Annotated in this window: 54 protein-coding genes and 2 tRNA genes (1 of these 56 running past the window's edge); 19 read left to right on the top strand and 37 right to left on the bottom strand. The window is 39.4% G+C overall.

The features are described 5' to 3' along the window. On the bottom strand, positions 1 to 28 hold the 5' end (the start) of the coding sequence (locus AACZ73_RS18095; RefSeq protein ID WP_339880044.1) for an SDR family oxidoreductase. 899 nt of this gene lie to the left of the window's left edge; 28 of the gene's 927 nt are visible here — the first part of the coding sequence; it begins with the start codon at positions 26 to 28; the stop codon falls past the left edge of the window. Positions 29 to 331: 303 nt separating this feature from the next. Between AACZ73_RS18095 and AACZ73_RS18090 the strand changes: the two genes are divergently transcribed. Genes AACZ73_RS18090 through AACZ73_RS18080 form a run of 3 tightly spaced genes read left to right on the top strand, consistent with a single transcriptional unit; the run spans position 332 to position 2,552 of the window. Beyond that, positions 332 to 1,378: an NAD-dependent epimerase/dehydratase family protein gene (locus AACZ73_RS18090; RefSeq protein ID WP_339880043.1), complete on the top strand. Its 1,047-nt coding sequence runs from the start codon at positions 332 to 334 to the stop codon at positions 1,376 to 1,378. A gap of 1 nt (position 1,379) precedes the next feature. Further along, entirely contained in the window at positions 1,380 to 1,736 is a 357-nt protein-coding gene (locus AACZ73_RS18085) for a DoxX family protein (RefSeq protein WP_339880041.1), read from the top strand. 15 nt (positions 1,737 to 1,751) lie between these two features. Further along, a complete protein-coding gene (locus tag AACZ73_RS18080; protein WP_339880039.1) occupies positions 1,752 to 2,552 on the top strand; it encodes an AraC family transcriptional regulator in 801 nt (266 codons plus the stop codon). A 172-nt stretch (positions 2,553 to 2,724) separates the two neighbouring features. Here AACZ73_RS18080 and AACZ73_RS18075 read toward each other — a convergent pair whose 3' ends face one another. The 11 genes from AACZ73_RS18075 to AACZ73_RS18025 form a co-directional block, all read right to left on the bottom strand. Beyond that, a complete protein-coding gene (locus tag AACZ73_RS18075) occupies positions 2,725 to 3,636 on the bottom strand; it encodes an AraC family transcriptional regulator (protein ID WP_339880037.1) in 912 nt (303 codons plus the stop codon). Between the two features lie 11 nt (positions 3,637 to 3,647). Continuing rightward, on the bottom strand, positions 3,648 to 4,478 hold the full coding sequence (locus tag AACZ73_RS18070; RefSeq protein ID WP_339880036.1) for an SDR family NAD(P)-dependent oxidoreductase: 831 nt from the start codon (positions 4,476 to 4,478) through the stop codon (positions 3,648 to 3,650). Between the two features lie 186 nt (positions 4,479 to 4,664). Then, entirely contained in the window at positions 4,665 to 5,561 is an 897-nt protein-coding gene (locus AACZ73_RS18065; RefSeq protein WP_339880035.1) for a helix-turn-helix transcriptional regulator, read from the bottom strand. A gap of 52 nt (positions 5,562 to 5,613) precedes the next feature. Continuing rightward, the gene (locus tag AACZ73_RS18060; protein WP_339880033.1) at positions 5,614 to 6,600 is read right to left on the bottom strand and encodes an MBL fold metallo-hydrolase; all 987 of its coding nucleotides are present in this window, start codon (positions 6,598 to 6,600) and stop codon (positions 5,614 to 5,616) included. 17 nt (positions 6,601 to 6,617) lie between these two features. Next, positions 6,618 to 7,592: an SDR family NAD(P)-dependent oxidoreductase gene (locus tag AACZ73_RS18055; protein ID WP_339880031.1), complete on the bottom strand. Its 975-nt coding sequence runs from the start codon at positions 7,590 to 7,592 to the stop codon at positions 6,618 to 6,620. A 272-nt stretch (positions 7,593 to 7,864) separates the two neighbouring features. Continuing rightward, entirely contained in the window at positions 7,865 to 8,893 is a 1,029-nt protein-coding gene (locus AACZ73_RS18050; RefSeq protein WP_339880029.1) for a bestrophin family ion channel, read from the bottom strand. A 473-nt stretch (positions 8,894 to 9,366) separates the two neighbouring features. Further along, positions 9,367 to 10,278: a helix-turn-helix domain-containing protein gene (locus AACZ73_RS18045; protein WP_339880027.1), complete on the bottom strand. Its 912-nt coding sequence runs from the start codon at positions 10,276 to 10,278 to the stop codon at positions 9,367 to 9,369. 24 nt (positions 10,279 to 10,302) lie between these two features. Next, on the bottom strand, positions 10,303 to 11,148 hold the full coding sequence (locus AACZ73_RS18040) for an SDR family oxidoreductase (protein WP_339880025.1): 846 nt from the start codon (positions 11,146 to 11,148) through the stop codon (positions 10,303 to 10,305). A 493-nt stretch (positions 11,149 to 11,641) separates the two neighbouring features. Continuing rightward, a tRNA-Thr gene (locus AACZ73_RS18035) sits at positions 11,642 to 11,714 on the bottom strand. Between the two features lie 100 nt (positions 11,715 to 11,814). Further along, entirely contained in the window at positions 11,815 to 13,890 is a 2,076-nt protein-coding gene (locus tag AACZ73_RS18030) for a DUF349 domain-containing protein (RefSeq protein WP_339880023.1), read from the bottom strand. A 48-nt stretch (positions 13,891 to 13,938) separates the two neighbouring features. Continuing rightward, the gene (locus tag AACZ73_RS18025; protein WP_339880021.1) at positions 13,939 to 14,508 is read right to left on the bottom strand and encodes a YqgE/AlgH family protein; all 570 of its coding nucleotides are present in this window, start codon (positions 14,506 to 14,508) and stop codon (positions 13,939 to 13,941) included. Positions 14,509 to 14,610: 102 nt separating this feature from the next. Between AACZ73_RS18025 and pdxH the strand changes: the two genes are divergently transcribed. Continuing rightward, positions 14,611 to 15,243: a pyridoxamine 5'-phosphate oxidase gene (gene pdxH / locus AACZ73_RS18020; RefSeq protein ID WP_339880019.1), complete on the top strand. Its 633-nt coding sequence runs from the start codon at positions 14,611 to 14,613 to the stop codon at positions 15,241 to 15,243. Here the strand turns inward: pdxH and bshB1 are convergent, their stop codons facing one another. The 8 genes from bshB1 to AACZ73_RS17980 form a co-directional block, all read right to left on the bottom strand. Then, complete coding sequence (gene bshB1, locus AACZ73_RS18015) at positions 15,244 to 15,960, bottom strand: bacillithiol biosynthesis deacetylase BshB1 (protein ID WP_339880017.1); 717 nt, start codon at positions 15,958 to 15,960, stop codon at positions 15,244 to 15,246. Between the two features lie 18 nt (positions 15,961 to 15,978). Beyond that, positions 15,979 to 17,022 (bottom strand): M23 family metallopeptidase, encoded by a 1,044-nt coding sequence (locus AACZ73_RS18010; protein ID WP_339880015.1) that lies wholly within the window; start codon positions 17,020 to 17,022, stop codon positions 15,979 to 15,981. Positions 17,023 to 17,031: 9 nt separating this feature from the next. Beyond that, entirely contained in the window at positions 17,032 to 17,976 is a 945-nt protein-coding gene (trxB, locus tag AACZ73_RS18005; RefSeq protein ID WP_339880013.1) for a thioredoxin-disulfide reductase, read from the bottom strand. 178 nt (positions 17,977 to 18,154) lie between these two features. Further along, positions 18,155 to 19,018 carry a sigma-70 family RNA polymerase sigma factor gene (locus AACZ73_RS18000; protein ID WP_057936313.1) on the bottom strand — a complete coding sequence of 288 codons (864 nt, stop codon included), beginning with the start codon at positions 19,016 to 19,018 and terminating at the stop codon, positions 18,155 to 18,157. 67 nt (positions 19,019 to 19,085) lie between these two features. Further along, positions 19,086 to 21,227, bottom strand: a complete 2,142-nt coding sequence (pnp, locus tag AACZ73_RS17995; RefSeq protein ID WP_339880011.1) for a polyribonucleotide nucleotidyltransferase — start codon at positions 21,225 to 21,227, stop codon at positions 19,086 to 19,088. Between the two features lie 98 nt (positions 21,228 to 21,325). After that, positions 21,326 to 21,601 (bottom strand): 30S ribosomal protein S15, encoded by a 276-nt coding sequence (gene rpsO / locus AACZ73_RS17990; RefSeq protein WP_339880010.1) that lies wholly within the window; start codon positions 21,599 to 21,601, stop codon positions 21,326 to 21,328. Between the two features lie 60 nt (positions 21,602 to 21,661). Continuing rightward, positions 21,662 to 23,458: an LptF/LptG family permease gene (locus tag AACZ73_RS17985; protein WP_339880008.1), complete on the bottom strand. Its 1,797-nt coding sequence runs from the start codon at positions 23,456 to 23,458 to the stop codon at positions 21,662 to 21,664. A 71-nt stretch (positions 23,459 to 23,529) separates the two neighbouring features. Then, on the bottom strand, positions 23,530 to 23,925 hold the full coding sequence (locus AACZ73_RS17980) for an START-like domain-containing protein (protein ID WP_339880006.1): 396 nt from the start codon (positions 23,923 to 23,925) through the stop codon (positions 23,530 to 23,532). 370 nt (positions 23,926 to 24,295) lie between these two features. On the opposite strand from AACZ73_RS17980, the gene AACZ73_RS17975 reads away from it, so the two are divergent. Then, positions 24,296 to 24,369 (top strand) — tRNA-Met (locus tag AACZ73_RS17975). A gap of 148 nt (positions 24,370 to 24,517) precedes the next feature. Here the strand turns inward: AACZ73_RS17975 and AACZ73_RS17970 are convergent. The 9 genes from AACZ73_RS17970 to AACZ73_RS17930 form a co-directional block, all read right to left on the bottom strand. After that, positions 24,518 to 27,166: a glucosidase gene (locus AACZ73_RS17970; protein WP_339880004.1), complete on the bottom strand. Its 2,649-nt coding sequence runs from the start codon at positions 27,164 to 27,166 to the stop codon at positions 24,518 to 24,520. 12 nt (positions 27,167 to 27,178) lie between these two features. Beyond that, complete coding sequence (locus AACZ73_RS17965) at positions 27,179 to 27,997, bottom strand: SDR family oxidoreductase (RefSeq protein ID WP_339880003.1); 819 nt, start codon at positions 27,995 to 27,997, stop codon at positions 27,179 to 27,181. Between the two features lie 161 nt (positions 27,998 to 28,158). Beyond that, positions 28,159 to 28,503 (bottom strand): 50S ribosomal protein L20, encoded by a 345-nt coding sequence (gene rplT, locus AACZ73_RS17960; protein WP_339880001.1) that lies wholly within the window; start codon positions 28,501 to 28,503, stop codon positions 28,159 to 28,161. 110 nt (positions 28,504 to 28,613) lie between these two features. Then, the gene (gene rpmI, locus AACZ73_RS17955) at positions 28,614 to 28,808 is read right to left on the bottom strand and encodes a 50S ribosomal protein L35 (RefSeq protein ID WP_339879999.1); all 195 of its coding nucleotides are present in this window, start codon (positions 28,806 to 28,808) and stop codon (positions 28,614 to 28,616) included. 25 nt (positions 28,809 to 28,833) lie between these two features. Next, complete coding sequence (gene infC, locus AACZ73_RS17950) at positions 28,834 to 29,388, bottom strand: translation initiation factor IF-3 (protein WP_339879997.1); 555 nt, start codon at positions 29,386 to 29,388, stop codon at positions 28,834 to 28,836. 87 nt (positions 29,389 to 29,475) lie between these two features. Then, positions 29,476 to 31,422: a threonine--tRNA ligase gene (thrS, locus tag AACZ73_RS17945; protein ID WP_339879995.1), complete on the bottom strand. Its 1,947-nt coding sequence runs from the start codon at positions 31,420 to 31,422 to the stop codon at positions 29,476 to 29,478. 183 nt (positions 31,423 to 31,605) lie between these two features. Next, entirely contained in the window at positions 31,606 to 32,862 is a 1,257-nt protein-coding gene (locus AACZ73_RS17940; RefSeq protein ID WP_339879994.1) for a 6-bladed beta-propeller, read from the bottom strand. 84 nt (positions 32,863 to 32,946) lie between these two features. Further along, positions 32,947 to 33,516: a hypothetical protein gene (locus tag AACZ73_RS17935; protein ID WP_339879993.1), complete on the bottom strand. Its 570-nt coding sequence runs from the start codon at positions 33,514 to 33,516 to the stop codon at positions 32,947 to 32,949. Between the two features lie 22 nt (positions 33,517 to 33,538). Next, positions 33,539 to 36,016, bottom strand: coding sequence for a DUF5686 family protein (locus tag AACZ73_RS17930; protein WP_339879991.1), 2,478 nt, complete (start codon positions 36,014 to 36,016; stop codon positions 33,539 to 33,541). Positions 36,017 to 36,181: 165 nt separating this feature from the next. On the opposite strand from AACZ73_RS17930, the gene lhgO reads away from it, so the two are divergent. Further along, positions 36,182 to 37,384 carry an L-2-hydroxyglutarate oxidase gene (gene lhgO, locus AACZ73_RS17925; RefSeq protein ID WP_339879989.1) on the top strand — a complete coding sequence of 401 codons (1,203 nt, stop codon included), beginning with the start codon at positions 36,182 to 36,184 and terminating at the stop codon, positions 37,382 to 37,384. 232 nt (positions 37,385 to 37,616) lie between these two features. Here the strand turns inward: lhgO and AACZ73_RS17920 are convergent, their stop codons facing one another. The 6 genes from AACZ73_RS17920 to AACZ73_RS17895 all read right to left on the bottom strand — a co-directional run bounded on the left by AACZ73_RS17920 (position 37,617) and on the right by AACZ73_RS17895 (position 44,109). Further along, positions 37,617 to 39,134 carry an FMN-binding glutamate synthase family protein gene (locus AACZ73_RS17920; protein ID WP_339879987.1) on the bottom strand — a complete coding sequence of 506 codons (1,518 nt, stop codon included), beginning with the start codon at positions 39,132 to 39,134 and terminating at the stop codon, positions 37,617 to 37,619. Between the two features lie 49 nt (positions 39,135 to 39,183). Then, entirely contained in the window at positions 39,184 to 40,149 is a 966-nt protein-coding gene (locus AACZ73_RS17915) for an alpha/beta fold hydrolase (protein WP_339880143.1), read from the bottom strand. 176 nt (positions 40,150 to 40,325) lie between these two features. Then, the gene (locus AACZ73_RS17910; protein ID WP_339879986.1) at positions 40,326 to 40,676 is read right to left on the bottom strand and encodes a hypothetical protein; all 351 of its coding nucleotides are present in this window, start codon (positions 40,674 to 40,676) and stop codon (positions 40,326 to 40,328) included. A 5-nt stretch (positions 40,677 to 40,681) separates the two neighbouring features. Beyond that, entirely contained in the window at positions 40,682 to 41,887 is a 1,206-nt protein-coding gene (locus AACZ73_RS17905; protein ID WP_339879984.1) for an NAD(P)/FAD-dependent oxidoreductase, read from the bottom strand. 37 nt (positions 41,888 to 41,924) lie between these two features. Continuing rightward, positions 41,925 to 43,463 (bottom strand): helicase HerA-like domain-containing protein, encoded by a 1,539-nt coding sequence (locus tag AACZ73_RS17900; protein ID WP_339879982.1) that lies wholly within the window; start codon positions 43,461 to 43,463, stop codon positions 41,925 to 41,927. Positions 43,464 to 43,701: 238 nt separating this feature from the next. Then, positions 43,702 to 44,109: a DUF4332 domain-containing protein gene (locus AACZ73_RS17895; RefSeq protein ID WP_339879980.1), complete on the bottom strand. Its 408-nt coding sequence runs from the start codon at positions 44,107 to 44,109 to the stop codon at positions 43,702 to 43,704. A 334-nt stretch (positions 44,110 to 44,443) separates the two neighbouring features. Here AACZ73_RS17895 and AACZ73_RS17890 point away from each other — a divergent pair, with 334 nt between their 5' ends. Then, positions 44,444 to 45,046 carry a molecular chaperone DnaJ gene (locus AACZ73_RS17890; protein ID WP_339879978.1) on the top strand — a complete coding sequence of 201 codons (603 nt, stop codon included), beginning with the start codon at positions 44,444 to 44,446 and terminating at the stop codon, positions 45,044 to 45,046. 241 nt (positions 45,047 to 45,287) lie between these two features. On the opposite strand, the gene AACZ73_RS17885 is transcribed toward AACZ73_RS17890, so the two are convergent. Together AACZ73_RS17885 and AACZ73_RS17880 are read right to left on the bottom strand one after the other, a co-directional pair. Beyond that, positions 45,288 to 45,890 (bottom strand): tetratricopeptide repeat protein, encoded by a 603-nt coding sequence (locus tag AACZ73_RS17885; protein WP_339879976.1) that lies wholly within the window; start codon positions 45,888 to 45,890, stop codon positions 45,288 to 45,290. Between the two features lie 10 nt (positions 45,891 to 45,900). Continuing rightward, positions 45,901 to 46,716: a 2,3,4,5-tetrahydropyridine-2,6-dicarboxylate N-succinyltransferase gene (locus tag AACZ73_RS17880; protein WP_339879974.1), complete on the bottom strand. Its 816-nt coding sequence runs from the start codon at positions 46,714 to 46,716 to the stop codon at positions 45,901 to 45,903. Positions 46,717 to 46,737: 21 nt separating this feature from the next. Between AACZ73_RS17880 and AACZ73_RS17875 the strand changes: the two genes are divergently transcribed. From AACZ73_RS17875 to AACZ73_RS17820, 12 genes are all read left to right on the top strand, one after another. Further along, the gene (locus AACZ73_RS17875) at positions 46,738 to 47,859 is read left to right on the top strand and encodes a hypothetical protein (protein ID WP_339879972.1); all 1,122 of its coding nucleotides are present in this window, start codon (positions 46,738 to 46,740) and stop codon (positions 47,857 to 47,859) included. A gap of 314 nt (positions 47,860 to 48,173) precedes the next feature. Beyond that, positions 48,174 to 48,836: a metal-dependent transcriptional regulator gene (locus AACZ73_RS17870; RefSeq protein WP_339879970.1), complete on the top strand. Its 663-nt coding sequence runs from the start codon at positions 48,174 to 48,176 to the stop codon at positions 48,834 to 48,836. Continuing rightward, on the top strand, positions 48,833 to 49,747 hold the full coding sequence (locus tag AACZ73_RS17865) for a zinc ABC transporter substrate-binding protein (protein WP_339879968.1): 915 nt from the start codon (positions 48,833 to 48,835) through the stop codon (positions 49,745 to 49,747). Before AACZ73_RS17870 ends, AACZ73_RS17865 begins: the two co-directional genes overlap by 4 nt. Then, positions 49,744 to 50,532, top strand: coding sequence for a metal ABC transporter ATP-binding protein (locus tag AACZ73_RS17860; RefSeq protein WP_339879966.1), 789 nt, complete (start codon positions 49,744 to 49,746; stop codon positions 50,530 to 50,532). Before AACZ73_RS17865 ends, AACZ73_RS17860 begins: the two co-directional genes overlap by 4 nt. Position 50,533: 1 nt before the next feature. Then, on the top strand, positions 50,534 to 51,826 hold the full coding sequence (locus AACZ73_RS17855) for an iron chelate uptake ABC transporter family permease subunit (protein WP_339879964.1): 1,293 nt from the start codon (positions 50,534 to 50,536) through the stop codon (positions 51,824 to 51,826). Further along, positions 51,816 to 52,712, top strand: coding sequence for a metal ABC transporter permease (locus AACZ73_RS17850; protein ID WP_339879963.1), 897 nt, complete (start codon positions 51,816 to 51,818; stop codon positions 52,710 to 52,712). The genes AACZ73_RS17855 and AACZ73_RS17850 overlap by 11 nt, the downstream gene beginning before the upstream one ends. Before the next feature lie 11 nt (positions 52,713 to 52,723). Continuing rightward, positions 52,724 to 53,176 carry a thioredoxin fold domain-containing protein gene (locus AACZ73_RS17845; protein WP_339879961.1) on the top strand — a complete coding sequence of 151 codons (453 nt, stop codon included), beginning with the start codon at positions 52,724 to 52,726 and terminating at the stop codon, positions 53,174 to 53,176. Continuing rightward, positions 53,173 to 54,555: a tRNA uridine-5-carboxymethylaminomethyl(34) synthesis GTPase MnmE gene (gene mnmE / locus AACZ73_RS17840; RefSeq protein WP_339879960.1), complete on the top strand. Its 1,383-nt coding sequence runs from the start codon at positions 53,173 to 53,175 to the stop codon at positions 54,553 to 54,555. Before AACZ73_RS17845 ends, mnmE begins: the two co-directional genes overlap by 4 nt. Before the next feature lie 241 nt (positions 54,556 to 54,796). Next, the gene (locus AACZ73_RS17835) at positions 54,797 to 55,150 is read left to right on the top strand and encodes a helix-turn-helix domain-containing protein (protein ID WP_149393299.1); all 354 of its coding nucleotides are present in this window, start codon (positions 54,797 to 54,799) and stop codon (positions 55,148 to 55,150) included. Further along, positions 55,147 to 56,241, top strand: coding sequence for a site-specific integrase (locus AACZ73_RS17830; RefSeq protein WP_149393300.1), 1,095 nt, complete (start codon positions 55,147 to 55,149; stop codon positions 56,239 to 56,241). Before AACZ73_RS17835 ends, AACZ73_RS17830 begins: the two co-directional genes overlap by 4 nt. After that, positions 56,238 to 57,263: a DUF6617 family protein gene (locus AACZ73_RS17825; protein WP_272987538.1), complete on the top strand. Its 1,026-nt coding sequence runs from the start codon at positions 56,238 to 56,240 to the stop codon at positions 57,261 to 57,263. Before AACZ73_RS17830 ends, AACZ73_RS17825 begins: the two co-directional genes overlap by 4 nt. A gap of 198 nt (positions 57,264 to 57,461) precedes the next feature. Then, a partial coding sequence (locus AACZ73_RS17820; RefSeq protein ID WP_339879957.1) for a helix-turn-helix domain-containing protein occupies positions 57,462 to 57,671 on the top strand: 210 nt, incomplete at its 3' end.

Raw genomic sequence — 57,671 nt, 5'->3', positions numbered from 1 at the left:
CTGTCCATTTTTTGATTTCGTTTTGCATTTTTTCTGTTTTTTGTTGATGCAAAATTGCAGCAACTTAAAAGGACAGATTTAGCCAAAACGCATGTTGTTGTAGTCAAAAAATATTTATTGGTGGAACAGGTTGATTACTAGGGGTTGGATCTTAGATAATGATTTACAATTTGATAAAATGTGCAAGTCCAACTTTTCTTAGTCACACGTTTCTTTCCCTCTTCTTTTGGCCTTTATTTTTGGACCTCTCAATAAAGTATAATTGGACCTCTCAATAAACTGCCCCAACCTGAAAATCCAGAAATTTGCATCTGAATTAAAATTTATAATGATGGAAAATAAAGGGATAGTATTAGTTACCGGTGGAAGCGGCTTCGTCGGCATGAGAATTATTTTGCAATTATTGAACAGAGGCTATGAAGTAAGAACTACCATTCGCAATCGAAAAAGTATAGATAAGGTTAAATCAGCTTTAAGCGCCAATAATATCGTTTCGTTTGAGCGCCTTTCATTTCTGGAAGCAGAATTGACAGAAGATACGAATTGGGCCAGGGCTATGGAAGGTTGCAGCTATGTGTTAAGTGTGGCTTCACCTGTGTTTTTTGATAAACCGAAAAACGAAGAAGAGGCTATTCGCCCTGCAGTCAATGGTATTTTGCGTATCCTAAAATTTGCAAAAGAGGCAAGAGTAAAGCGGGTAATCATGACCTCCAATTTTGGAGCGGTAGGGTTTACCCAAACGGACAAAAGCAGGGAAACCACGGAAGAAGACTGGACAAAACCCGACGTTAAAGGACTTTCGGTTTATGAAAAATCTAAAACTTTAGTAGAGAAGGCGGCTTGGGACTTCATCAAAAACAAGGATAGTAACCTTGAATTTGCCACCAATATTCCAGTTGCCATTTTGGGACCATCATTAGATTCCCATATTTCGGGAAGTTTTCATCTACTTGGAAATTTATTGAATGGCACATTGAAAGCAATTCCCAACATCCCACTGAATGTGGTGGATGTGAGAGATGTAGCCGACTTGCATATTCGGGCAATGGAGAACCCAAATGCCAATGGCCAACGATTTATAGCTTCGGCTGACGGACAAATTTCATTTCCTGAGATTGCGGAATTATTAAGAAGTCAAAGACCAAAAGTGGCTCAAAAAGTTGCCAAAAGACTACTACCCAATTGGGTTTTAAACATGGCCTCCGTATTCAATGAACAGGCAAAAGAGGGTTTATTCTTGACCAAGATGAACCGAAATGTAAGCAATGACAAAGCCAAGAACTTGCTAGGATGGAAACCTATTTCGTCTCAAGAAGACACCATCCTGTCATCAGTAGATTCAATGGTGAAGTTTAACCTCCTACCTAAAGTCCAATAAAATGACAACACGAATAATTAGCGGTTTGCTTATTTTGGTTAGCTTTTACATAGGGGTGAGTCATGGTTCACGAGTCTTTCAGAAACCTTCAGAGGAATATTTTGAGATGATGACTTCATTAGGAATCACCGATACCATCCGTATTATGTTAGGAGTCAGTTCTATACTTGCTGCAGTTTTAATCCTGTTTCCCAAAACCTTCTTTATCGGAAATGTTCTACGGGCGGTGCTACTGATAGTAATGATGTCCTTAGCCTTGAAAGCAGGAAATTATAAATTTGCATTAATAGAAATCCCATTCCTTTTGATGCCTCTTGCGTTAATATACTTAGGGCATCCTTTCAAAAACGGGATTTGAAAATAGGAAAATCAAATGAGAGCAATAACAGGAGATTCCAGTGTAAATATTTTAAAGGAGCAGTTTATTCCTGACCATGTGTTTATCTATGTTGCCAAAGGTGGCTTTAGGGTTTTTGATGGAAACAAAAGTTATACATTCAAAGCAGGTGATGCCTGTTTTGCCAGAAAAAACAGGTTGGCAAAGTATGAATTGCTGGACAGCATAGACGGGTTTGAACCAATCATTTTTTGTTTTGACGAACTTTTTTTACAAAAATTCTTGAAGAAAGACCAATTTGAACAAACCCATTTTTTATCAAAAGACGCTTTTATCCATATCCAAGAATCAACATTGGTGGAAAGTTTCATCCAATCTATCAAGCCTTATTATAAAGGTGTTATGCAAATAGATGAATTGTTCGAGGAGGTCAAATACGAAGAACTTTTACTCATTCTTCTTAAAATCCAGCCGGAACTCGCTGGAATTCTATTTGATTTTAGAAAGCCCGGAAAAATAGATTTAGAAGAATTCATGAATCGCAACTTCAAGTTTAATGTCAGCATTTCCCGTTTTGCCTATCTTACCGGACGTAGCTTATCTGCTTTCAAAAGAGATTTCAAAACTATATTTGATGACACTCCAAGCCATTGGCTGATGCAAATGAGGCTGCGGGAAGCTTACCTTTTGCTAAATAAAAAAAACCAAAAACCTTCTGATTTTTACCTTGATTTGGGCTTTGAGAGTCTATCCCATTTCTCCACTTCATTTAAAAAAATGTATGGACATGCCCCCACCAAAAATTTGGGGAAGAACACCCATAGCTACATCATCTAATGTACAGATATTCAGATTTTAATGGATCTTTTCTCTCAGTTGATTGTGTCCAATTGGTGGACCATTGTACCTAAAATTAAACGTCGCCTAGATTAAACGATCTTTCAGGTCCCCCTTTTAGTTTCTATGTATAAATTAAAAAGTATTTCCCCCAGGAAAGAAAACCTATCACTTAATTAAATGATGCCCGGTATTGTAGGGCTGTAGTATTGGTCTTATTCTTAAACATCGTACTAAAAGACTGAGGATGACCAAATCCCAGATCATAAGCTATTTCTTTAATACTCAAATTTGTGGTGGACAGTAATACTTTGGCCTTGTCAATTACAAATCCCTGTATATAAGCTTGAGCATTTTGGCCAGTCAGTTTTCGTAACATATCACTCAGATAGCCGGGAGTCATATTGAGCTCATCTGAAAGTTGTTGAACAGTAGGAAGTCCGCAATTAGATGCCTTATTAGTTAGGTAATCTTTCAATAGTTGCTCAATTTTCGTGAGTAAATCATTGTTTTCGGCACTTCGTGTGAGAAATTGCCTGTGGTGAAAACGATTGGCATAGTTAAGAAGCAGCTCTATATGTGAAACAACAACATCCTGACTGAATTGGTCAATATTATTTTTTATCTCATGCTGCATTTGCCGGAAAAGAGATGTTATTACTTCATCCTCTTTTTCTGAAAGATGCAAGGCCTCAGCGGTGGAATAGGAAAAAAAATTGTAGTTACCGATCACCTTACCCAATCCATAATTTCGAATCAGCTCTGGTTTAAAGATCAACATAAAACCCGATACAGGATCATCTGTGACGTTTGTAACAGAAAATAGCTGTCCCGGTTTTGTGAAACTCATCATACCCTCATCGAAATCATAATCGCGTTGCCCGTATTTAAGCTTCCCGGAAGAACCTTTCTTACAGGCAACGCAATAGAAATCATAATAAAAGCTTTTCCAGATCTCACTATCTCCAAACTTGAGCAATTCAAAATCGATCAAACTTATAAGTGGGTGATCGGGCTTTTTCAACCCAAACAAACGATGCAGTTCAGAAACAGACTTAATCTGATAGGGAGCAGCTTTTTTCATGCTATAATTGTTTAAAAATCAGTAGATAAAGATAAGGTTTCCCATTTTTCCATTTCCTCTTTTTTATTCCTAAGAGATTCTAAAACAGCACTATAGCTATCAGAACCTAACGGAAGGTGCAAAGGCGGGTTAGACATTTCGGTAAGTTCAAGCAACACTTCTGCTAATTTTTCAGGATCACCCAATTGCTTGCCGTCAAGCCCTGTAAACAGTTCTATCATCTTATCTAGACTATAGACCGCAATTTTATTTTTCGCAACACTGAGACTTTCTTTGTTCATAAAATTTGTCCGAAAAGTTCCTGGTGCAAGTATGGTTACTTTTATACCAAAAGGCGCAACTTCCTGTGCAAGAGCCTCAGATAATCCGATGACAGCAAACTTGGATGCACTATAGCTTCCGTTAGCGGGATAGCTCATATATCCCATCATGGATGCTGTATTGATGATATGACCGAATTTTTGGTTGCGAAGATGAGGTAATATGTGCCTTATTAAGTTCGTCATCCCAAACAGATTTACATCCATTGTCTTTCGGAACTCAGCATCACTCAGCTCCTCGATATTACCCAGCAGGTTATACCCCGCATTGTTGACTACAATATCTATTTGGCCAAATTTCTCTATGCCTTTAGAAATAGCTTCTTCAACATGTTTTTCTTTGGTGATGTCCAATTTTAAAGGAAGTAGATTATCCCCGTAATCAACGATTTTTTCCAAAAGCGATTCCGTATTTCTGGAAGTTGCAATTACTTTCCCTCCGTTCTTTAAAACCGCTTTTGTAATTTCAAGACCCATCCCTTTAGACGCTCCTGTAATAAACCAAACTTTTTGTGTAGTCATAATATAGTCTTTTAATGATGACACAAATTTGAATGGTTTTTAAGGGGCAAAAGTATTTGAATTGAGGATTAAAGTATTCAAATCCAGAAAAATTGATTTCTTAGCTATACTAAGTAAACACGTCTAATTTTTCACTCAGCTTCCTGAATTGTACTTTTTCAGATAAATAAAAAAATGAGGATAACTTTAATTAAACGACTGTCTGAACTCCATAGGTGAAAGCTTGGTCTTTGCCTTAAAAAGTTTGCTGAAAGATTGCAGGTGCTCAAAACCCAGTTCGTAGGCAATTTCACCGACAGATAATTCCGTGGTAGAAAGTTTTGCTTTAGCCTTTTCAATCAATTTTCCGTGGATCATTTGTTGAGTGGATTGTCCGGTTAAATTTTTAATTAAGCTTCTTAGGTAACTTGGAGAAATATTAAGATTTTCAGCGATAAACTGTACACTTGGTAATCCTCTGGATACTAAATCATCTTGCTTAAAATAATCATTCAATAAAAACTCGAGTTTCTCTAAAACCAGGTGATTGCTTTTATCTCTGGTTAAAAATTGTCGGTTGTAAAACCTTTCAGAATAACTCAAAAGGCTTTCAATTTGTGTTATGATGATTTGCTTGCTGAATTTATCAATGTTGAATTGGTATTCAGTTTTGATGTTGTCAATGATTCTTTCTATAATATTTTCTTCTTTTTCTGAAAGAAACAGTGCTTCGTTTACTGAATAATCAAAGAATTCATACTTGCCGATAGTGCTTGCTAATGATGAACCCCAAATAAGATCGGCGTGAATAAGCAAAGACCAACCTGCAACCTGATCTTCAGGGTTGGGCTGTCCCCTCAAAATTTGATTGGGAGCCACAAACATCATCAACCCTTCATTGAAGTCAAAGGTTTGCTGTCCGTAATACAGTTTATTTTGACAGCCCTTTTTAAGTAAAATGTTATAGAAATCAAATAGGACAGGTTGGGGACCTGGGAGTTTTGCTGTAGAAAGATCTATAACACTAATCATCGGATGTTCGGGTGGTCGTAATCCTAAAAATAGATGTGCTTCAGAAATAGTTTTTATTATTAAAGGCTTCATAAATACAAATTATCATTCATTCTATTTTTTAATTAGTGTAAGTCCCTAGAACTTAAAAAGTAACTCTATCTCCAATACTCATCCATAGAATTCGGTCAAGCTCATCCCGATGTTGTTCTTTTAAAACTTTTTCAGGATAGAAAATAGGCTCTTGGCTTAAGTCAAAAGTACCATAGTGCATCGGTATCCATTGTTTTGCCCTTAAATCCTTAAATGCTTTTAATGCATCTGTTGGGGATGTATGTGCCGAACCCATAAACCATTGTGGTTCATACGCACCTACACCAATCATTGCGACATGAATATTATAGTCTTTTCCGATTCCTTTAAAATGCGCCTGATAGCCACTATCACTGGAAAAATAGATGTTTTTGCCCGATATTTTATCTTGCAGCATGAATGAGCCCCAGAGGTTGATATTGGTATCGGTCAACCAACGTCTTGACCAATGGTGACTCGGCAAAAAGTCGATATCAATTTGTTCAGACGTTTGAAAACGTTGATACCAACCGGCTTCCTGAATTTGGTTTTTTATTCCCCATCTCCTCAATTGCTTACCGATTTCCAATCCCGTCAAGATGATAGCTTCCGGATTGTGTTTACATACTTGAATGATGCTTTTTTTATCGATGTGGTCTCGATGATTATGAGATAAAAGAAGGTAATCGACATTGTTTAAATCAGGAACATGAAAAGGCACTTTGGTGTATCGCTTCATCACTCTGTTCGGCGCAATCACAGGGTCGATCAACAACCGAATACCATTAATATCTATAATAAAAGAGGCGTGTCCAAGTGGAATGATGGCGTTTTGGGTTTTGTTTGAAATGTCTTCAATGGTTTTCCAACGTAATGAAGATTGTTGCCCATTTTTAAGTTTAGAAAGCGGACTTGGGTTTCGCAACGTACGCCACACATCACGAAATCCTTTAACATCATCTCCATAAATATTCGTAAATAACCCTTTGTCATTTAGTTCATTCCCAGTCCAACCATGTTTTACAAAGGACAGATCTTTGTTGTATTTTTTCAAAGCCATTGTTATCTCAATTAGGTTTAAAGACTCAAAATTGTCTCTTCAGCTTTAATATGAATCAGTTCTTGAGTATCCTTCCAAAGTCTTGCGGCTCTATTTTCATCATAGGATAATTTTGAAGATCGTCTTTCACTCAACTTTCCGACATTGCATTGGAAATATTTCCCTGAACCAGTAGCATAAGCAGGTTCTATAGCTAATCTAGCCAAAGATTCTCCTGAAAAATCAGCGGTACTGGTTGTTATACCATTCCTTTTTATCACCCATTGTATTAATGAAGTACCTGCTAGCCATGCCACTGGCTTCGGCATATTCCGTAAAAATCCTGTACCTGGGGTTGATCCAGGATCAAAGGCAATAGAAGTAATCGGAATATTGGCTTTCTTCAGTTTTCGATCCAGCTCATAGCTATATTGGATCATATCCAATTTTGAGGTGGCATACATTTTTCCTAATGCTATTGGTTTTGAACCATTCTTTCCTGTATTCGCTAATTCTACTGCCGTTGCATTATCTGCAATCCCCATTATTTTACCATCTGCGGAGTCTGGGTCGTGAGTACCGCTGGCAGTGAATACAATTCGCCCATTTTTGGCAATTTGATCAATCAGCAATTCAATCAAGAGAGCATGTCCTAAGTAATTGGTGGCATAGGTGGATTCGTATCCATCTTCAGTGTAAGTGTGTTTCCTATTAAAACGCACTCCAGCATTGCAGATAATTCCATTCAAGGAATCAACTTCGCCATTCTTGAGCAAGTTCTTACATTCGGAAACCCCTGCTCTTACAGAGGCAAATGAAGAAGTGTCTATTTTTATCAAATGGACTTTTAAATTGTGTGAGCTGCGAAGTTCTTTTGCCAATTCCTCCATTTTCTCAGGACTTCTGCCTGCTAAAATGAGGTTATAATTATGAGAAGCCAATTGCTTTGAGCAATACATCCCAAGCCCACTGTGGCCGCCTGTAACCAAAATCGTTTTATTCTGTGATTTCATTTTTCTGTCTTTTTTGTTGGTGCAAACCTACTTCACAATCAAAAAACAGATTTAGTCAAAGTGACTTTTGTGTTAGTCAAAGCGATTAAGTATTATGAACAGTTAATTAGGATGGATTGATTGGTGGAATTGGATCTTTTAATTTTCTCAGGTCGTTTAGTCGGTCTAGGCCAACAAAGGGAATGGGTTGTTGCAAAAATTAAACCCTAGACACGGTTTTATAAACTATCCCTAATGCGAGTTTCCCGCTTAGATTAACCTCTTTAAGCAATTTACATTAAGATGTCATTCTTAGAAGTTATCGGATTTGGGACATTTGTTTGTCCCATCATTTGAAGCATATCTATTTCTATCATCCTGCAAATAGACAGCATAGGTATATCATTGTATAAGCCTTCAAATGGATTTTCAGAATAATCACCAATCAATTCCATAACAATGTAAACCCAACCTACAATAACACCAATTGGAATACTCATCCATATCATCCCTTCACCTAATAACTTCATTTCTCCCACAATCCCAAAAGGCAAGAGAAATACAAATATGCAGACAAATACAAAACTGAAACTTCCATAGTGCCTTGGAAATGGGAAATTTTTGATACGCTCTGCCTTGCCTTGCTCATCATAGAAACTATTTATGGCACGTTGTAATTCCATCTGTTGCATCAAGTTAATATGATTTACTTGAAAGAGTTGCTGGACTATTTCTGTCTGCTTGTCTAGTAGTTGCGTTGCTTTGTTGGCAAAGGATTCCAATGATTTAATTTCATCTTTCGATAAGTATTTTAAGTCTTTGATTTCATTCAGGTCATTTTGAAAAAAACTAAATATCCGATTTTGACGTGCCTGATTATATTTGCCAAAATTCCAGCGAAGACGTACATGTTCCCAAACAGTAGGTTTTATCAATTGTTCCCTTATTTGGTATAAGTAAGCAATATGTCGATAGACAAATTGCTTTTTTATTGCTGCTAATTCAAGTTCAGAAAGAGTAGAATCGTCTGAAGATTTGAAATTTTTAATCATCGTGGATAGCATCCTGCTATTATTAACAATAGCACCCCAAATCTTTCTTGCTTCCCAAAGTCTGTCATATGCCTCATTATTTTTAAAACCTACATAAAATGCAACTGCGGTACCTATCAAGGAAAGTGGAAGCCAGGGAATACTTAAAAAATCCCATTGTGTGAAATAGTACAGGGATGTAACAATCAGCATCCAACCGGTAAGCCATATAATATGATGCCCTGCAAATTCATAGATGGATTTTAGACCTAAATTTTTTTTTGTTATCATCTACATTTGATTAATTGTAATAAATAAAACTTAGTGCTTCATGAAGTAAAATTGACTTTTTTCTTATCTACAAATTTAGCCAAAATGACTTTTTTAGTAGCCAAATTAGCTAAGGCCAAATTTTAGTTTTAGCCAACTCTACTGTATGTGATGGACTCATGATTCTAGCTTTATCCAGGCTTTCATTTCGGAAAAGCATCAGATTGGTATTCTTATTTGCCCTCATGCTTTTGCATTGTTATTCTTTTGATGAGTTAAAAGTATGGGTCTTTCTAAGGCAAAATTTTTAAATTATACCAAATACGGTAGGGTTTATAGGAAATGACTTTTTAATGATGAAAAGTGGAATATTTCAAACAATGAGTTTACCAAATCTACCTTAGATGTAGCCAAAAAAAAGTTGCAGAGTATTTGACCAATAAAGAGCCTGCCTAACACTATAACAAACTATGTGCTGATTAGAAAGGAGGAAATCAGTTAAACGACTGCCTGAACTCCAAAGGCGAAAGTGCTGTCTTGTTTTTAAAGAGTTTATTAAAGGACTGTGGATACTCAAAACCCAACACGTAGGCAATTTCACTGACCGAAAGTTGGGTGGTTGACAACATATCTTTGGCCTTTTCGATCAATTTTTGGTGAATGATTTGTTGCGTTGTTTGCCCTGTCAATTGTTTCAAATAATCACTCAGGTATTTACCAGACATATTTAGTTGCGATGCCAAATGTGCAGGGGTTGGTATTTCTTGTTCCCCTTCAGAGCTGAAACTGGCGTTTAATATATTTTCTACACGGTTCAATAACTCACTACTTTGGTTCTGTCTGGTGACGAACTGCCTGTTGTAATAACGGTTAAAATTGGCAAACAACAATTCAAGTGCTGAAATAATGACATCCTGACTAAACCTATCAATGGGCCGCAAATATTCCTTTTCAATTTGCTCAATTATAATTTCTATGGATTGTTGCTCGTCTTCCGATAGGATTAATGCTTCATTCACATCATAGTCAAAAAAGCCAAAGTTTTTCATTTTCTGACTTAAAGGATAGCTTCTCAAAAAGTCAGCATGGATACTTATAATCCAACCCACTTCTGCAAATGCAAAATCGGTATCAACAATGCTTACTTGCCTTGGCGCAAAACAGGATATAATGCCTTCATCAAAATCGAATGGGGTTTGACCGTATTGCATTTTGCACGGACATTCTTTCTTCAGGGCGATTTGATAAAAATCACTGATCAATTTGGTGCGCTGGGTAAGTTCAGGGGGCGGAAAATTATCAAAACGAAGAATGCTGAACAGGGGGTGTTTTGGTTTGGAAACTCCCACCACTTTATGCATATCAGCAATGGATTTGAGATGAATGGTAGCTGTAGATGGATTCACTTTTCTATATTTTATAATTACCGATTACTTTTTCCTGTACGACCTAGCAAAACTTTTGGCAATAAATGCATGGGGCAATAAAGCCGATAAGCGGCTTGCCATACGGTTCATACTTCCTGAAACAATGTAATGCTTCCTTTTATCCAACGCATTCAAAAGCTCTTCTGCTACTTGATCAGGGGTCTGCAGAGGCGTTGAACTGTTATACTCCGCATTCAGTCTTCGTCCCACTTCCCCATCCATTCCGGCTGCATGGTTAAAATTTGTTTTGGTCAAACCGGGACAAAGCAACATGATATGTACATGGTACGGTTTACATTCCTGAGTCAGTGCCTGTGTAAAGTGGCGGACAAAAACCTTGCTGGCTGAATAGGTGGCCATATAGGGTATCGGTATAAATGATGCCATAGAAGCTACGTTGATGATTGTCCCGTTGTTACGTTTTTTCATCTCCCCCAGAAACATATGAGTCAATGCCACCAAGGATGAAATATTAAGTTGCAACATCTCCATTTCAGTCTCCAGAGCCAATTCTGAGAATTCGCCGCCAGAACCTATCCCCGCATTATTGATGAGCATTTCTACTTCCAGCCCGCGATGCTTCGTTTCTGAAAAAATCTGTTCAGCTTTTCCTGGTTTTGCCAAATCCGCAGAAATAAATTGAGTCTTGATGCCATACTTTTCGGCCATCTGTTTGCAGAGAGTGTCTAGCTTTTCAGCATTACGGGCCACCAGTAATAAGTTGCGTTTTCTTTCCGCAAATTTGTGCGCCATGGCTTCCCCAATTCCACTTGATGCACCGGTTATTAAGATTACTTTCATTTTTTTGCTAATTAAATTGATAGTACAAAGTTGGGGCAGTCTATCCATATAAAAGTATCCAAAAGTCGGTTGTTTGTATTCAATTTGCTGCTTGGGTAGCGACTGAATAAATAAAAATAATAAGCGCAGCTAATTTGATGTAAGGAAATTTTACTAAACCATTGCAAAATTATTTCTTAAAGAAATTTAAACAACCTAGCCAAACGCTCCAAATCCTCCTCGAAATGGTTCGACTTCTGTATCGCCAGCTCCAGCTGAACAGATAATTTCAAATAAAAAATGGTAATTATATTCCATCCTAATTCATTAAGGATCAGGGTTCTTTCAGTGACGAGGAGCGGAAGCAAATTATTTATGTTAGTTCATTCCCTCAAAAAAATATTACACTAGTAAAATCGATTGGGACATGGAGAAGATTCTTTTGAAAAATTGGTATCCATGGTCACCTGATCTAAATTCAGGCAATTCCAATTTTTGTGCAAATCACGTGCACAAAAAAAAACACTTAGCTAAAATTTATGCTAAGTGCTTGACAATCAAGAGCCTCCTATCGGGATCGAACCAATGACCTACTGATTACAAGTCAGTTGCTCTACCAGCTGAGCTAAGGAGGCTTATTTCCGTATTGGTGATGCAAATATAGAAGTTCAGTTTATTCGCTCCAAACCCTCAGAAAAGAAAAATCCTATCTCCCTTATTCTGAGTGAGAAAAATTTAAAACTCCCTTAATATTGACAGCTTGCTTTTCAATTTATCGATCTCCTCTTCTGCTTTTTGTATTTTCAGATCAAACTGATCTTTCAACTTATCTGCAGTTTTTGAAGCAGCGAAGAACTCCAAGTTATTTTTCCACAAGGTAATATTGTTTTCCAGTTCGGAAATCTGCTTACGTATACCGTGCTCTTTTTTATTCAAAGTCTTCACAGCATTCGGATCAGACTGAAGTCTGTTTAGATTTAACCGGAATAAGAAATCTTCTCTTCCTTCACCTTCAGGACTCAATTTCTCCAAGTACAAGTCTACAGCCGTTTTAAATTGCGCCTGGATCTCTTTCATAGCTTTTCTAGGCACGAATCCCAAGTCATTAAAGTCACCAACCAATTTGGTCAGTTCTTCCTCTGAAACAACACCACTTGCAGCGGCATCAGTAAGCTGCTTACAGATTGCCTGCTTGCTTACTAAGTTATCCTCAAATTCAGCATTAGATGCTTTATTAGAATCTCTCCTATTGTCAAAGAACGTATCACACGCTTGCTTAAAACGTTTGTATAGACTATCTCTGCTTTTTTCCGGAGTTGGTCCAAGCTTCTTCCAATCCTGCTGCAATTTTACCAAAGCATTGGATGTGTTTTGCCAATCTGTATTGTCCTTCAGTTCTTCCGCCTTCTCTATCAATTCTTCGGCTTTTGCCTGATTGGTAGCACGGATTTCATCAAGTTCTTTGAAGAATAAATTCTTATTGTGGAAAAACTGCTTGAAAGCTGCCCAGAAAGCTTTATTTATTTCTTTACCTGATTCTCTAGGTACAGGTCCTATTTTTTCCCATTTCTTTTGGATCTCCAAGATTTCTTTAGTCTTGCTGTTCCAATCTCTGATTCGGTCAGCCTTAAACTCAGCAAAAGTTTTCAAAGTTTCTATCAAAGCTTCCTTTTGATCCTGGTTTACTTTGAAGACTTCTTTCTGCCCTTCATAAAAATCCTTTCTTCTATCATAGACTGCATCTGATGCACCTTTGAATTTCTGCCAAAGTGCTTCTTGCTCTTCTCTAGGTACTGGACCAATATGCTTAAATTCCTCATGAAGGTCGTTGAGGGATTTGATCGCTTCTTTCAGGTCTTTCACATCTTTCAATGCTTCAGCCTTCTCTACAAGCTCCAGTTTACTTTCTAGATTTTTTTTGCGGTCAAGCTCCTTTAGTTCAAAATAAATACTTCTATTGTCATAGAAGCGATCCATCAAGGCATTGTAACTAGCCCATAGACTTCTATTTTGTGAAGGTGGAACCGGTCCTATGCTTTTCCATTCTTCCTGTAAGGCCTTAATTGTAGCCATACTTAGTGTAGTCTCCTCACCATCTACCAATTCACGGAGTTTATTTAATAACTCCGTCTTCGCTGAAAGATTTGACTCTTTTTGCTTTTCTGCTTCTTTGCGAAGCGCACCAAGCTGATGGCGGTATTCGTAATAATAAGTATTGAATTCCTTTTCTTCGTCGCTTGGCCTAAAGTCAAAATCATCTTCTACTCCTCCTTCAGCCTTAAATTTCTCCAGCGCATCATCCTTATCCTTACTCACAAACTCCTCAAAAGCAGCTTTGATTTCATGGACAATCTTATCAATCTTATATATGTTATCTTGTTTCACCTTGCTCTTTAGCAGGGACACAAGTTCAATTTTAGATAGTGAAGTTATATCTATCTCTTCATCATGATGCTCTTCTTCATCTTCCTCTACCGATTCATCTTCATCATGAGCTTCTTCTGATGTGACAGTTTTTCCATCAGCTTGTTCGCTGGAAATTTTCTCTTCAGCAGAAGACTGCGCTTCTTTTGGGGAAGAATCTTGGATATTTTCGTTTTCTTCAGCTATTGTCTTTGGATGTTCTAATTCAGCAGACTCACCTTCTTTTGAAAGTGAGTCAACAGAAGAATCAGACTCGCTGATCTCATCTGCTGGAACCTTGTCGCTAGCTTGAGCATTAGTTTCATTATCGATACTCTTGGTCTCTTCCGAATTGGAGGCTTGAGTCACCTTGTCCTTGTCAGACAAATCATTACTTTTCTCAGTCATAAAAACAGTACTATTAGTGGGCAATATGAGCAAAAGTAGGGATTTTGCCTAATTTAATCTTGGATCTAGTGGATAATTTGCTATAACCTTAAACTCTCCACCCATATTTTTGAGCAGGTTTCGCCAGAGTTCTTCAGGGGTAAAATCGAAGGCTTTATCACCTAAATTCTCTCTACATATGATCCATGTTTCTTCGGATAATTCATCATCCAACTGCTCAGAACCCCAGCCACTATAGCCTAAAAAAAAGCGTACTGAATCAGGGTCAAATAATCCGAGTTTTAATTGTTCCACCAAAGATTCATAGTCACCACCCCACCAAATATTTTCACCCAAAGAGATACTTCCATCCAGAGTTTTTTCACCAACATAGATAAAATGCAAGGTATTTTGCTCAACAGGCCCTCCTACAAACACATCCTTATCCAGAAAATCAAGTGCCTCGACTAGTTCACCCAATTTCAGGATAGATGGTTTGTTAATTATTAGGCCGAAACTCCCCTCTTCTGAATGCTCGCAAAGCAGAACCACTGAGCGAACGAAATTTTCGTCCTGCAAAAATGGTTCGGAAATTAGAAGATCACCGGCTTTAGGATTACGTTGTTCGTCTTTATTCATTCTTCGCTAAAATCTAAATTATTGAAAAATATAGATCATAATTTTTTAAATGCAATGCCTATGTTAATTTTATCCACAAGTTTTCTAGAACCACTACCATAAATGGATATCTCAGCGATACGTAAGGACTATTCTATTAAATCATTGGATATCAACGATGTAAAATCAGATCCAATGAGACAATTTAGCTCTTGGTTTGATGAGGCAGTAAATGCAGAAGTATTGGAAGTCAATGCGATGACTGTATCCACTATAGGAATGGATGGTGTGCCAAATGCAAGAATTTTATTGTTGAAAGGAATAGATGAAGGTTTTGTATTTTTCACAAACTATCAAAGTGAAAAAGGCAAAGAATTGGAAAATAAAAAATCTGCTTCTTTAACTTTCTTTTGGCCTGAGTTAGAGCGTCAAGTGAGAATAAGGGGGTCTGTGGAAAAAGTAACTGAAGGAGAATCAGATACCTATTTCTTTTCCAGACCATTAGGTTCTCAGATTGGTGCTTGGGCATCTCCGCAAAGTCAACCAATCCAGTCCAGAGAAACTCTTACTATAAAACAAGCAGAGTTGGAGAATAAATTTCTGAGCAAGGAAATCACTCGGCCACCTCATTGGGGTGGTTACAGACTAACCCCATTTACTCTAGAGTTCTGGCAAGGAAGACCAAGCCGTCTACACGACAGAATAAAATATGAGCTTCAAAATGGAGAATGGATGATATCAAGGCTCGCACCTTGATTATTTCAGGTCAAACAGATTTTCAGTCCCAATCATCCGCTCTACCGTAAAGCCTTCTCCATATTTTACCAAAATTTTGTGTCCCCACTCTCTAGCTCTAGCCTCTACAAAAGGTAAAAAATCAGGATCGGAAATGAAACTTACAGGTTCCTCGCTCGAAGGATCATAAAACTGAGATTGGAATGCCAGAATACTATCAATTTTAGTTTGCCAATAAGGAGTAATATCCATTACAAAATCAGGCTCTATATAGTTATTCTGAATATAATGGTACACAAATTTAGGTCGCCAGGCTTCTTGCTCCATCCCATTATGCTGAGTTTCAATCTTGCGAAGCCCACTCATAAAACAGGCAGAAGAAGCCAAACTTGACCCTTTACCATGATCTGGGTGTCTATCCGTAACCGCATTAGCTAATACAATTTCAGGTTTATATTTCCTGATCATTTCAATTAATTTCAACTGATGATATTCATCATTTTGAAAGTAAATATCTTTAAAACCTAAGTTTTCCCTGGCAGAAAGTTTAAGGATTTTGCTGGCAGCTTCTGCTTCTTCAAGTCTTAATTGAGGAGTTCCACGAGTACCCATTTCGCCTTGTGTGAAGTCAACAATTCCCACTTTATGACCTTTGGCAATGTGTGCAGCTATAGTACCGGAACAGCCTAACTCCGCATCATCTGGATGAGCAGCAAAAACCAAAATATCCAATTTCATAATTATTCTTTATTTAAGTCAGCGTACACGAATATTTTGACCTATTCGCAGAATTGCACGTGTGGAGATTCCGTTCAGCCTGGTCAAAGCACTGAGTGAAACGCCATATTTACTGGCAATGGATCCTAATGTTTCTCCCTTTTTCACCTTATGGTATGCGTTTGTTCTTGCCTGGACAATGTTCCCAAAAAGATCCGGGGTTATTAAATAGTTTTGACCCAATATTTTGTACTCTGGAAAATCATAAACTTTTTCGGCGTCAAAAGCCAATCCTCTATAACGAAGCTCATAGTGAAGATGTGATCCACTACTCCTACCCGTGTTACCACCTTTTCCAATTATATCTCCAGCTTTAACTTCCTGGCCTACATCCACCAGCTGCTTTGATAAATGGCCATATAACGTTTCCAGTCCGTTTTTATGTCGGATTACTACATAATAACCATATCCATATCTATCGTACGATTTAACGCGGACTATTCCATCAAAGCCGCTATAAACAGGATCTCCAGTGTTTAGATCCAGGTCAGTCCCATAATGCCACCTTCTCCATCTGTATCCATAAGGAGATGTTACCGGAGTTGTTTCAAGCGGCATTTTCCAATTGTATCCAAAAAACTCGTCATATAATTGAATATTGACGGTGTCTTTAAAGGTCTTTGGATCAAAATTATAAATATCAATTTTATTGGAATCCCAGGATGAATAGTATTCGAAAGCTGTGACCCAAATACTGTCGATTTGAATTTGCTCTGAAACTTTTACCAGCTGATTAGTAGGTGCCCAAACCATGATATTCTGATCCTCACTAATTATCGATCTCACCCTTCCGAGATTGACATTATTTTCAAAAATGATCGAATCAGTAACTGACGATAAGGTTCTCAGGTAAGATTCCTGATCGAATCCTCTTAGTTCAATATTTTTCCTCTCCTGGCTTGCTGTAGAGGTTTGGGACGCATTATTTTTCTTTATAATCTTAGGAAAAATCTGAGCATCGGCATCAAAAATACCAATGCTCAGATTAAAGCAAAAGATTACAAATAGGATTGAATACCTCATTTATTGGGTTTAATCATTCTCGAACTCAGCCAAATACCGCTCGGCATCCAAGGCAGCCATACAGCCAGTACCTGCAGCAGTCACTGCTTGTCGATAGATATTATCCTGTGCATCTCCACATGCAAAAACACCTTCGACGTTGGTTTTGGTACTTCCTGGGATAGTTTTGATATATCCGGCTTCATCCATGTGGATAAAATCTTTGAAGATGCCGGTATTTGGTTGATGACCAATAGCAACAAAGAAGCCAGAAATAGCGATTATTGATTTTTCTCCTGATTTATTGTTATAGATTCTTACACCAGTTACTTCCTCATCTCCCAAAATTTCATCTGTCTCTGTATTCCAGAGAATTTCGATCTTAGGATTATTCATTACACGCTTTTGCATGATCTGCGATGCACGCATTTCATCTTTTCGAATGAGCATATACACTTTGCTACAAATATTAGAAAGATAAGAAGCTTCCTCACAAGCCGTATCTCCAGCTCCTACAATGGCTACTTCCTGACCTCTAAAGAAAAATCCATCACAAACTGCACAGGCAGAAACACCTTTGCCATTCAACCGGGCTTCGCTTTCAATTCCTAACCACTTGGCAGAGGCTCCGGTGGAAATCAAAACTGTATCTGCATGAATGGTAACTTGCTCATCTATGACTACAGTATGTGGGGTGGTACTGAAATCCACGCTTGTAGCTAAGCCATATCTTACCTGAGCCCCAAATCGTTCTGCTTGTTTTCTGAAGTCTTCCATCATCTCAGGGCCAGTCACACTGTTAGGATACCCTGGGTAATTTTCTACATCATTGGTGATGGTAAGCTGACCACCTGGCTGTCCGCCAGTATATAATACAGGTGAAAGACCTGCTCTGGAAGCATATATAGCTGCGGTATAACCCGCGGGTCCTGATCCGATGATCAAAACTTTTACTTTTTCAATTTCTGGTTTCATTAATAGGAAGTATTAAATCGGGCAAATTTTACGAATTCTGCTTTAGTAACAAAGTTGCATGTTGTTAAAATTCCATAAGTAGTTGACTTAATATAAATATCAAACTACCATTGGTACTAAGGCAAAAAAGATGAAATAAAAAAGGGGGCTTTAGACCCCCTTTATATTGTGTACTTGCTTATCCGAGGTAAGGTTTTAGCGTCTTACTACGGGATGTATGTCTCAGACGGCGTATTGCCTTCTCTTTGATTTGTCTTACTCGCTCTCTTGTTAGGTTGAATTTCTCTCCGATTTCTTCCAAAGTCATTGCATGCTCTCCATTCAATCCAAAGTAAAGCGTGATCACATCAGCTTCTCTTTGAGTCAAGGTAGATAGTGCGCGTTGAACTTCTTTACGAAGGGAATCATTCATTAGGCCATCATCCGGCTTTTCATCACCGTCATTCTCCAATACGTCCAAAAGGCTATTTTCCTCACCTTGTACGAATGGAGCATCCATAGACACGTGACGACCTGAAATCTTCATGGTATCCACTACTTCATTGGCAGTAACTTCTAGCACTTCAGCCAGTTCTTCAGGAGACGGTTCACGCTCGAATTTCTGCTCCAACTCGCTGAACGTCTTGCTAATCTTATTCAATGAACCTACTCGGTTCAATGGAAGACGAACGATTCTAGACTGCTCCGCCAATGCCTGAAGGATAGATTGTCTAATCCACCATACAGCGTAAGAGATAAATTTAAATCCACGAGTTTCATCAAATCGCTGTGCAGCCTTGATCAAACCAAGGTTTCCCTCATTGATCAAATCTCCCAAAGAAAGCCCTTGGTTTTGGTACTGCTTGGCAACTGATACTACAAATCGAAGGTTGGCTTTTGTCAATTTTTCCAGCGCCAATTGGTCACCTTCTCTAATTCTTTTAGCCAAAACTACCTCTTCGTCTGCTGTCAACAGGTCAACTTTTCCAATCTCTTGAAGATATTTATCCAGGGATTGACTTTCTCTGTTGGTAATCTGTTTGCTAATCTTTAGCTGCCTCATTCAGGAATATGATTTGTGAAATTTAATAGTTTATGAGAATCAAATTAATCAAATGTTTCGATTAACCTTATGCGTTTGGTGTTGGTTTTTCAGGTTTTGGCAATAAGGCCTTTCTTGAAAGCTTAAATTTGCCTGTTTTCTTATCGACGTCGATCAATTTAACTTGTATTTCTTCTCCTGGCTCAAGTACACCGTCCATAGTCTCAACACGCTCGTGCTTGATCTCGGAGATATGAAGTAAACCATCCTTACCCGGCATAAATTCCACAAAGGCGCCAAAAGGTTGGATATTTTTTACTTTACCTGTATAAGTCTCTCCTATTTCAGGCTGAGCAACGATTGCTTTAATACGAGCAAGTGCAGCATTAAGTTTATCCTGATTTGCAGAGAAGATGTTGATCTTTCCTTGATTGTCAATCTCTTCTATTACAATAGTAGCTCCAGTATCCTTCTGGATTTCCTGAATTACTTTACCTCCAGGTCCGATTACAGCACCGATCAATTCCTTAGGAATCATCATGACAAATGATCTTGGAGTATGAGGTTTCAATTCTGGCTTCGGAGCAGCAAGAGTTTTGGTGATCTCATCCAAAATATGAAGTCTACCATCTTTTGCCTGAAGCAAAGCTTCTTTCAAAACAGAATAATCCAATCCTTCTACTTTCAAATCCATCTGGCAAGCAGTGATTCCTTTGGAAGTACCTGTTACTTTGAAATCCATATCACCTAGGTGATCTTCGTCTCCCAAAATGTCTGAAAGGATAGAATATTTACCAGTCTTAGCATCAGAGATCATTCCCATTGCGATACCAGTTACTGCTGATTTGATAGGAATACCAGCATCCATCAGTGCTAATGATCCGGCACATACGGTAGCCATAGACGAAGAACCGTTTGATTCCAAAATGTCTGAAACAATACGGATAGTGTATGGATTCTGATCAGCAGGAGGAAGAACTTTCTTCAAAGCTCTCATAGCTAAGTTACCATGACCTACTTCTCTTCTTCCTGGACCTCTATTAGGTTTTACTTCACCTGTGGAGAAGCCTGGGAAATTATAGTGTAGGTAGAATTTGTTGTAACCGGAAATAGTTGCTCCATCTACCATCATCTCGTCCATTTTAGTACCTAAAGTACAAGTGGTCAATGATTGAGTTTCTCCTCGGGTAAATACTGCGGATCCGTGAGCAGATGGTAAGTAATCAACAACAGACCAGATAGGTCTTACTTCGTCAAGTTTTCTACCATCCAATCTTTTCTTTTCGTCCAAGGTCAAATTTCTAGCTGCTTCCTTATGGATTTTGCTAAAATACGGACCGATTAGGCTTGCTTCAAACTCATGCTCCTCGCCTAGGCTAGCTACGAATTCTTCTTTAATTTCTTTAATAAAAGCAGAACGCTCAGATTTGTTAGCAATTTGCTTGCTTACTGAAGCATACAATTTATCGTAAACTTCTGCTCTCATTTTATCGAAAAGTGCTGGATCAGACTTCTCGTGATTGTATTCTCTTTTTACTTCTTTGCCTACAAGCTTTGTAAGCTCGATTTGAGCATGACAATGTCTCTTGATCTCATCATGAGCATATTGCATAGCTTCCAGCATTTCTTCCTCCTGGATCTCGTTAGCTTCACCTTCCACCATTAGAATGAAGTCAAGTGAACCGGCAACGATAAATTCCAAAGAAGCAGTTTCCAACTCAGTTGGAGTTGGGTTGATTTTCAATTTACCATCGATTTTCGCAACGCGAACTTCAGAGATAGGACCATTGAAAGGAATATCAGATACAGCTAGCGCCGCGGAAGCAGCAAGTCCAGCCAATGCATCTGGAAGCACATCATCATCGCCACTAATAAGTGTAATGGCAATCTGAGTATCTGCATGATAATCATCCGGGAAAATCGGGCGAATAGCTCTATCTACGATTCGGCTAATCAAAATCTCGTAATCAGAAAGTCTTCCTTCTCTCTTCAAAAATCCTCCAGGAATTTTTCCTGATGAAGCAAATTTCTCTTGGTAGTCAACTGACATAGGTAAAAAATCCACCCCTTCTCCAGCTTCCTTCTTGGATACTACTGTAGCCAGAAGCATAGCCTTTCCCATCTTTACTACTACAGATCCATCAGCCTGTTTAGCCAATGCACCCGTTTCTATTATAATTTCTCTGCCATCTTCTAGGGTGATGGTCTTGGTGATTAAATTCGGTAACATAAATGATTGTTAGTTTGCGTCGTAAGTGATAAAAGTGCAGGTATAACCTTAAAAATAAAAAAGTAAGGTTCTCACTCAAGAGAACCTTACTAGATTGGTTATTTTCTGATTCCTAGCTCGGCGATGATTGCTCTGTATCGCTCGATCTCTTTCTTGTGTAGGTAATCCAATAGGCTTCTTCTTTTACCTACTAGTTTCAACAAACCAAGTCTTGAGGAGTGATCCTTCTTATTTGACTTCAAATGCTCAGTCAAATGCTTGATTCTGTGTGTAAAGAGGGCAATCTGAGACTCAGGTGATCCTGTGTCAGTAGCAGATTTTAACCGTCCATGATTCTTAAATAACTCTTCTTTAATCTCTGAGGATAAATACATGTTTAGCTAAATTTTGTAAAACAACCACAAAGGTAAGATTTATTTTGAGAATATAAAAGCTTAATTAGGTTTTGAACCAAGAACTTTAAAGCGTTTCTGAATGCTTTTCCAAATGCTTACGTAGAAGTCTGGCTCGAACAATCTTGCATCCTTTCTAGCCTGCTTCACAAAGAACAATCCGAATGGAATTAGGCACAAGTTGGAAAACCAAGTTCCAAATAAAGGATCGGCAATACCTTCTTTAGCCCACTTCTCCCCTGTGATGGTAAGCATATAATAAACTATGAAGAAAATTATAGAAATCAGTACAGGCATTCCCAATCCGCCCTTTTTGATAATAGCTCCAAGCGGCGCACCTATCAGAAACATGGCGAAGCAAGCGAAAGCTTGGGTGTATTTCTGATACCATGCGATCTGATATCTTCTATAATCCCTCTCGTAATTATCAATCTGGGTTTTCTTGATGTTAAAATTGTTCTTTAGGTTGCGTGAATTATTCAATGCCGTAGTGATCGCTGTTTGCCCATAGCCTCTATTGGTAACAAGTGAATCAATTTTTTCTCTTTCCTCATCTGTCAAAGCCATCTTTCGTGGCCCTTTGGCAGGTTTATTTAATACTTCATTGGCTGTAGTATCCAACTCGGGTAATTTATCTGCTACTGGTGGATTTCTATTTTTGCGTTTAGCATCGCGGAATAAGGAATCACTCGTGGATACCTCCTTACTACCAGCTACCGATTTTTTGGAAGTAATTTCCGAATCGCCAGCGATGGTTATATTTTTGGATTCTGGCCCATCAATTACCACTGAAGAAGTGTCTTTATTGGCCAAAGTCTTTATTTGTTCCAGAGAATCCAACACTGCTTTTTCCTTTCGCATTTTCTTTATTCGGACCGAGTCATCTAATGCTTTTCTTTTAAGAATCTCATCGTTAGGTGTAAATTTCCTATCCCTCGTGAAAAACGGATATACACTTTCTGCCGATTGATAATTTTGATAGCGCTGCTCATTAACTAAAGTCGCGATGGAGTCTAACCCCAATCTTATCTGGGAGATGTTTTTTATGGATCTATTGGTTGACCATGCATCCTCTGCCGTTCGGTTTAGCTTGAATGTGTTATTTAGGTCAAATACGATTTCGTTTGCATCGAAGGATATCCTGTCAAATTCCACAGGCTTTTCCTTTATCCCTCTAGTAGTCCTAGCTTCCTTATAGTTTTTCCCATGATACAAGGACAGCTTCATGTAGTTTTCATTAAAAAATGGCTCCATCCTACCCGAGTCTGCAATTGTCACATTTAAATTACCGGTGTTGCCTTCCGAATGGTTATAAATCAAAATATTCTTGAGCCCATACTCCCCTACCTTCTCGTTTACTTTGATGCTATATCCTGGAATACCACTGTAAAAAACTCCAGCTTTAATATCCAATGCCGGGGATTTCATACGTATGTCGTAAAGCAAGCTGAACGTCTTAAGATTTACTTTCGGTACCAAATAGTTATTGGAAAGATAGGCTGCAAAAGCTAGTACAATCACAAATACACCAATTGGCCTTAGAGCTCTAAGTAAAGAAATTCCGCTACTCTTAATTGCTGTAAGCTCAAAATGCTCTCCCAGATTACCGAAAGTCATCAAGCTTGATAGTAATACCGCTAGCGGCAATGCCATGGGTGAGATACTGATGACGAAATACCCGATTAGCTCAGCGTAAATCCAAAAACTCAGGCCCTTACCAAAAATCTCGTCAAAGTATTTCAGCATGTTGACAGTCAACAGGATGAAATCCACGACAATAAAAGTCAATAAAAATGGGCCTAAAAAAGACCCAAGTATAAGTTTATCTAGTTTCTTCATTATTCAAACTGCTCACTAGGCAAATACGAAGCCTATGAGTCGAAGTTCAAATTTGGTTAATTCAATTGAGATTACCCACCAATAATATCTTTCAATCTCACTATCAATCCTTCCCAAATAGCTACCAGCTCTTCGTCATCGTAGCCATCTGAATAATCTATAACTTTCAAAAATAGGGTTTGAGTCAATTCATTTTCTTCTAGTTTGAATTCTATAAATGCGTGATCAGATTCATCCGGGTTCTTGGGATCATAAAATTCGAATTTCACATGTGAATTACTTCTCTGTGAAGCTAGACGGGCGTAATGATCTTCGCTGTCAAAATTGAAGATATAGTTTTTATCCTCGTTTATTCTCACTTCGTCGGCAAACCATTCCTCCAATCCACTTGCTGTACTCAAATAATGGAAAACTATTTTTTTGGAGGCATTAATTTGATAATCAGCCACAAACTTATTTTTAACCATGATAATTGATTTTACACTATGTAAAAAATTACTTTTTTAAAGAACGTCAACTTGCATTTCACAATACAAGACCTCATATTTGCATTCCCATTCGAAAGGGAGGTTTTCTGGGTTGATAATATACGGTTGTCAACTAATTTTATTGACTGATGAAAGTGCTTTAATATAGGCATTAATTTCAAAAATCAATACCCAAAAAATGTTTCTGAGTTTTTAGAAACTGTCCGAAGTATTAGAACTAAAATTATTCATACATAGCGAGATGTCTCGATTGTCTGGATAGTTATGCGGAGAGTGAAGGATTCATATCCGCTGAGTCGGACGGAAGCTCAAATCCCCTGATTGAAATAGTAAAAAGAAATTATAAAATGGCGAGGTAGCTCAGTTGGTTAGAGCGCAGGATTCATAACCCTGAGGTCGGGAGTTCAAATCTCCCTCTCGCTACTCAAAGGCTTTCAGAAATGGAAGCCTTTCTTATTTTTAATGGTAATGAAATCGTAGCTTAATTTCTTGAAAAATGGCTTCGTGTTAAATATTTGGTGTTTACCCACATAAATCAATCAAGGGGTACACAGTAAGATTTCTTCCTACTTCACTTAGAATTACTTTTCTTTATTTCATCAATTAAATTTGCAACCAATGCAGTCCAACCAGTTTGATGTGAGGCACCTATCCCCCTTCCGTTTTCTCCGTGAAAGTATTCATAAAATAGAATAAGGTCCTTAAAATGCTCGTCTCGGTACCATTTGCTATGAAGTAAATTGACTGTACGGTCCCCATTCTCATTCTTCTCAAAAATACTGATCAGACGCTTACTCAATTCAATACTGATTTCATTAAGATCAAGTAGGTTGGTTGATCCAGTAGGATATTCAAACTTTAGTTCTTTCCCAGCAAACTTAAAATATTCCTTCAGCGCATCGATAAATAGGTAATTTATAGGAAACCAAACCGGGCCTCTCCAATTTGAATTGCCTCCAAAAAGCGATGTGGTAGACTCTGCGGGTTCATACCCAATACCATAATCTACCTCATCAATAATGATATTGTATGGAGTTTCATAGATTTTCGATAATGATCTCAATCCGTGAGGGCTTAAAAATTCCTTTTCATCCAATAAAGCTTTCAATAATTTTCTAGCTCTATTCTCAGGAACTAAAGCCAAGAGCAAATCTTTTCCTTCCCGATAATTTTGAATCACTTTATATTTAAGCTTATCCCTGCGGTATTTTACAAACCATAATACGCTTCTTCGGAACTTTGGAAGCTCCTCTAATACTTCTTTTTTAATACAAAATACAGCTGCCAGTGAGAGCATTCCTGCAATGGATCTCACCTTAATAGGTATTAAACTACTTTCCGGTAGAATGAGCTGATCGTAAAAAAAAGCATCCTTATCATCCCAAATACCTTCGAAATCATTACTCATTTTATTCAGTGCCTCAGCGATAAATACAAAGTGCCCAAAATACTTGGTGGCCATGTCTTCATAGATATCGTCTTCCAGCGCCAATTCTAGGCTTATCTGAAGCATATTCTGACAAAATAAGGTCATCCATGCAGTTCCATCCACTTGTTCAAGAATACCATTCCCGGGAACTCCCTTACTTCTATCGAAAACACCAATATTATCCAGCCCTAGAAACCCTCCTTCAAATACGTTATTGGCTCTTCCATCCAGTCTATTAACCCACCAAGTGAAGTTTAGACTTAATTTATTGAACATCCTTTTCAAAAACTTAATATCTCCCTTTCCGGTAGCATTTTTTTCCATTAGAAAGATCTTGATGGAAGCCCAAGCCTGAACGGGAGGATTCACATCGCTTAAAGCCCATTCATATGCCGGAATCTGCCCGTCCGGAGACATATACCATTCCTTTGTAAAAAGTAACAGCTGATTTTTTGCGAAGTCAGGATCTATCAATGCAAGCGTGACACAATGGAAAGCCGTATCCCAAGCGGCATACCAAGGATATTCCCACGTATCGGGCATAAGCATAATATCATGGTTGCGAAGCTTATCCCATGTACTATTCCTGCCATTTAATCGGGAAACAGGAGGTTTCGGCTCTTTAGGATCTCCTTCCAGCCAAGTCTCTACATCGTAATTATAGTATTGCTTTGACCATAGCAATCCTGCAAATGCCTGCTTCTGGATTTCAGCTTGATCCTTGGAAACTCCCGAGATGATTGCATCATAAAACTTAGCAGATTCTGATTTCCTTGCATTTAAAATGGCTTCAAAATCTTCATTAAATGGGTTTTCTAATCTTTCCTTCGAAAGCCTCAATCGAATTACAATTTCTCCACCTGCTTCTACATTTCGCTGATATAAAGGAGAAAACTTAGTCCCGCTTTTATTCTGGGTAGTTTTGGAAAAGTCGTTAGTAATGACTGCATCATGAAAGAGATCTTTTTTGAAAGGATGATCATTTTCTACTCCAAATATTTTTTCTGTGTTTGTCTCATTTTCAGTAAAAAGTAGCTGATCAGCATCTTCAAAATACAAATTATATTCTCCTACATAAATGTGCGAAATAGAGACGTAAGTAGTTTTGCCTTCAACTTGTTTTGTAATGGAAGGCATTGGATCCATATCCCGAAAACTCCAATAATTCCGTATCCATAAGGTCGGTAAAATACTTATAGGAGCCGATTCTGTAAACCTGTTTGTAACAGTGAATTGAATCAGCAAATCTTCTTCATCGGCTTTTGCATATTCTGTGATCACATCGAAATACGCATTTCCATCAAAAATATCAGTATCAAGAATCTCGTATTCTAAATCCTCTCTGCTTCTTCTTTGGTTTTCTTTTAAAAGCTCTTCGTAAGGATATTCATTTTGACTGTATTTATACAGCTGTTTCATGTATGAATGGGTAGGTGTATTGTCTAAATAGTAATACAACTCCTTTACATCTTCCCCATGATTACCTTGGTTTCCAGTGAGTCCAAAAAGTCGTTCCTTCAAAATTGGGTCTTTACCGTTCCAAAGTGCAAGTGCAAAACAGATGTTACAATATTCATCTGAAATACCAGCAATTCCATCTTCACCCCAGCGATAGACCCTTGATCTAGCATGATCGTGTGGAAAATATTCCCAAGCACTACCATCTGGGCTATAGTCTTCCCTCACAGTACCCCATTGTCTTTCACTCAAATAGGGTCCCCATTTTAACCATTTTTTTTCCTTCCTATTTTTCTCCAGTATGCGTTGCTGCTCAGCAGATTCTTCAGACATAAACTTTAAAATTTAACCGTTCTCCGTAAATCCAGGATAGCAAGTCATGCCTCCGTCTACAAATATGGTAGTGCCGTTAATATACTCGGATTCATCTGAAGCAAGCCACGCGGCTGTACTTCCAATATCCTCCGGTACTCCTATTCTTTTATAGGGGATTAGTTTATTTAGTTTATCTAAAGCTTGTTGGTCATCCCAGACAGATTTGTTTATTGGAGTCTGAATAGCCCCAGGAGCGATACTGTTACATCGAACTTTGAGCGGAGCATATTCCTGACAAATACTTTGCATTAACATAACAATTGCTCCTTTTGTTGCAGCATAATTAGCATGTCCGGCCCAGGGAATAATCTGATGAACAGAGCTTGTGTGAATAATCTTACCTAAAGAACTTGAGACTTCAGGACGCATCCCACGCCTCAGAAATTCCCGGATTGCTTCCCTGGCACATAAAAACTGCCCAGTAAGATTTACATCCAGTACTAGCTGCCAATCTTCAAGTTTCATTTCGTGCAAGCTAGAGTCTCTTTGAAGTCCTGCATTAGGCACGCATATATCCACAGTTCCAAAATGATCAACAGCTTGCTTGAACATACGGATCACCTGATCCTCTTTGCTTACATCACACTTCACAGCAATTGCACCTCCGCAATGGTCATCTTTAATAATCGCATGGGCTATTTCCTCTGCTTTTTCCGGATTGGAAATGTAATTAATAATTACGTTAGCTCCTTCTCTACCAAGAGCATATGCAATAGCTTCCCCTATCCCGGAGTTTGCTCCAGTGACTAAAGCTGTTTGACCAAGTAATCGCTTATTAATTTTTTGCATGGATTGTTTAAAGATTTTCTATCGCAGTTTTCTGACACAGAATAGGATTAATCATTCTTTACAATCTATAAATATGCGATAGTAATTTATTAACTAAAAAGTACCTGAAATAAAAAAGCCTTCCCGAGGGAAGGCTTCCAATAAAATAAGACAGTGCAACCTTATTTTACACTTTCAACTACAGCTTGAAATGCTACTGGGTGATTCATGGCCAAGTCAGCAAGCACCTTACGGTTAAGCTCAACTCCACCTTTCTTCAATAAACCCATTAATTGAGAATAGGACACGCCGTGCATTCTTGCACCTGCGTTGATACGCTGAATCCACAAAGCTCTGAATTCTCTTTTCTTAGCTTTACGGTCTCTGTACGCATACTGAAGACCTTTCTCGTACTTGTTTTTGGCTACTGTCCATACGTTGCTACCTCTTCCGAAGTAACCTCTTGTGGCTTTTAGCACTTTTTTTCTTCTTGCTCTGGACGCTACCGCGTTTACCGATCTAGGCATAGTGTTTTGTTTTTTGACAGTTGGTGCCCCGAGTGATCGAGATCTTGATTACCAAAATGTCTGGTGAATAAATAAACCTTAATTAATTGATTTTAAGCTACTGCAGAGAATCAGATTCTCAACATGTCTCTTACTCTACCTTCGTCAGACTCATGAACTAGACCAGTTTTAGTCAGGTTATGCTTTCTTTTAGTAGATTTTTTGGTTAGGATGTGGCTTTTGAAAGCATGTTTCCTTTTGATTTTGCCGGTTCCTGTTAAAGTGAACCTCTTCTTTGCACTGGATTTGGTTTTTACCTTTGGCATTTTGCTGTATTTATTTAGTTGAAATTTATTTCTTTCCTGCCTTCGGAGCGATGAAGATGTTCATTCTCTTACCTTCCATCTTTGGAAGCTGCTCTACTGCACCATATTCTGCTAGAGCCTGAGCAAATTTCAGAAGCAACATCTCTCCTCTTTCTTTAAACACAATACTACGTCCCACGAAGTGCACATAAGCTTTCACTTTTGCTCCTTCTTTTAAGAATCCAATAGCATGCTTCAATTTGAAATTAAAATCATGTTCATCCGTATTCGGTCCGAATCTGATTTCTTTCAAAACAATCTTGGCTGCATTGGACTTGATCTCCTTTTGCTTCTTTTTCTGCTCGTACTTAAACTTTGCGTAATCTAGAATTTTACAAACTGGAGGTTCGACGTTAGGAGAGATCTCTACAAGATCCAAATCATTATCCTGAGCTAGTTTGATCGCTTTATCGAGGGGCAGCAATGCGTTGCCGCCATCTACGAAATCGCCAACCAGTCTAACTTCACGAGCTCTGATTTTATGGTTTACTTTATAAGGTTCTTCTTGTCTACCTCTATAGGGTTGTCTTTGGTTTCTCAAGTTTGCGTTGATTGTTTTTATGAAATTGGATGCAAATATCGGAATTATTTCTAATTAAGAAAAACTGAATTAAATAATACAGCCTTATTACTTACTTAATGACGCTGAAATAATGCCTTGAAAATAATTAATAAACTCCTCTGGAGAGAAATTACCTAGATCACCTTCACCATGCTTACGGACAGAAAGCTTTCGCTCTTCCTGCTCCTTTTCTCCCACTATCAGCATAAAAGGCACTTTTTTAACTTCTGAATCACGGATTTTTCGCCCGATCTTTTCATCTCTGTTGTCAATAGAACCTGAAATGCCTACCTCTTCGAGGATTGACTTAATTTCTTCAGCATATTCTACATATTTTTCAGAAATAGGCAAAATATTAATCTGTTCAGGTGAAAGCCATAATGGGAAGTTGCCTGCACAGTGCTCGATAAGCACTGCTACAAAACGCTCCAGAGAACCAAATGGCGCTCTGTGGATCATCACGGGTCTATGCTTCTGGTTGTCCGAGCCTATATATTCCAACTCGAATCTTTCTGGTAAGTTATAATCTACCTGGATAGTTCCCAACTGCCATTTTCTTCCCAAAGCATCCTTTACCATAAAGTCCAGCTTAGGACCATAAAATGCAGCCTCGCCAAGCTCAGTCACAGTGATTAACCCTTTCTCAGCAGCTGCTTCGATAATTGCGCTTTCAGCCTTGTTCCAGTTTTCATCGCCACCTATGTATTTGGAAGGATTTTCTGGATCTCTCAAAGAAATTTGTGCAGTGAAATCTTCAAAACCCAAAGCTTTGAATACATACAATACCAAGTCAATTACTTTGACAAACTCCTCTTTCACCTGATCTGGACGACAGAAGATATGTGCATCATCCTGGGTAAATCCTCGAACACGGGTCAAGCCGTGAAGCTCACCACTTTGCTCATAACGATATACCGTACCAAATTCTGCATAGCGAATTGGTAGCTCTTTATAGGAATGTGGCTTATGCTTATAGATCTCGCAGTGATGCGGACAGTTCATTGGTTTCAGCAAAAACTCCTCACCTTCATGGGGAGTGGCAATTGGCTGAAAAGAATCCTTGCCATATTTCTCATAATGACCTGAAGTCTCATATAAAACTTTATGGCCAATATGCGGAGTAATCACCTGCTGATAACCTGCCTTATCCTGTGCTTTTTTCAGGAAATTAACCAAACGCTCTCTAAGTAAGGTTCCCTTCGGCAACCAAAGTGGAAGGCCTGCACCTACTTTCTCAGAGAATGTGAAAAGCTCTAGCTCGCGTCCAAGTTTCCTGTGATCGCGTTTCTTAGCTTCTTCCAGCAAAGTCAAATAGTCAGTCAGCTCTTTGGCTTTCGGGAAAGTAACTCCATAAATACGGGTAAGCATTTTACGGTTCTCATCCCCTCTCCAATATGCTCCGGCAATGTTTGTAAGCTTTACAGCCTTTACAAAACCTGTATTTGGAATATGCGGTCCACGACAAAGATCCACGAAGTTTCCCTGCTGATAGAACGTAATAGAACCATCTTCCAGTCCTTCCAAAAGGTCTAGCTTATATTCATCACCTTTTTTCTGGAAATAGTCAATGGCATCTTTCTTGGAAATATCAGTTCGGATATATTCATTCTTCTCACGAGCCAACTCGATCATTTTCTTCTCGATGGCTTCCAATTCTGAACCATCCAGCGTCTTATCACCGAAGTCTACATCATAATAGAAACCTGTTTCAATCGGAGGCCCAATACCGAATTTGATGCCTGGGTGTAGTGCTTCCAAAGCTTCTGCAAGCAAGTGAGCGGATGAGTGCCAAAAGGTATTTTTGCCTTCCCCGTCATTCCAAGTCAACAATTGGATGGATGAATCCTCGTTGATAGCTCGGGTAGCATCCCAAACCTGTCCGTTTACTTTTGCGGCTAGAACGTTTCTCGCTAAACCCTCGCTGATACTTGCAGCAATCTGTAGTCCGGTAGTTCCTTTTTCGTACTCCTTCACAGTGCCATCTGGAAGGGTAATGTTAATAAGTTGTGACATGTGTAAAATTAGTTCTGCCCATACAAAAAGGCATAAAGATTAAGTTGCAAATATGCACAAGAGCGATGCAACCAAAAAATATATGGGAAAGGAATATGGAAATGAAGCCTTATTTCATGTGTTTATATTTGGTTTTTTATGGTCACATGGAATCTCGCATTGAATAATCATCACATTGGATGACTATTGAGTCATGCCTGCTTGTCCAGTAGGAAGGCTCGATTTCTTCGTGGTATACACAATCAGTACAGGATTTTCGGAATCTTTAGCTGCAAAAGCCACTTGTGCAAAGTTCTTTCCTTTGCCTTTTACATATTCTTCGAAGCCATCCTTACCGAGTTCGGCTTTCTTTATCTGTAGTTCTTCGAAAAGAAATCTTCCAGGTAGATAAAACCCAACCTTATCTGTGGAAAAGAGATGAGTAAAAGAAAAAGGATCAATGGATTCATCACTATCATTTTTCAATCTTCCATTAAGAATATGTGTTTTTTTGGCATTTCTATCGAAAAATATCATATAAAAACTTTCCTCATATTTGAAGTCCGCATATAGTTGAGATTCTGTTACATACCAGCCGTAGGGTACGAAGTATAACTTTGCTCTATGATTAATAAAATCAAGTTCATCAACACTGCTCAAGTTCTCGCTATTTTTCTTTAGTTGCTCAATAGACTGTTTATAATAACCAAAATCAAAAACAAATTTCGGAAAAAAAATTCCATCTTTGGTGACCATTATGGTGTCATTAAAAGGTCGTCCAAAGTAGATTTTATTTTCTTTAATGAAAGACCGTTGGCTTGAATAATTACCATAATATCCATCCTCTTGGTACAAAAAAGATCTTAGTGTATCCTGAAAAAATTCGTTTACGCTCTCCACAAAGTATTGGCCATTACTCACACCCCTTACTTTATTATAAAAATAATAGCGTTTTTCCTCTTCAGAAAACACCCCAGAACCATTTTGTTTTTCAAGTTTTTCCTCTCGAAGAAATTTACCTTCCATGCTAAACCACATTAGTTTAGGAGGGTAAACACCAAGTAACAATACTTCATTTTTTACTATTATAGCATTATCTAAATCAAGGTATTTCTCAGGACCTTCCCCATAGCTTCTCAATTTATGTAGGAATTTTCCTGATCTATTAAAAATTTGAATACACTTGCAGCCGAATTTATCCAGCGTGAAGATCTTATCCTCATGAAAAAATATTTTATTTAAGCCTCCTAATTGAGCATCCTCGGAATCATCCTGTAGCCAGATGTACTCTATTTCAGATTCAAAAAATTCGGAGAGTTTACCCTCTCTGGCTTCGGAAAGGTCAACTTTAATAATTTCTAAGCCATCACTGGCTTCATCCGAATTTACCTTATCATTAGAAGAACAGGAAAAGAAAACGCTGGATATAAGGAGAAGGAAAAGAAAAAAACGCTTCTGCATTATATGCTCATTATTTCAATATCCACTAAAAAGCTTCTTTTGATTTGGAGTGTAAGCATTTTATAGAATGGAAAGACAATTAGTTTAAAAACTCTTTCCAAAACTCAATCCTGCCCAATAAGGATTGAAAGACCAATTTCCTCCTGTTCTCGACGGAAAGTCAATAATTGGGGTATATGCAACCCTAAAAAAGAATCCACCCTCAGGCTTCTGGTATCTATATCCAATTCTAACAGGAATGAATCCACTAAAGACCACCTTATCATTAGTTTCGAATGTTTCCTCGTCAAAATCTATAATGCTGTCTAAGTAAGAAGTCACTCCAGCCCCCAATTCCAGATGGTGGTTTGATTTACCATAGAATGCTGTTAGCTCAACTGGTATAGCTGGTAGCCATCTTGTATTAGAAATTGATCCCTGATACCACATGGAAAACCCTGCACTAGCACTTAGCTTCAGCTTCCCTTTTTGATGGAAAACTCTCCCATAGGTAAATGCATACTGTCCTGCGTTCCCTCCAAGTTCTAGATAGACTATATTTTTTGCAGTAAATTTCTCTGCTTCCGATTGAGCCTTACTTTCTACAGAAATAAATAAAAATAATGCACCAAAAGTGACTAAAAATGGCTTGAATAAAGTTCTTTTGTCCTTCATTCAACTAAAATAATAAAAAATTCTAAAGTATTATCTGTCCACTTATTTTTATTGCAAATGGCTTTGCCTCAGGATTATCCAGATAAGTCATTCTATGGAAAAAGTCTACCCGGAAAAACTTAAAGATATTTTCTATCCCGTAACCTAGCTCTATATAAGGCTTAGTAGGGTCCAACCTTCCGAAGGTGGCTAAAGGATTACCATCTGGATCTAAAGTAGGTGCATTCGCTATATTTTTATCACTTACAGAACCATAGAGGATATTCGCATTTCCTACAGCCCGCCATTTTAGCTTTTTAATTAAGGGAACCTTATTTAAAAGAAAGCCTTCAAAATAATGTCTATATCGCAAACTTGCATATTGATCTGAGGCAAACTCATTGAAGTTCATCGTATTGAAAGCAGCTGATGTATAGAATAAGGTTTCGTTACCCAGATGGTTTTTCAAAACAGGATATGGCACTTCCCCAAATACTTTGGCAGCATCAAACTCATAACGGGAAACTCCAAAAATTCCCATATTAAGTCGCTGATAAACATAGAAATTCAGTTTGGAATAGTTGATATCGCCTCCTAGCCAATTCATACCTTTGGCATAACTCAATTCAAAAATTGGCCATCTTAAAGGTCCCAAGGATGTTCTTTGGTTATCATTAATCAGGATGGTTTCGTCCCGACCGTATCTGACTCCGATTTTAGCCTCAGTAGTCTCAAAATTAGATCTGTATTCTCCTGTTCCTTTTTCTAAGTAATAGAAATCGTACAATGGCTCAAACTTCATGAAAGTCAAATCCGAATACATCAAAAATCCTTTGAAAAACTCACGCTGGAAATTTACTTGATGTTTTTTGCTGAAATAAGGTCGCCTCAATGTCCCAAATCGACTAGCTGCCAAAAACACGCTGTTTCCCTGCAGACTGGAAATCTCCAAACCAACCTGATCAATTTCCTTCTGAGTGGATAAGGAAACTGAGGTCCAATGCAACCTATCCAAGATGCGGGTGACTTTAGCAGAATACTTCAGCTCAGCATCCTTAAAACCATAAGCTCCGTAGCCATTTAGAACCCATTTATCACTGAATTTCAGATTGGTACGAAATCCCATTCCCAGTCTTACTCCTTCTATGTCATTGTAATTGAAAAATCCCGGCCAAGGTCCAATATCCACCTTACCTACAGGCAGATAGCCTGTTCCAAAAAACTTAAGCCCTTCAGAATAAAAACGAACGATAGGAATTCGCTTGAGTGTATCCACCATTCTAAGCACTGCTATTTCTTCCTGAGTCAAAATATCCTGGCGATTATCTTTCCAGAATTCTTCACTTGCTTCGTCAAAATCAGGCATCAGCGTAACCGATTGATTAAAAAAGGAAGTAGGCTGGGGTTCATTTATTTTTATGCTATCTGCTGAGGTATAGAATTTAGCTAGTAGACCTGCAGTCTTTGGAGTGATTTGGCCTATTTTTATCTGAACTCTTGTTTTTGCAGGAATCAACGGACCTGCAGAAGTTGGTATCAGCTCTTGCTGAATTTTGATCCGCTCGATGAAGTTTAGGTTTGCCTCTTTTGGAATCGTCAAATCCACCTGCTTTAAGGCATAAGTCTCTTTATTGATCCATATATTCCCAGAAAAGGCCAAGTCTTGCTCTCTCAGAGGATATACTTTAAGCAAATAACAGGAATCATTTCCCACCATTACAGAGTCAATCAAATCGTAATCATAAAATTGCTTCCAGCCATCTGCAATTGGCGAAACAAATTCTTTCCCTACTATGGAAAGCCAGTTTCTGTAAAAATTATACTCCTGAAAAGCAGATCCCGTAATCTGTGAGGTAGTCGATCCATCGGTAATCCCCACACCCGTTACTTTGGACTTTTCCACTATCTCCTTTTTCAGCTCAGGATTATTTCTAAAGTAAAACTTGGAAAGGGTCTCAGAGAAAAATACTGGCAATATTTTTTCCCCTTCATCATTTGTGAGCTGCTTGATCGAATCCAAGACCGCAGTTACCTTCTGAACTGTTTTACGCTGGGTAAATTCTTCAGAAACATGATCTATATCTATTTCAATCTTTGTATAATTCTTTGTTTGATAAGCAGATAACTCTCTTTTATCAAAGTATTTTTTACGGTCAACGGCTTTTCGGATAACCGTAAAAGCAGGATTTTCCCCAGCCTCAAATACAAAAGCTTCCATCTCAAAATCTGACGGCTTTAACTGAAAATTAACGGTTTGATCGGCGACTTTTTCCAAAGCCTTTATGGCAGTGATATACCCCAAATAGCTAACGGTGACACTGTCGGTCAAAACTCTGACTTCAATAATATAATTTCCTTCAAAATCAGTAGAAATGCCCGTGGTCGTCCCCTTCAATAAAACAGATGCAAAGGGAATGGGATCCCCAGTGGCCGAATCAGTCACTTTTCCCTTTACCACAAACTGGGCAATGGATTGGCTGCTAATCAGAAATAGAATAAGGAATAAGTAATTGCGGATCATCTAATGGTAGTGGCACAGAAAGTAATTCATGCAAAATAAATTCATTCGTGATTCAAATCGCTACCTGTCTCCTTAAAAATTCTAAAGCTTTAATAAAACTGAGTTTATTCAATGAAGCAAATTTGAAAATTCCACTAGTATATTTGAAACATTAAAAGGAATAGCATGACATACGACATAGCAATAATTGGTGGTGGAATTGTGGGACTGGCAACTGCACTTAAAATCCAAAAAGCGCGACCTAACCTCAAAATCGCACTTTTGGAGAAGGAAAATCAATTGGCAAAGCACCAAACAGGTAATAATAGCGGAGTAATACATTCCGGCTTATATTACAAACCTGGGTCTCTCAAAGCAACAAATTGCATAGGTGGATATCATGAATTGATTGAGTTTTGTGAGGAAGAAAAAATTCCATTTGAGATCACTGGGAAAGTGGTGGTAGCCACACGTGAAGAGCAAAAACCTCTATTAAATAACTTGTTTGAGCGTGGGATACAAAATGGACTGGAAGGCACAAGGTATATTACTATGGAGGAGCTAAAAGAATTTGAACCTCATTGTGCAGGTGTCGCAGCACTTCACGTCCCACAAACAGGGATTGTTGATTATTTTAAAGTTGCATTGGCCTATGGAAGAAAAATAATTCAAAATGGAGGTGAAATATTTTTAAATCATAAGGTACTGAATATTAAACAACAGGATGGAGTTAACTTCATTGAAACTTCCAAAAAAACTTTTCAATGTAAGCTAGTAATCAACTGCGCAGGATTGTATTCTGACAAGGTTGCCCAGATGAGTGAACAAGATCCGCTGGACGTTAAAATCATACCTTTCCGTGGAGAATACTTCAAGCTAAAGAAGGAAAGGGAATTCTTGGTTAAGAATCTGATTTATCCTGTTCCGGATCCTAATTTTCCTTTCCTTGGAGTACACTTTACCCGGATGATGAAAGGTGGCGTGGAAGCTGGACCAAACGCAGTTCTAGCTTTTCGCAGAGAAGGATACAAAAAATCCCAAATCAACCTGAAAGAACTTGCTGAGTCCTTGGCTTGGCCTGGATTTCAGAAAGTCGCCGCTAAATATTGGCAAACCGGTTTTGGTGAAATGTACAGATCTTTTTCAAAGGCAGCATTTACTAAAGCCTTGCAGGAATTAATTCCGGAAATCCAGGAATCTGATTTGACAGAAGGTGGTGCAGGAGTAAGAGCACAGGCATGTGACCGAACTGGTGGTCTGCTTGATGATTTCTCCATCCGGGAGTCTGCTCACGCGATCAACGTGTTAAATGCTCCTTCTCCAGCAGCTACTAGCTCACTTGCAATTGGGGGAACCGTGGCTGAGTTGGCGTTGAAGAGGTTTTCTTAAGCTCTGAAGTATTAGTCCTTTATCTGGCTCAAGTCTAATGACTTGGGCCTATTATAATGCAGTCTTTATACTGAGTATTTAATTTTTATTAATCTTTTTGCATCAATCTGAAGACTTTAATTGCCACGGCACAAGTCATTTTTTGCACAATCTAGGTCACACTGAGCGAAGTCGAAGTGTCGAGAAAATACATAAGTTTAGTAACATTCGGGACGATACTCCAAATGCTAAACTACACCTGAGTATTCACAGAATCAGGTAAATATCTATTTGCAAGTTTGATCATTTCGTCACCTTTCACTAGATCACTAGCGCTTAATTCTGAGGTATGCTTGTGTCCCGATGCTCCTAGTAGCTCCTGAACCGCATGTACAGTATTTTTATGAAAATTGTATACGCGCTCGGATTTATCGGTGATGACTAATCCACCCACCAAGCTAGCTTTTTGTGTAGCTACACCCGTAGGACATTCATTTGTATTACATCTAAGGGCCTGAATACACCCTACGCTAAACATAAATCCTCTAGCTGAATTACAAATATCAGCACCAAGAGCAATATTTTTTAGGATTGCAAAAGCTGAAATAGCTTTGCCCGAGGCAATGATTTTGATTTGATCGCGAATCTGGAACTTCTCCAAAGTCATTCTTACAAAAATAAGGGCGGGCTCAAGTGGAAGTCCCACACTATCGGAAAATTCTAAAGGAGCCGCACCGGTTCCTCCCTCTGCCCCATCCACGGTGATGAAATCCGGATAAATCTTTTTATTGACCATTTCCTTGCAAATAGCCATAAACTCCTCCGTTCTTCCTACACAAAGCTTGAATCCTACAGGTTTTCCTCCTGATAGATCTCTCAATTTGCTAATGAACTCCAACAGTTCAGAAGCATTGGTAAATGCACTATGTGCAGGTGGGGAAAGAATAGTCGTTCCTTTCATCACTCCACGAATTTCAGCTATTTCAGCAGTGTTCTTTACTCCTGGCAAGACTCCTCCATGACCGGGTTTTGCTCCTTGGGAAATCTTGATCTCTATCATTTTGACTTCCGGCCAATTTGCCTTTTCAGTAAATTTTTCCTCACTGAAATTGCCACGCTCATCCCTACATCCAAAATAGCCAGTTCCGATCTGCCATACCAAATCACCACCTTCCCTGTGATGAGCACTAATTCCTCCTTCTCCGGTATTATGGGAAAAGCCTCCCTTTTTAGCGCCTAGGTTCAGCGCTTTCACAGCATTTGAACTTAGGGAACCAAAACTCATGGCAGAAATATTAAAAATAGATGCTGAGTAAGGTTGCTTGCAGGAGTCATTGCCTATAATCACTCTGGGATCTTCATCATTGGTATGGACAGCGTAAATTGAATGCCTAAGTCCAATGTAATCCTCTCCGTTAATATCCCGCTGAGTACCAAAAGGATGTGTATCATTAACATTCTTTGCCCGTCTATAGACTAAGGATCTGAGATTCCTGCTGAAGGGCGTTCCATCTGTATTGGTCTCAATAAAATACTGCTGTATCTCCGGGCTGATTTTCTCCAATAAATATCTAAAATGTCCAATTACTGGAAAGTTTCGAAGGATTGCATGGGTTTTCTGATTGATATCATATAGACCTATTGCAAAGAGGATTGCAAGAATTCCCAGTATAAAATATCCAAACTTGAATTGGACGAACTGGAAATACCACATTAAAAAAAATGTAAGCAAGCTTAGCAAAACCAAGCTTGTGAAAAACAGCTTTCTCATTTCAAAATCATTTGACGATTAAGCGCACAATATAGCAAAAGACTTAGGGCTACCCCTGATTCAAGAGGAATTCTTGAATTCTGTGCTCTGCCCAAGTGAACTCTTGCCCCCCTACAAGAAAGCCCGTATGACCTCCTCTGTCCGGCATTTCTAGTGTAAGTAAATCCATACTTTCCGCAAGCTCTGTGGGATAACACTCAGGGCCAAGAAGTGGGTCATTTAGCGCATTCAATACGAGCGTTGGAATTTGTATAAATGGCATAAACTGGTCAGCACTTACAGACCTGTAAAAATCTTCTGCATCCCTGAATCCATGAAGTACAGCAGTGAAGTATGTGTCGAAAGTATCGAAATCAGAAACTTTCTCCAGCAGATCCAGATCTAGTAGATTTGGATACTGGGCAGCCTTGGCTCGAATTTTAATTTTAAGCTTTCCCAAGAACCTATTTCTGTAAAAAGAATTACCCCTATGTTTCAGAGTGGCAGCACTGGAAAGTAGGTTACAAGGTGTAGAATAAACTGCTGCTCTCTTAATCTCAAAAGGCAAATCATAGCCCTTTTCCCCTAAGTACTTCAGTGTTTGGGCTCCTCCCATACTGATTCCTGTCAGGTAAATCTCTTCATAAGAATGGTTTTTGAGCACGTGACATACTGTGGTGTCTAGATCATAACTTGCTCCATGGTGATATAACATGGGATTCAAATTCATTTCACCGCCACATGAACGATTGTTCCAGACCAACACATCAATTTCGCTGGAATTAAACAACTTAACGATTCCTCTCACATAGTGTCTCTCTGAATGCCCTTCCAACCCATGAGAGACAATAAGAAGTTTTGAACTGTTAACTTTTGACCAATCCAAGTTTAAGAAATCTCCATCCGGCGTGTCTATTTTTTCCCTTACATAGCTGACGTTGGAAATTTTCCTGAAAATACTGGGGATAATAGTTTCCATGTGACCATTGAACAAATATGCAGGAGGGCCAATGTAGGTTGAATTTATTATGCTCATTGTACAAACATCCGGGGGGTTAGACTTGGTATAATCCTTTTCGCCTCTGGTAAGAAGCTTCACATGAAATTCATTTTATCTTAAAATCCAGTAAGTAAATGGTCATTACCTTTGGATTATAGTACTTCATAGGGTAATTTTTATAAAATCGGAGCGGCGGGGGTCAGCTCCTTTTTTTATTTAATCAATTCGAATACTCGTATAATGGCTGCGTTTAGTTTTTCTATCAAATTCTGATAATGGGTGATAAAGTCCATTCCATCAAATCCGTGGTTTTCAATTATCTCTTTGCCGATGTTCAGCTCCTCTATAATATGACTTAAATCAAACATATAGAGTGTTGGTTTTAATTTATGTCGGATTTGCTGAATAATAATATCATCTTTATTCAATACCCCTTCAGCATACTTTTCCTTCAGCTCAATAAGCCCCTTATATATTGCTATAGTTAATTCTGCCTGAAAAGCTTTATCGCCATCTGACATATCAAGGATAAGCTGATCAAGATCAGGGTAGATTTGTTGCATATCGATTATTTTGAAGCATTTTCTCCAGCGAGAAATCCTGTCGACCAAGCAGCCTGAAAATTAAAGCCACCTGTAATTCCATCAATATTCAGGACTTCTCCGGCAAAGTAAAGGTTGGGGTGATATTTACTTTCCATTGACTCCGGATTTACCTCATCTAAGACAATTCCGCCTGCTGTTACGAATTCTTCTTTAAAGGTAGTTTTTCCTTCCACTTTCAAATTATAGCAAAAAAGATTCTGTACCAACTTATTAATTTGCTTTTTTGACAAAGTACCATATAATTGGCCAGATTCTATAGTAGATCGTGCACAAAAATGTTCCCAGAGCCTTGCGGGGACATCAAATAGTGTATTACTAAGTAATTTTCGATTGGGATGTGCAGCCATGTAGCTCTTGATATGTGAGCTATACTGCTCCTCCCCATATGCTCCATTCCAATTGATTAATACGTTTGCTACATAACTATTTTCCTTCAACCATTGGGCTCCGAAGGCTGACAGTTTTAATACGGCTGGCCCACTTACTCCCCAATGCGTCACTAAAACAGGTCCTCTGTATGTCATTTTAGTACCTTCGATCTTTACAATACCATCTGATACAGAAAGTCCCATCAACTCGCGAAGAGATTCTTTGGGCGTATTAAAAGTAAATAGTGAAGGAATTGGGTCTGAAATAGTGTGTTTTAGATTTTCGAGAAATCTGTAATTATCCAATTTGGGATTTCCCCCAGTTGCTACAATTAACTTATCCACGTAATATTCTCCCTCGTCTGTGTCAAGCTGATATCCACCAGACACTGACAAAATGGACCTTACCCCGCAGGATTTTCGAATGGTAATATTCAGCTTCTGAGCTTCTATGAGCAAGGCATCTATTACGGATTGGGATGAGTCTGAGACGGGAAACATTCTACCGTCTGCCTCTACTTTCAGAGAGACTCCTCTACTTTCAAACCACTGGATGGTATCTTCTGATTTGAATCTTGAAAAAACACGTTTGAGAAATTTTTCACCTCGCGGATAGTTCTTCACGAGTTTGGAGATTTCCATCGGGCGATGTGTCACATTACATCTACCTCCTCCTGAGACTTTCACTTTTGACAAAAGTTTGGGAGATTTTTCAAAAATAGTAACCTCTGCCCCTGGAACACTTGCATGTATAGCGGCAAAGAATCCTGCTGCTCCCCCTCCTATTACTGCTATTTTCAAAACCTATATCCTCCTAATATACAAACACTTAAAATCATTACCTTTTTCTTCGGAATGAACCTAAAATCCCTCTAGTGAGCTCTCTGAAAATTGTCCTTCCTATCTGTCTTACCATCGTGTTTTTGCTCAATTCTTCTATTAAAGATTCATCTTCCTTAGTTCTTCTTGAAGTTTTGGTAGCAGTTTTTGGCCCTGGCAATTCCGCTTTTTTCTGCGTCTCTTCGAGCTCAGCCATTTTCTTTTCCAATAGCTCAAAAGCACTCTCTCTGTCTATATCTTGATTGTATTTGTAAACCAACGCAGAATTCCCGATTACTTCATCTATTTCCTCAGGATTTAAAATATCCATTCTTGTGATGGGAGCTCTTACCAAAGTATGGGCTAGTGGTGTAGGAATACCTTTTTCGTTTAAAGCCGTAACTAATGCCTCCCCAATACCCATGGAAGTAAGGACATTGGAAGTATTAAAGTAAGGGGAATCAGGATAGTTTTCAGCAGTTTTTGTGATGGCCTTTCTATCCTTTGCAGTGAATGCCCGCAAGGCATGCTGCACCTTCAATCCCAGCTGTCCCAATATATTGTCCGGCACGTCCGTGGGAGTTTGCGTGCAGAAATAAACTCCTACCCCTTTAGATCTAATCAATTTCACTATAGCTTCTATCTTGTCTAAAAGATCGTTGGAAGCATTTGAAAACACCAAATGTGCTTCATCTATAAACAAACAAAGTTTGGGCTGATCAGCATCACCTTGCTCAGGAAAAGACTCATAAATCTCCGAAAGCAGGCTTAGCATAAAAGTAGAGAACAATTTCGGTCGGTTTTGAATATCGGTCAGCCTGATCACTGAAATAACACCTTTTCCATCTTTTGTTCTTAAGAAATCTTCAACTTCGAAGGATTTCTCTCCAAAAAATCGCTCGGCTCCTTGCTGCTCCAGTTCAATAATTTTACGCATGATCGTATTTACCGATGCTGAAGAAACCTGTCCATACTCCTTTTGTATAGCTTCTTTGCCTTCATTGGTAATGAATTGGAGCACCCGCTTCAGATCCTTCAAATCCACCAATGGCAAGTGATGTACATCGCAATAGCGGAAAATAAGGGAAATAACTCCTTGCTGTGTATCATTTAATTCGAGTATCTGGGCGATTAAAACTGGTCCAAATTCTGAAACGGTAGCTTTCAGCCTAACTCCTTTTTCATCCGAGATGGACATTAACTCTATAGGTAATGCCATAGGCTCATATTCCACTCCTATTATTTCCGAACGGTTTTTGATAAAGTCGTTGGTGGTTCCCGGCTGAGCAAGACCTGACAAATCACCTTTCAAATCCATCAAAACAGAAGGCACTCCTTTCAGTGCCAATTGCTCTGCCATCACTTGTAGGGTTTTGGTTTTGCCTGTGCCCGTTGCTCCGGCAATCAGGCCATGTCTGTTCATGGTTTTTAAAGCAATCTTGATTTGCGCACCGTTCACCGGCACACCGTCTAATACGCCTGTACCGAGAATGATAGAGTCTTTTTTATATTTTTGACCCTCGTCCAAGTGGGTAATGAATTCTTCTGTTTTACTCATGTTTCAAAGTGATTGATAAACCAAACTACAAAAAAACCTTGATGCCGATGGCAAAAAGGTTTTCAGAATAGTATAGAGTATGTTTTTAAATTAAATCTATATCCGCTTTAATATCACTAAGGACGCAAAAGCAAACTAGTATGGATTAAAATTTATAATTGATGTCACATCGGTCTTCTGACTAGATAAGCAGAGAATCTAAGGCGACTGGCATCATTCGGATAATCATATTAAATTATCAATAAGTCACTACAGGTTCCAACGATTTTGCCTGTTCCACAAAGTCTTCTACTTTGGAAGCAGATGGAACTATCCTCGTAAGACCTTTCTCTTCCTGAGTTTTGACCAAAGCTGCATGAAGATTTTCAGGGTTTCTGGTTCGTAACTCTTTCACTGTATCTACTCCAGTGGCTTTCAACAGCTCAGCAAATTGGCTTGCAATTCCATTGATTCTAAAAAGGTCGGCCATGTTTACCCAATCTAATATTTTGCCCGCGTCTAATCCTGATGCATCAGCAATTGCTTTTCGGCCTGATTTTGATGACCCCTTGTCCAAAAGTCCTTCTACTGTAGATATGCCAGCTGCTGCCAGTTTGTCTTTCATTACGGGACCGATGCTCTCGATCATTGTGATTTGATTTCCCATGTTCGTAATTTTTAGGGTTAAAGTTATTTGACTGAAATTCGAGTCCAACTCAAAAGATCTATCATTAAGTTGTGACTGGAATTTAATCTTAAAATAAAGACAATTTTTTACTTCAAAAATCCATTAAGCAGAATATGGACAGATTTGCACTTTTGGAAATATTAACTTTACCAAGAAGAAACTTCTACCTTTATTGCTTCAGTAGAAAAACAATAACCCTGTGAGCTTAAAATTTCACCCTCAACTATTCCTTCTTAGCTGTTTGTTCATTTTGGCTATTAGCCAGGCATCTTTAGCACAGATAGGTCCAAACTTAGGTCAAACTGACCATTGGATGAAAAGCGCAAAAGCAGCCCTGGAAAGAAATGACTTTGAAACAGCCAATTCTATTTTCAGAAACCTGATAGATTCTGGGCAATCCTTGCCAGAAGAGATGCCTTATTTGTTTGCAGAGACGCTTTTCGAACTCAAACAATATGACAATTCAGCTAATTTCCTTAATAAGTATTTAGAATTAACTGGCTTTACAGGATCACATTATGAAGCTGCGCAGGAACTACAAAAGCGTTTGGAGACTCCGCTAAAGGAAATTCAGGAATGTCAGTTGTGCGACCGGAGAGGGTATCGTTACAAGACGTGTTTCACCTGCGAAGGAAAGCGACAAATCGAGCAAGATTGCAACTATTGCAAGGCTAAAGGTGTGGTTGGATGTAGTAGATGCAGCGGTTCAGGCATGATCACCAAAGTGAATGTATTTAAAATTGTTGAGTACTATGAGTGCGAAAGATGTGCAGGAAAAGGAAGACTTACCTGTCCTGTTTGCGAAGGTAGCCTGAAGGAAGTGAGCTCCTGTAGAACTTGTAATGGAAGCGGAAAACTAAGCTCTGAAGATATTTGTGACCATGTGGGCGAAGAACATGAACATACGGGTGAATAAGTAAAAGGGATGAGGTGTAGATAAAAAGTTATTACGTAAAAGGCTTACTTTTTTGTAATAGAGAACAGTCTCAGTTTTCAGCCACAGTAATGAGATTTATTTCACATTTATTGATTTGACAGGCAAAACGTCCATGTTTTGATGGAAAACAATTACTCTAAGTTCTACCCTCGATGATGTACTAATTGTACTCAGTTGTTTAGAAAAAACATAAAAAAACCGGTCTAAGCCGGTTTTTATTTTATTTGCAATACTTAGCGTAAGCTTCTTCTGCTCCTGGATATTCTAAAGCACGTGCCAGCTGGAAATCTTCGCAGGAAGATCCCACCTTTTTCATTGCTACTTTGAGCAAGCCCCTGTTGTAGTAAGCCTGGCCAAAGTCTTTATCGACAGAAATTGCATTCCCATAAGCTTTCAACGCTTCATCAGGTTTGCCTAGCTGATGCAATGCGCGAGCCTTCATAAAAGAAGCCATTGCTGGGGCACCCGAAATTTCTGCTGCCTGATCTGAAAAGAGCAAAGCATTTGTATAGTTCTTTTGGTTGTAATGAACATTTGCAAGACTTAGTAGAACCTGAAAATTATTTGGTTCGACCGCCAATGCATTTTCGAAATCAGCAATTGCCTCTTCATAATTTCCCTGTTCTTCATTCGCTCTCCCTCTATTATAAAGCATCCGGAAATCGTTTGGCTTGAATTTCAAATCTTCAGAATACTCAAGCGCTGCTTTCTCATATTCTCCTTTATTGAAATAAGTGTCTCCTGAACTGGTTTTCTCTTCTGCACAAGACCAAAGAGAGGCTGATATAAATAGAGCTAGAATTGCTCTTTTGCTCGTTTTCATTATTGTTAGTTTATACTGCTAAACTGTTATCTCTAAGCGCATCATTTAGGGATGTTTTAAGATCTGTGGAAGCTTTTCTTTGACCGATGATCAAAGCGCAAGGAACTTGGAAAGTGCCCGCAGGGAAGTTTTTTGAAATAGAACCCGGGATCACCACCGAACGCTCAGGCACGTAACCCTTGTATTCTACAGGCTGAGCTCCGGTCACATCGATGATTTTTGAACTTGCTGTCAACGTAACACCAGCTCCAATCACTGCTTCCTTACCGATTCTCACACCTTCTACTATGATTGCTCTGGAACCTATAAAAGCTCCGTCTTCGATAATCACTGGTGCTGCCTGGATTGGTTCTAAAACTCCTCCTATACCTACTCCACCACTCAAATGAACATTTTTGCCGATCTGCGCACATGATCCGACAGTAGCCCAAGTGTCAACCATCGTGCCACCCTCTACATACGCTCCTATATTAACATAACTTGGCATCATCACTACCCCTGAGGCTAGAAATGCTCCATAACGCGCTACTGCGTGAGGAACTACACGCACACCTTTCTCAGCATAATTAGTTTTAAGAGCCATTTTATCATGGAATTCGAAAGGTCCTACTTCGATGGTTTCCATCTTTTGGATAGGGAAATATAGAATTACAGCTTTCTTCACCCAGTCGTTCACTTTCCAGTTACCGTCTTCAGTTGGCTCAGCTACACGTAGTACACCAGCATCCAGATCAGCTATTACAGCTCTTATCGCTTGCTGGGTTGTTTCTTCTTTTAATAATTCCCGGTTTTCCCAGGCCTTTTCTATGATGGTCTTCAGTTCCATTATTTTGGTTAGTTTCGTTTAATGAGTGAAAAATCTGCTTCCCTAATTCCAGTCTTGATCGCGTCAAGCCTTAAGCCCGCCAAAGATACGAGAGCTTGGGGAAAGCTTGGCCTTTCGTTGCGAGAAACAGGTCTATATCGCTTAAGTTTTATGGGATTTTCACAATTACCCCTGAAAAATTGCAAAGATGAAAACTATTATACCTCCCTTTCCAGTACACACTCAATATGGGGAAGAATTTTCTCACAGATAAAGTTTGTACGAGTCCTGCTTAAAATTCGGCCAAAAATCCTGATTTGCTGCACCTATGAATTTCTACCCTCTGCATCATTTTTCAAGCGACTTATAGGCTACAAATTAGTCTATGATGTACAGGAAAACTATGTCAAAAACCTGGAGTTAAACCCTAACTTAAGCAAAGAAAAAAGAGGCCAAGCTACTAGCATAATCAGAAGAATGGAAGGTGTAGGCGGAGTGGACTTGTTCCTTCTTGCAGAGAAATGCTACCGACAAGAGATGCCTGATAAATCTCCTTATCTGATTTTGGAAAATAAATATGCCGGAGAAATTCAAGATATTTCTTCATTCAAATTCCCTGAAAGAACTGGCTACAATTTTTTGATTTCAGGTACGCTCACTCCTGCTTTCGGCACACTCGAAGCAATCAGTTGGTTCAAAGAAATCTTAAAGGAATACCCTAATTCATCCCTTAAAATAATTGGTCATTGCACCTTAGCAAACTTCAGAATTGAGCTTCAAAGAGCATGTGAAAATGTCCCTCAAATTCATCTAAATCCCTCTGTATTTGCTATACCTCATGAGGAGATAATTGCAGAGTATTCTGATGTGGATTTCGCGTTTTTACCCTACCAAAATAGAGAAGCTATCAAGGATAAAATGCCGACCAAACTATTTGAATCCGCTGCGCTAGGAGTGCCTGTTTTGATTGGTGGAAATCCAAAGTGGCTTGAATTTCTAAAACCATTTTCAGGCGGATTGCCCATTGATTTTTTTGACTTAGCAAACGCAACCACCCAATTCAAAGCAGCTCTGAATCAGGAATACTTCACCCAAAATCCCCCTGCTTCAATCCTGTGGAAATCCCAACACCAGGATTTCATCACAGCAATCTCCTCCCTTTAAGTTCCAAATAGGATGTGGATTACTATTCACACTTATCCACCTATGCCCTATTTTCGACACTGGTTTCTTCCAAATGGAAACTGGGATATTTTCACAAATTTGGAAGCTATTCGGAAATAGACACCTATCCAATATTTTAATTTTCAGCAGTTTATATCAATATTTAATTTTAACTAATCTTATTTTTAGTCAAGACTAAAACAGTAAACACATTCGAAAAGGGGTTATCCACAGTCGATTTAGCCCATATTGAAAATATTTTAAGCTTTATCTAAATTTATATTTATATTTGTCTCAGTACAAATTGGAATCTCATGACCCTAACTATAGCCGAAGAGAATTACCTAAAGGCGATCTATCACCTATCGGACGGCGGAACTAAAAGTGTATCCACTAATGACGTGGCAGCGGAAATAAAAACCAAAGCAGCTTCTGTCTCTGACATGCTCAGAAAACTTGGAGAAAAAGAGGTGATCGAATACCGGAAATATTACGGTGTAAACATCACGGAAGAAGGTAAAAAAAGAGCACTACAAACTATCCGAAAGCATCGACTTTGGGAAGTGTTTTTGGTGGACAAATTACAGTTCGCCTGGGATGAAGTTCATGAGGTGGCAGAGGAGTTAGAACACATACAATCACCCCTATTAATTCAACGCCTCGACGCTTATCTGAACTACCCAAAATTCGATCCGCATGGTGACCCAATTCCGGATGAATATGGAGATGTGAAAGCCAGGCCTAGAGTTGCTTTGATCGAAATGGATATTGACCAGTCCGGTCAGATCGTAGCCGTGAAAGACAGCTCGGCAGCCTTCTTAAAATATCTGGATAAGGTGGGAGCTTACATAGGAGCAAGAATAAAAATATTGGACAAAGTGGAGTTTGATGGGTCTATGGAAATTCTCGTCGATCAGAAAAAAACACTCTTCATGTCGAAGGATGTAGCAGCAAATATTTTGGCGATTCAGTCATGAGCAAACTAATACTATTACTAGTAGTCCTCCTTCTATCTTTTGCCTGCAAATTTGAAAACAAGGAAGAGAGAACTAAGCCAAGAATTGTAGCCACTACCAGTATCCTGGCTGACGGAATCAGGAATATTGTCGGTGAGAATGCTGAGGTGGTTTCCCTTATGCCGGCAGGTGTAGATCCGCATTTGTACAAAGCGTCAGTCCGCGATTTGGACTTACTTCAAAACGCGGACATGGTTATTTACCACGGACTATTCCTTGAGGGAAAAATGACTGAGATTTTTGAGAAGCTTACCTTCAGCCAAAACCTGATAAACGTCTCAGAAGATATTTCAAATGAATTACTTCTTCGAACCGGACCTGAAGCGCACTCCGTAGATCCACATATCTGGTTCGATGTATCGCTCTGGTCCCTGGCCTTGACACATGCTTCGGAGGAATTGATCAAATGGAAACCAGAATGGAAATCAGCTCTCGCTAGTAATACCGAATCTTATTTAAACCAACTCGCCGAGCTGCATAAAGACAACCTCAATAAAGTAGCTGAGCTGCGCAAAGCCAACCAGGCGCTGATCACAGCACATGATGCTTTCTCCTATTTCGGCAAAGCATATAATCTCGAAGTTTTGGGACTGCAGGGATTATCCACATTGAGTGAGCCTGGACTTAGAGATTTGACTGGCTTGGTAAGTTTCATAGTGGAGAGAAATATTCACGCTGTTTTTGCGGAGCAGACCATTTCCCCAAAAGCAATAGAAGCCGTGGTGGCAGGATGTGAAAATCAAAACCATGAAATCAAATTGGCAGGCCCGCTTTACACCGATAGTCTTGGCGCTGAAGACTCCACTGCCGGCACCTATATAGGAATGGTAAAAACCAATGTTCAAGTAATCTTTGAAAGCCTAACACAATGATCATAAACGTAGATTCCCCAATTTTAGAAATACACGATCTCACGGTCAGTTACGATCAAAGTCCAGTTTTGTGGAACGTGGATCTGAGTTTGCCCTCAGGAAAGCTGATCGGAATACTTGGCCCAAACGGTGCAGGAAAGTCAACTTTAATCAAAGCCATCATGGGGCTTATTCCAACCACCGGAGGCTATGTCAAGATTTTTGACCGGGAGTTAAATGACGTGAGAAGCCGCATCAGTTACGTTCCCCAGCGGGAATCAGTGGATTGGAATTTCCCTGCATCTGTGCTGGATGTGGTGATGATGGGTACTTACGGAAAGCTAGGACTTTTTCGAAGACCTGGAAAAAAGGAGAAGAAAATAGCCATGGATTGTCTCGAGAAAGTTGGGATGCAATCTTTCGTGGATCGGCAAATCTCTGAGCTTTCCGGAGGACAACAGCAACGAGTATTTATTGCGAGAGCTTTGGCTCAGGAAGCAGATTTGTATTTGATGGACGAACCGTTCGCTGGTGTGGACATGGCTACAGAAACAGCAATCTTCCAGCTTTTGCAGGAAATGACTTCAGCAGGAAAAACCGTCATCGTCGTTCATCATGACATACACTCTGCCATGAATTACTTTGACTGGATCATTATGCTGAATCTTCACCTTGTTGCTTCCGGACCAAAAAAAGACGTGGTCACCGAAGAGCTATTGAGAAAAACGTATGGCGGCAAACTCAACCTGCTGACCAAAGTCACAGACATCATCAGACAAAAGGACTTTAATCCATTGAAAAATTGATATGAGCGACTTTGTCTATTTCTTCACATTTCAGGACGCATCTATTGCCTTTGTGGTAATCGGTATCACGCTCTTAGGCATCGGTTCTGCTTATGTGGGAACCTACAGCTTTCTGGACAAAAAAGCCTTGCTCGGAGACGCCATCTCCCATGCAGTTCTTCCCGGGATTTGCCTAGGCTTTATGTTGGCTGGCGAAAAGAACCCAATCTATATTGTGACAGGTGCATTTCTATCCGGAGCCTTGGCTACCTTTCTTACTTCCTGGCTGAAAAGCAAAACCCGCTTAAGTGACGATGCAATCATTGCTTCCATCCTTTCCATCTTCTTTGGATTTGGCGTAGTCCTACTTACAGTCATTCAAAAATCCGGCAATCCGGAAATGGCGGGACTCAACCAGTTTATCTTTGGAAATGCCATCGCGATTCTGGAGGAAGACCTTTACATCTATGGAGGCCTGGCAATTTTGATCATCCTTACCTTAACTGCTTTCCGAAAGGAATTTTCCATGTTAGTATTTAATGCTGACTTTGGAAAATCCATTGGCTACCCAATGGGTGCGATCAGATTGATATTTAATGTGCTGATGATATTAGCTGTAGTGATTGGAATCCAAGCAATCGGCGTGGTGTTGATGGCTGCCTTGCTGATTACTCCTGGAGCAGCGGCTAGATTCTGGACCGACAAACTCGGGAAGCTTCTCTTGATCGCCGGGGCATTTTCGGCAGTGTCTGGCATCCTTGGAACCTATGTTTCTTTTGTAATTCCTCAGATGCCTACTGGCCCTTGGGTGGTAGTATGCCTTTCAATCCTTGCCGTGATTTCCTTTCTTTTTGCTCCAAAGAAAGGAGTGCTTTCACGCTTCATCGCTAGAAAGTATTACCTTAAGAAGACCCACCAGGACCATTTATTGAAGTTGATTTTCCACGGAATCGAAGGAGGCAAAAGCACCTTCACCATAGAGGAAATCTATCAGTCTTTTCCATACAGAAAGAGAGAAACGAAGCATACTATTGATGAATTAATCAAAGCCAACCTAATTACTATTAATCAAGGTTTTATAGACTTTACTATTAAAGGAAAATCGGAGGCTAAGCGCATTGTAAGACTTCATAGACTATGGGAACTTTACCTCAATGAGTACATGAATATTGCTCCTGATCACGTACACGATTCTGCCGAAAAACTGGAACACATACTTACCCCTGAACTCGAGGCTTTATTAGAGAACAGACTCAATTATCCTAAACTCGATCCTCACCAGGAGACTATCCCCCGCGACAACGATGAGCTTTGACCAAAACGCATTTCTGATCATTTTCACTGCTTCCCTGATCTCCATTTCCTGTGGACTGCTGGGCGTATTTATGATGCTGCGCAAAATGTCCATGACGGGAGATGCCATTTCCCATGCCGTACTTCCCGGGATAGTAATTGGATTCTTCTTTTCAGGAAGTCAGCGGGGACTGGAAGTAATCATTGGAGCTGGAATTCTCGGGATTTTAGCTACTCTAGTGATAGATTGGCTGAAGAACAAAGCCAAAGTTCAACTGGATGCATCCATAGGAATAACCTTTACCCTGCTTTTTGCCATAGGCATCATCTTGATCAATATGCTGGCATACAAGGTCGATCTGGATCAGGAATGCGTGTTGTATGGGGAAATTGCTTACCTTCCTATTGACCTTTGGATTACGAAAGCTGGCTTTAGTATGGGACCTAGAATCACTTATTTGGCCATATTGAATTTAGTTTTGGTAAGTGCTTTTATTATCCTCTTGTACAAGGAATTAAAGCTTACGAGTTTTGATGAAAACTTTGGCTTAGTGATCGGCATTCCAGCTGGGGCAATTAATCTGGCTTTGATGAGTATGGTATCTTATACCACGGTTAGTAGTTTCGAAGCGGTTGGTGCCATTTTGGTAGTGGCTTTACTCGTGGTCCCTCCTGCCACAGCTTTCCTTTGGACGAAAAAATTAACATCTCTTATAAAACTTACCTGCGGGTTAGGTATTTTTATTGCAATTGCAGGATATTATGCCGCATATTTGGTGGATAGTTCTATTGCCGGAATGATGGTAGCCGTTGGCGGACTGTTATTTCTAGGGTCGGCCTTATTCAAAAGCATTAAGCCAAATTGGGCTTTCGGAACTTCCACAAGCGTCAAGCCGTTGGAGAATTGAAATTACACAGCATGAAAAAAATAGTATTCATAGGTTTCCTTTTACTAGCTGCCAACTTTGCGCAAGCTCAGGAAAAAATAGAATGGCTGAAATTCGAAGATGCGGTGGCCGCTTCGGAAGCAAACCCAAAGATGCTTTTCGTAGACGTGTATACCGATTGGTGTGGCTGGTGTAAGAAAATGGATAAGGATACGTTCACCGATCCAGCTGTCATCAAATACATCAACGAGAATTTTTATGCAGTCAAAATGAATGCGGAAGATGACAAACGCACCTTTGACTTTAAGGGAAAGAAATATAGTGAGGCTAAAATGGCTGCAACAATGCGCGTACAGTCCTACCCTAATTTTGTGATCATCGACCCTACGCTACAGAACATCACGCAATTACCGGGATATAGAGAACCGATTCCATTCCTAGCTGGCCTTGGTGAGATCGTTGATAAAGGATTTGGTACCAAATGAGTTTTTCCCTTTCCGAGCAAAATGATACCATCATAGCATTAGCAACCCCTCAGGGCGTTGGCGCTATTGCGGTCATCCGCCTTTCAGGCAAAGATGCTATTCAACTTACAAACGAAGTTTTTTTTGGAAAAAACCTGGAAAAACAGGATTCTCACACGATACATTTTGGAACCATCCGCGATGGAGAAAAAATCATCGATGAGGTGTTGGTTTCTCTATTCATTGCTCCCAAATCATTCACCAAGGAAAATGTAGTGGAAATATCCACGCATGGATCTTCCTATATCATCAATCAGGTTCTCAAACTTTTCATCCGCAAAGGTGCCCGGCCTGCCAAGCCCGGAGAATTCACCCAGCGCGCATTCCTAAATGGGCAATTCGATTTGGCCCAAGCTGAAGCTGTTGCCGATCTGATTCATGCCGACTCCGAAACTTCCCATCAAGCTGCACTCAGCCAAATGCGTGGAGGATTCAGTTCTGAAATACAAGAACTTAGATCTCGATTGATTCATTTTGCTTCAATGATAGAATTGGAGTTGGATTTTGGTGAGGAGGACGTGGAGTTTGCCAGCCGTGAGGAATTACGAGCCCTGGTAGAGCGCTTACTTCGGGTAGTTGAAGAATTGATCCTGAGCTTTGATCTGGGAAATGTGATCAAAAATGGTATGCCTACTGTCATCGCCGGAAAGCCAAATGCAGGAAAGTCCACCCTTCTGAATGCCCTACTCAATGAGGAAAAAGCAATCGTTTCTGAGATTGCCGGCACGACTAGAGACTTTATTGAAGACGAAATAAATATAGGTGGAGTAATCTTCCGCTTTATAGATACTGCAGGTTTGCGCGAGACGACCGATACCATTGAAGCCATTGGAGTCAGCCGAACTCAGGAGAAAATGAAGTCAGCTTCATTGATCTTATACCTCTTTGATCTAGGTGATACAGACTTGGTAGAGATCAATCGTGACGTTAATAAGCTGGAAAACCAAGGTGTTCCCTTCCTGAAAGTTGCAAATAAGGTGGACAAGGGTAACTCCCAGTTAATAGGTGAGTTAAAGGAGAAGCATCCGGATACTATTTTTATCTCTGCAGGAAAAAAGGAAAACTTGGAAGAACTCAAATCAAGGATTCTTGTGCTGGTGAATCTGGATAAATTCAGAACAGGAAATACGGTAGTGACCAATGTACGTCATTACGATTCCTTAGTCAAAACCCGTGAGTCCTTATTGGATATTCTTACTGGATTGGACAATGAAGTCACCAATGACTTTGTAGCTATGGACATACGCCGCTCCTTACATTTCTTAGGTGAGATCACAGGTGAGATCACGACGGATGATCTTCTGGAGAATATTTTTAGGAATTTTTGTATCGGAAAGTAATTACATTTCCATTGATACACTAAACCCTTCTTTTACTTGCTTTTGGGCGGTTTTTACTTCCTTTATTTGTTGCTAAGTTTCCATTTTTTACTTATATTTGTTTCTAATCTGTTGCTGATAGAAACAAACTTGTTGTTAGCAACAGATATTTTAAACACTGGCGAATTGATGTTACATAGAGATACATCCCGATACAAAGGGATACACTCTGATACAGAAACAAGCACCAAAAGGAAACACCATGAGCAGCAACATTCGAGTACCCAAAATCTGTCAGCACTGCGGAACTGAGTTTATTGCCAAAACTACGGTGACCCAATATTGCGGAGACAACTGCGCCAAACGTGCATACAAAAAACGTCAAAGGGATGCCAAGCTCCAGGAGGTAGCCCCTACTGCAATCCAAAAACAAGAGTTCATCCAAGAGCAAGTCAATGAAAAGGATTTCCTCAGCATTGCGGAAACCTGCAAACTCCTTGGAGCAAGCAGAATGACCCTGTACCGTCAAATTAAGAACGGGAATATCCAGGCTGCCAAGATCGGCAGGCGTACTATCATCAAAAGAGCAGCAATCGAAAAACTTTTTCAAGCATGAAGGTAACACTAAGAGAACGCAACCAGGGCGGACAAACCAGCCTATACCTTGACTACTACCATAAGGGCAAGAGAAAGACAGAGTATCTAAAACTATACCTCAACCCGAAAGCCAGAACAAAGGAGGAAAAAGAGGTCAATAAAAAGACTATGCAATTAGCCGAAACCATTCGAGCACAGCGACAGATTGAAATCCAAAACGGAGTTTATGGCTTTCGGGATCAGGAGAAGCTAAAAGGCAGCTTCCTTGCTTATGTTGAATTGCTGGCCAACCAAAGGCAGGACAGCCCCGGAAATCATGGGAACTGGACAAGTATGCTCAAGCATTTGAAAGCCTTTTGCGCTTATGACATTGCTTTCTCAGAAGTGGATAGGCAATTTGTCCAGGACTTCAAACACTTCCTTGATAAAAAGGCCATAGCCCACGGAGAACAGAAACTATCCCAAAACTCCAAGTACTCCTATTTCAATAAACTCAGGGCAGCACTCAAGCAAGCCGTAAAGGATGGTATCATTCCAACCAATCCGAGTGAAGGAGTTGAAGCATTCAAGCAAGGTGAACCGGAAAGAGAATTTTTGACACTGGAAGAGCTGCAAGCTGCAGTAAACGCAGAATGTGAAATTCCGCAGATGAAAACAGCTTTCATCTTTTCATGCCTTACCGGGCTTCGCTGGTCAGACATAAACAAACTCCTTTGGTCTGAAGTGCAGCACTCCAATGATATGGGGTACTATATCCGTTTCAGACAAAAGAAAACTAAGGGAGCCGAAACCTTGCCCATTTCAGAACAAGCCTTTGGATTACTTGGAGAACGTCAGGACAAAGACGAGAGGGTTTTCAAAGGGCTGAAATATTCAGCCTGGCATAACCTGAAATTGCAGCAATGGATGATGAAAGCCGGAATATCCAAAACAATTACTTTCCATTGCGCCCGGCATACTTACGCCACATTACAGCTTACAGCAGGAACAGACATTTATACGGTTTCAAAGCTCTTAGGCCATAGGGAATTGAAAACAACCCAGGTCTATGCCAAAATCATTGATGATAAGAAGAAGGAAGCCGCCAACAAAATCAAACTGAATCTATGAGCGCATCATTAGAAACATACAACAGGATTCTGTTTCTCGATCTTCGCCCGTGGTTATTGTCGGGCGTTTCGGAATTGAAGTTTAAACAGGATTTAAACGACCTTAAAAAAGCATTCTATCAGGTACAGCCCCAGTTTGAAGTTTCATTTCCCAAGGCACTCAACAACAAGCGGAAATACTTCCAAGCCCTGATAGATTCAGAAGCTACTGAATACCTGAACCACCTCCACAAGCAGGTGAATGAAAGTATCAATGCCAACGCCAAGAAGTATCACGTTCACATGGCATTGACCAGAACACTCAATGAAAAGCTTCGGGAGATTGCCCAGGTGATCCAGGAACAGAACTACAGCCCTGAACAATACGATCCAAAGTTTGGCACCTTGCAAACCAACACCTCCACCAATGATGAAGCTTTCATTATCTGCTACCTCAAACACCAGCTTGTGCGCCTGTACATGGAAGTTCAGGAGTGCTTTCCTGATCAGTTAAAAGAAGAACCACTTACTGAAGATGATATTTACCTGACATACTTCAACCATACGGCACCAAATCCTTCACACATTGCCGAAGCGGTACAAATACAGGTTGCCAGTCCTTCTGCCCCCCGACCCGCACCACAACCATCTAAACTATTCAAGGCAATATCAGGTGATGTAAGAAATGATGCGAAGGGTATTCTTCCCTATGAAACCATCATTAAAACGCCTACTCGCTTTGCAAGCTTCGAAGAATCTCTTTTCCAAAATGGGTACATTGATGAGAACTACAACTTCACCGATAAGCACGGAATGAAAAATGAATTTGCGGCCATCTACCACCAATTAATAAAGAAGGGATATTTCAATGCACGCACTTTTCAACCAATGAAGGCGATTAAAGACGTTGATATTCGGAAATTCCTTGACCACCGCTATCAGACCAACCTCGACAAACAATTCAGAAACTACCGCCAAAATGCAGAAGCATTAGCGGAATACATAGACTCTCAGTACTGGCTCACCAGTTTACCCCTCGGTTAAATTGCGGTAATTTTCTGTCAATTTACCATTTCAAATTTCCACTCATCTCCTAAAGTATCTGAATTTCAGCCTGTTACACAGGTTGAAATTTCCATTTTCAAGACTACCAGAGACCCCTTCTGACCTTTGCTATGTCCTTGACAATCAAGGATGACATTTGGCCAAGTGTCCATTTCTAACTCTTCAATAAGTAAGACAATGGACGAAATAATAGAACGTCTTGACAATCTCCAACGCCTAATTGAGAGCCAGGGGATTTACACAAAGGAAGTTTTAAACTTCAATGAAGCTTGTCAGTATCTGGAGCTTTCCCAATCCCACTTGTACAAGTTGACAAGTGCAGGGAGCATTCCGCACTACAAGCCCAATGGAAAGAAGCTCTATTTCAAAAGAAGCGAGTTGGAAAGC

Origin of the sequence: uncultured Algoriphagus sp. (assembly GCF_963974835.1) — a bacterium.
Classification (GTDB): domain Bacteria; phylum Bacteroidota; class Bacteroidia; order Cytophagales; family Cyclobacteriaceae; genus Algoriphagus.
This window is presented reverse-complemented; position numbering and strand designations above follow the sequence as displayed.

Excerpts from the sequence above, each read along its gene's own strand:
- AACZ73_RS18090 (WP_339880043.1), top strand. The coding sequence starts at position 332 with ATGGAAAATAAAGGGATAGTATTAGTTACCGGTGGAAGCGGCTTCGTC.
- AACZ73_RS18085 (WP_339880041.1), top strand. The coding sequence starts at position 1,380 with ATGACAACACGAATAATTAGCGGTTTGCTTATTTTGGTTAGCTTTTAC.
- AACZ73_RS18080 (WP_339880039.1), top strand. The coding sequence starts at position 1,752 with ATGAGAGCAATAACAGGAGATTCCAGTGTAAATATTTTAAAGGAGCAG.
- AACZ73_RS18075 (WP_339880037.1), bottom strand. The coding sequence starts at position 3,636 with ATGAAAAAAGCTGCTCCCTATCAGATTAAGTCTGTTTCTGAACTGCAT.
- AACZ73_RS18070 (WP_339880036.1), bottom strand. The coding sequence starts at position 4,478 with ATGACTACACAAAAAGTTTGGTTTATTACAGGAGCGTCTAAAGGGATG.
- AACZ73_RS18065 (WP_339880035.1), bottom strand. The coding sequence starts at position 5,561 with ATGAAGCCTTTAATAATAAAAACTATTTCTGAAGCACATCTATTTTTA.
- AACZ73_RS18060 (WP_339880033.1), bottom strand. The coding sequence starts at position 6,600 with ATGGCTTTGAAAAAATACAACAAAGATCTGTCCTTTGTAAAACATGGT.
- AACZ73_RS18055 (WP_339880031.1), bottom strand. The coding sequence starts at position 7,592 with ATGAAATCACAGAATAAAACGATTTTGGTTACAGGCGGCCACAGTGGG.
- AACZ73_RS18050 (WP_339880029.1), bottom strand. The coding sequence starts at position 8,893 with ATGATAACAAAAAAAAATTTAGGTCTAAAATCCATCTATGAATTTGCA.
- AACZ73_RS18040 (WP_339880025.1), bottom strand. The coding sequence starts at position 11,148 with ATGGATAGACTGCCCCAACTTTGTACTATCAATTTAATTAGCAAAAAA.
- AACZ73_RS18030 (WP_339880023.1), bottom strand. The coding sequence starts at position 13,890 with ATGACTGAGAAAAGTAATGATTTGTCTGACAAGGACAAGGTGACTCAA.
- AACZ73_RS18025 (WP_339880021.1), bottom strand. The coding sequence starts at position 14,508 with ATGAATAAAGACGAACAACGTAATCCTAAAGCCGGTGATCTTCTAATT.
- pdxH (WP_339880019.1), top strand. The coding sequence starts at position 14,611 with ATGGATATCTCAGCGATACGTAAGGACTATTCTATTAAATCATTGGAT.
- bshB1 (WP_339880017.1), bottom strand. The coding sequence starts at position 15,960 with ATGAAATTGGATATTTTGGTTTTTGCTGCTCATCCAGATGATGCGGAG.
- AACZ73_RS18010 (WP_339880015.1), bottom strand. The coding sequence starts at position 17,022 with ATGAGGTATTCAATCCTATTTGTAATCTTTTGCTTTAATCTGAGCATT.
- trxB (WP_339880013.1), bottom strand. The coding sequence starts at position 17,976 with ATGAAACCAGAAATTGAAAAAGTAAAAGTTTTGATCATCGGATCAGGA.
- AACZ73_RS18000 (WP_057936313.1), bottom strand. The coding sequence starts at position 19,018 with ATGAGGCAGCTAAAGATTAGCAAACAGATTACCAACAGAGAAAGTCAA.
- pnp (WP_339880011.1), bottom strand. The coding sequence starts at position 21,227 with ATGTTACCGAATTTAATCACCAAGACCATCACCCTAGAAGATGGCAGA.
- rpsO (WP_339880010.1), bottom strand. The coding sequence starts at position 21,601 with ATGTATTTATCCTCAGAGATTAAAGAAGAGTTATTTAAGAATCATGGA.
- AACZ73_RS17985 (WP_339880008.1), bottom strand. The coding sequence starts at position 23,458 with ATGAAGAAACTAGATAAACTTATACTTGGGTCTTTTTTAGGCCCATTT.
- AACZ73_RS17980 (WP_339880006.1), bottom strand. The coding sequence starts at position 23,925 with ATGGTTAAAAATAAGTTTGTGGCTGATTATCAAATTAATGCCTCCAAA.
- AACZ73_RS17970 (WP_339880004.1), bottom strand. The coding sequence starts at position 27,166 with ATGTCTGAAGAATCTGCTGAGCAGCAACGCATACTGGAGAAAAATAGG.
- AACZ73_RS17965 (WP_339880003.1), bottom strand. The coding sequence starts at position 27,997 with ATGCAAAAAATTAATAAGCGATTACTTGGTCAAACAGCTTTAGTCACT.
- rplT (WP_339880001.1), bottom strand. The coding sequence starts at position 28,503 with ATGCCTAGATCGGTAAACGCGGTAGCGTCCAGAGCAAGAAGAAAAAAA.
- rpmI (WP_339879999.1), bottom strand. The coding sequence starts at position 28,808 with ATGCCAAAGGTAAAAACCAAATCCAGTGCAAAGAAGAGGTTCACTTTA.
- thrS (WP_339879995.1), bottom strand. The coding sequence starts at position 31,422 with ATGTCACAACTTATTAACATTACCCTTCCAGATGGCACTGTGAAGGAG.
- AACZ73_RS17940 (WP_339879994.1), bottom strand. The coding sequence starts at position 32,862 with ATGCAGAAGCGTTTTTTTCTTTTCCTTCTCCTTATATCCAGCGTTTTC.
- AACZ73_RS17935 (WP_339879993.1), bottom strand. The coding sequence starts at position 33,516 with ATGAAGGACAAAAGAACTTTATTCAAGCCATTTTTAGTCACTTTTGGT.
- AACZ73_RS17930 (WP_339879991.1), bottom strand. The coding sequence starts at position 36,016 with ATGATCCGCAATTACTTATTCCTTATTCTATTTCTGATTAGCAGCCAA.
- lhgO (WP_339879989.1), top strand. The coding sequence starts at position 36,182 with ATGACATACGACATAGCAATAATTGGTGGTGGAATTGTGGGACTGGCA.
- AACZ73_RS17920 (WP_339879987.1), bottom strand. The coding sequence starts at position 39,134 with ATGAGAAAGCTGTTTTTCACAAGCTTGGTTTTGCTAAGCTTGCTTACA.
- AACZ73_RS17915 (WP_339880143.1), bottom strand. The coding sequence starts at position 40,149 with ATGAGCATAATAAATTCAACCTACATTGGCCCTCCTGCATATTTGTTC.
- AACZ73_RS17910 (WP_339879986.1), bottom strand. The coding sequence starts at position 40,676 with ATGCAACAAATCTACCCTGATCTTGATCAGCTTATCCTTGATATGTCA.
- AACZ73_RS17900 (WP_339879982.1), bottom strand. The coding sequence starts at position 43,463 with ATGAGTAAAACAGAAGAATTCATTACCCACTTGGACGAGGGTCAAAAA.
- AACZ73_RS17895 (WP_339879980.1), bottom strand. The coding sequence starts at position 44,109 with ATGGGAAATCAAATCACAATGATCGAGAGCATCGGTCCCGTAATGAAA.
- AACZ73_RS17890 (WP_339879978.1), top strand. The coding sequence starts at position 44,444 with ATGAAAAGCGCAAAAGCAGCCCTGGAAAGAAATGACTTTGAAACAGCC.
- AACZ73_RS17885 (WP_339879976.1), bottom strand. The coding sequence starts at position 45,890 with ATGAAAACGAGCAAAAGAGCAATTCTAGCTCTATTTATATCAGCCTCT.
- AACZ73_RS17880 (WP_339879974.1), bottom strand. The coding sequence starts at position 46,716 with ATGGAACTGAAGACCATCATAGAAAAGGCCTGGGAAAACCGGGAATTA.
- AACZ73_RS17875 (WP_339879972.1), top strand. The coding sequence starts at position 46,738 with ATGAGTGAAAAATCTGCTTCCCTAATTCCAGTCTTGATCGCGTCAAGC.
- AACZ73_RS17870 (WP_339879970.1), top strand. The coding sequence starts at position 48,174 with ATGACCCTAACTATAGCCGAAGAGAATTACCTAAAGGCGATCTATCAC.
- AACZ73_RS17865 (WP_339879968.1), top strand. The coding sequence starts at position 48,833 with ATGAGCAAACTAATACTATTACTAGTAGTCCTCCTTCTATCTTTTGCC.
- AACZ73_RS17860 (WP_339879966.1), top strand. The coding sequence starts at position 49,744 with ATGATCATAAACGTAGATTCCCCAATTTTAGAAATACACGATCTCACG.
- AACZ73_RS17855 (WP_339879964.1), top strand. The coding sequence starts at position 50,534 with ATGAGCGACTTTGTCTATTTCTTCACATTTCAGGACGCATCTATTGCC.
- AACZ73_RS17850 (WP_339879963.1), top strand. The coding sequence starts at position 51,816 with ATGAGCTTTGACCAAAACGCATTTCTGATCATTTTCACTGCTTCCCTG.
- AACZ73_RS17845 (WP_339879961.1), top strand. The coding sequence starts at position 52,724 with ATGAAAAAAATAGTATTCATAGGTTTCCTTTTACTAGCTGCCAACTTT.
- mnmE (WP_339879960.1), top strand. The coding sequence starts at position 53,173 with ATGAGTTTTTCCCTTTCCGAGCAAAATGATACCATCATAGCATTAGCA.
- AACZ73_RS17835 (WP_149393299.1), top strand. The coding sequence starts at position 54,797 with ATGAGCAGCAACATTCGAGTACCCAAAATCTGTCAGCACTGCGGAACT.
- AACZ73_RS17830 (WP_149393300.1), top strand. The coding sequence starts at position 55,147 with ATGAAGGTAACACTAAGAGAACGCAACCAGGGCGGACAAACCAGCCTA.
- AACZ73_RS17825 (WP_272987538.1), top strand. The coding sequence starts at position 56,238 with ATGAGCGCATCATTAGAAACATACAACAGGATTCTGTTTCTCGATCTT.